Annotated in this window: 52 protein-coding genes (1 of these 52 only partly in view); 19 read left to right on the top strand and 33 right to left on the bottom strand. The window is 55.8% G+C overall.

The genetic code is table 11. The annotated features are described in order from the left end of the window. Positions 1–34: 34 nt before the first annotated feature. The 13 genes from ACOYW2_RS27345 to ACOYW2_RS27285 form a co-directional block, all read right to left on the bottom strand. Positions 35–802, bottom strand: a complete 768-nt coding sequence (locus ACOYW2_RS27345; RefSeq protein WP_482768634.1) for an outer membrane protein — start codon at positions 800–802, stop codon at positions 35–37. Positions 803–1,310: 508 nt separating this feature from the next. Further along, complete coding sequence (locus ACOYW2_RS27340; RefSeq protein ID WP_482768633.1) at positions 1,311–1,658, bottom strand: response regulator; 348 nt, start codon at positions 1,656–1,658, stop codon at positions 1,311–1,313. Positions 1,659–1,898: 240 nt separating this feature from the next. Continuing rightward, positions 1,899–2,471 (bottom strand): hypothetical protein, encoded by a 573-nt coding sequence (locus ACOYW2_RS27335; protein ID WP_482768632.1) that lies wholly within the window; start codon positions 2,469–2,471, stop codon positions 1,899–1,901. 103 nt (positions 2,472–2,574) lie between these two features. Further along, entirely contained in the window at positions 2,575–2,922 is a 348-nt protein-coding gene (locus ACOYW2_RS27330; protein WP_482768631.1) for a TIGR04076 family protein, read from the bottom strand. A gap of 823 nt (positions 2,923–3,745) precedes the next feature. After that, positions 3,746–4,483, bottom strand: a complete 738-nt coding sequence (locus ACOYW2_RS27325; RefSeq protein WP_482768630.1) for a transposase — start codon at positions 4,481–4,483, stop codon at positions 3,746–3,748. 291 nt (positions 4,484–4,774) lie between these two features. Next, positions 4,775–5,095: a hypothetical protein gene (locus ACOYW2_RS27320; protein WP_482768629.1), complete on the bottom strand. Its 321-nt coding sequence runs from the start codon at positions 5,093–5,095 to the stop codon at positions 4,775–4,777. Between the two features lie 820 nt (positions 5,096–5,915). Next, positions 5,916–6,413 (bottom strand): hypothetical protein, encoded by a 498-nt coding sequence (locus ACOYW2_RS27315; RefSeq protein WP_482768628.1) that lies wholly within the window; start codon positions 6,411–6,413, stop codon positions 5,916–5,918. A 193-nt stretch (positions 6,414–6,606) separates the two neighbouring features. Beyond that, positions 6,607–7,515, bottom strand: a complete 909-nt coding sequence (locus tag ACOYW2_RS27310) for a transposase (RefSeq protein WP_482768627.1) — start codon at positions 7,513–7,515, stop codon at positions 6,607–6,609. A gap of 236 nt (positions 7,516–7,751) precedes the next feature. After that, the gene (locus ACOYW2_RS27305) at positions 7,752–8,693 is read right to left on the bottom strand and encodes a zinc ribbon domain-containing protein (protein WP_482768626.1); all 942 of its coding nucleotides are present in this window, start codon (positions 8,691–8,693) and stop codon (positions 7,752–7,754) included. 216 nt (positions 8,694–8,909) lie between these two features. Continuing rightward, positions 8,910–9,449 (bottom strand): YajG family lipoprotein, encoded by a 540-nt coding sequence (locus ACOYW2_RS27300; protein ID WP_482420793.1) that lies wholly within the window; start codon positions 9,447–9,449, stop codon positions 8,910–8,912. A 268-nt stretch (positions 9,450–9,717) separates the two neighbouring features. Next, positions 9,718–10,791: a hypothetical protein gene (locus ACOYW2_RS27295; protein ID WP_482768625.1), complete on the bottom strand. Its 1,074-nt coding sequence runs from the start codon at positions 10,789–10,791 to the stop codon at positions 9,718–9,720. Between the two features lie 255 nt (positions 10,792–11,046). Then, entirely contained in the window at positions 11,047–11,241 is a 195-nt protein-coding gene (locus ACOYW2_RS27290) for a hypothetical protein (RefSeq protein WP_482768624.1), read from the bottom strand. 586 nt (positions 11,242–11,827) lie between these two features. Then, on the bottom strand, positions 11,828–12,106 hold the full coding sequence (locus tag ACOYW2_RS27285) for a hypothetical protein (protein WP_482768623.1): 279 nt from the start codon (positions 12,104–12,106) through the stop codon (positions 11,828–11,830). Between the two features lie 68 nt (positions 12,107–12,174). Here ACOYW2_RS27285 and ACOYW2_RS27280 point away from each other — a divergent pair, with 68 nt between their 5' ends. After that, positions 12,175–12,459 carry a hypothetical protein gene (locus tag ACOYW2_RS27280; RefSeq protein ID WP_482768622.1) on the top strand — a complete coding sequence of 95 codons (285 nt, stop codon included), beginning with the start codon at positions 12,175–12,177 and terminating at the stop codon, positions 12,457–12,459. Positions 12,460–13,054: 595 nt separating this feature from the next. Here the strand turns inward: ACOYW2_RS27280 and hisD are convergent. The 3 genes from hisD to ACOYW2_RS27265 all read right to left on the bottom strand — a co-directional run bounded on the left by hisD (position 13,055) and on the right by ACOYW2_RS27265 (position 18,084). Then, positions 13,055–14,353, bottom strand: a complete 1,299-nt coding sequence (hisD, locus tag ACOYW2_RS27275) for a histidinol dehydrogenase (protein ID WP_092213131.1) — start codon at positions 14,351–14,353, stop codon at positions 13,055–13,057. A 376-nt stretch (positions 14,354–14,729) separates the two neighbouring features. Then, positions 14,730–16,226, bottom strand: a complete 1,497-nt coding sequence (locus ACOYW2_RS27270) for a glycosyltransferase (RefSeq protein ID WP_482768621.1) — start codon at positions 16,224–16,226, stop codon at positions 14,730–14,732. Between the two features lie 541 nt (positions 16,227–16,767). Then, positions 16,768–18,084, bottom strand: coding sequence for an MptA/MptB family glycosyltransferase (locus ACOYW2_RS27265; protein WP_482768620.1), 1,317 nt, complete (start codon positions 18,082–18,084; stop codon positions 16,768–16,770). On the opposite strand from ACOYW2_RS27265, the gene ACOYW2_RS27260 reads away from it, so the two are divergent. From ACOYW2_RS27260 to ACOYW2_RS27220, 9 genes are all read left to right on the top strand, one after another. After that, positions 18,059–18,910 carry a sulfurtransferase gene (locus ACOYW2_RS27260; RefSeq protein WP_482768619.1) on the top strand — a complete coding sequence of 284 codons (852 nt, stop codon included), beginning with the start codon at positions 18,059–18,061 and terminating at the stop codon, positions 18,908–18,910. The genes ACOYW2_RS27265 and ACOYW2_RS27260 overlap by 26 nt on opposite strands. A 367-nt stretch (positions 18,911–19,277) precedes the next feature. Next, positions 19,278–19,931 (top strand): hypothetical protein, encoded by a 654-nt coding sequence (locus ACOYW2_RS27255; RefSeq protein ID WP_482768618.1) that lies wholly within the window; start codon positions 19,278–19,280, stop codon positions 19,929–19,931. Positions 19,932–21,124: 1,193 nt separating this feature from the next. After that, entirely contained in the window at positions 21,125–22,027 is a 903-nt protein-coding gene (locus tag ACOYW2_RS27250) for a 3-hydroxyacyl-CoA dehydrogenase (protein ID WP_482768617.1), read from the top strand. Between the two features lie 358 nt (positions 22,028–22,385). Beyond that, a complete protein-coding gene (locus tag ACOYW2_RS27245) occupies positions 22,386–23,030 on the top strand; it encodes a helix-turn-helix transcriptional regulator (RefSeq protein ID WP_482414354.1) in 645 nt (214 codons plus the stop codon). A 4-nt stretch (positions 23,031–23,034) separates the two neighbouring features. Beyond that, positions 23,035–23,412 (top strand): RidA family protein, encoded by a 378-nt coding sequence (locus tag ACOYW2_RS27240; protein ID WP_482414353.1) that lies wholly within the window; start codon positions 23,035–23,037, stop codon positions 23,410–23,412. Positions 23,413–23,916: 504 nt separating this feature from the next. Beyond that, positions 23,917–24,960 (top strand): threonine synthase, encoded by a 1,044-nt coding sequence (locus tag ACOYW2_RS27235; protein ID WP_482768616.1) that lies wholly within the window; start codon positions 23,917–23,919, stop codon positions 24,958–24,960. A 308-nt stretch (positions 24,961–25,268) separates the two neighbouring features. Then, positions 25,269–26,402 carry a DSD1 family PLP-dependent enzyme gene (locus ACOYW2_RS27230; protein ID WP_482768615.1) on the top strand — a complete coding sequence of 378 codons (1,134 nt, stop codon included), beginning with the start codon at positions 25,269–25,271 and terminating at the stop codon, positions 26,400–26,402. Positions 26,403–26,537: 135 nt separating this feature from the next. Beyond that, a complete protein-coding gene (locus ACOYW2_RS27225; RefSeq protein ID WP_482768614.1) occupies positions 26,538–26,768 on the top strand; it encodes an RNA-binding S4 domain-containing protein in 231 nt (76 codons plus the stop codon). A 32-nt stretch (positions 26,769–26,800) separates the two neighbouring features. Then, positions 26,801–27,751, top strand: coding sequence for an iron transporter (locus ACOYW2_RS27220; RefSeq protein WP_482768613.1), 951 nt, complete (start codon positions 26,801–26,803; stop codon positions 27,749–27,751). Between the two features lie 895 nt (positions 27,752–28,646). Here the strand turns inward: ACOYW2_RS27220 and ACOYW2_RS27215 are convergent. The 7 genes from ACOYW2_RS27215 to ACOYW2_RS27185 form a co-directional block, all read right to left on the bottom strand. Beyond that, positions 28,647–29,858: an aldo/keto reductase gene (locus ACOYW2_RS27215; RefSeq protein WP_482768612.1), complete on the bottom strand. Its 1,212-nt coding sequence runs from the start codon at positions 29,856–29,858 to the stop codon at positions 28,647–28,649. 735 nt (positions 29,859–30,593) lie between these two features. Next, entirely contained in the window at positions 30,594–33,446 is a 2,853-nt protein-coding gene (locus ACOYW2_RS27210; RefSeq protein ID WP_482768611.1) for an efflux RND transporter permease subunit, read from the bottom strand. A gap of 12 nt (positions 33,447–33,458) precedes the next feature. After that, positions 33,459–34,637: an efflux RND transporter periplasmic adaptor subunit gene (locus tag ACOYW2_RS27205; protein WP_482768610.1), complete on the bottom strand. Its 1,179-nt coding sequence runs from the start codon at positions 34,635–34,637 to the stop codon at positions 33,459–33,461. 306 nt (positions 34,638–34,943) lie between these two features. Then, on the bottom strand, positions 34,944–36,425 hold the full coding sequence (locus ACOYW2_RS27200; protein ID WP_482768609.1) for an efflux transporter outer membrane subunit: 1,482 nt from the start codon (positions 36,423–36,425) through the stop codon (positions 34,944–34,946). 211 nt (positions 36,426–36,636) lie between these two features. Further along, positions 36,637–37,209 carry a TetR/AcrR family transcriptional regulator gene (locus ACOYW2_RS27195; protein ID WP_482768608.1) on the bottom strand — a complete coding sequence of 191 codons (573 nt, stop codon included), beginning with the start codon at positions 37,207–37,209 and terminating at the stop codon, positions 36,637–36,639. Positions 37,210–37,452: 243 nt separating this feature from the next. Further along, positions 37,453–38,670, bottom strand: coding sequence for a phosphoserine phosphatase SerB (serB, locus tag ACOYW2_RS27190; protein ID WP_482414347.1), 1,218 nt, complete (start codon positions 38,668–38,670; stop codon positions 37,453–37,455). Between the two features lie 114 nt (positions 38,671–38,784). Continuing rightward, a complete protein-coding gene (locus tag ACOYW2_RS27185) occupies positions 38,785–40,122 on the bottom strand; it encodes a radical SAM protein (protein WP_482768607.1) in 1,338 nt (445 codons plus the stop codon). A 304-nt stretch (positions 40,123–40,426) separates the two neighbouring features. On the opposite strand from ACOYW2_RS27185, the gene ACOYW2_RS27180 reads away from it, so the two are divergent. Next, positions 40,427–41,260 carry a class I SAM-dependent methyltransferase gene (locus ACOYW2_RS27180; RefSeq protein ID WP_482768606.1) on the top strand — a complete coding sequence of 278 codons (834 nt, stop codon included), beginning with the start codon at positions 40,427–40,429 and terminating at the stop codon, positions 41,258–41,260. 105 nt (positions 41,261–41,365) lie between these two features. Beyond that, positions 41,366–41,764, top strand: coding sequence for a CBS domain-containing protein (locus tag ACOYW2_RS27175; RefSeq protein ID WP_482768605.1), 399 nt, complete (start codon positions 41,366–41,368; stop codon positions 41,762–41,764). 156 nt (positions 41,765–41,920) lie between these two features. Here ACOYW2_RS27175 and ACOYW2_RS27170 read toward each other — a convergent pair whose 3' ends face one another. The 5 genes from ACOYW2_RS27170 to ACOYW2_RS27150 form a co-directional block, all read right to left on the bottom strand. Next, entirely contained in the window at positions 41,921–42,391 is a 471-nt protein-coding gene (locus tag ACOYW2_RS27170; protein ID WP_482768604.1) for a thiolase family protein, read from the bottom strand. Between the two features lie 40 nt (positions 42,392–42,431). Then, a complete protein-coding gene (locus ACOYW2_RS27165) occupies positions 42,432–43,097 on the bottom strand; it encodes a thiolase family protein (RefSeq protein WP_482768603.1) in 666 nt (221 codons plus the stop codon). A gap of 151 nt (positions 43,098–43,248) precedes the next feature. After that, complete coding sequence (locus ACOYW2_RS27160) at positions 43,249–43,680, bottom strand: hypothetical protein (RefSeq protein WP_482768602.1); 432 nt, start codon at positions 43,678–43,680, stop codon at positions 43,249–43,251. A gap of 208 nt (positions 43,681–43,888) precedes the next feature. After that, entirely contained in the window at positions 43,889–44,818 is a 930-nt protein-coding gene (locus ACOYW2_RS27155; protein ID WP_482420767.1) for a Clp protease/crotonase-like domain-containing protein, read from the bottom strand. After that, positions 44,754–45,647: a 3-hydroxyacyl-CoA dehydrogenase family protein gene (locus ACOYW2_RS27150; RefSeq protein WP_482768601.1), complete on the bottom strand. Its 894-nt coding sequence runs from the start codon at positions 45,645–45,647 to the stop codon at positions 44,754–44,756. Before ACOYW2_RS27150 ends, ACOYW2_RS27155 begins: the two co-directional genes overlap by 65 nt. 1,098 nt (positions 45,648–46,745) lie before the next feature. Between ACOYW2_RS27150 and ACOYW2_RS27145 the strand changes: the two genes are divergently transcribed. The 6 genes from ACOYW2_RS27145 (at position 46,746) to ACOYW2_RS27120 (ending at position 51,701) form a co-directional block, all read left to right on the top strand. Beyond that, positions 46,746–47,177, top strand: a complete 432-nt coding sequence (locus tag ACOYW2_RS27145) for a hypothetical protein (RefSeq protein WP_482768600.1) — start codon at positions 46,746–46,748, stop codon at positions 47,175–47,177. A 40-nt stretch (positions 47,178–47,217) separates the two neighbouring features. After that, on the top strand, positions 47,218–47,940 hold the full coding sequence (locus ACOYW2_RS27140; RefSeq protein WP_482420764.1) for an acyltransferase: 723 nt from the start codon (positions 47,218–47,220) through the stop codon (positions 47,938–47,940). 192 nt (positions 47,941–48,132) lie between these two features. Continuing rightward, on the top strand, positions 48,133–48,528 hold the full coding sequence (locus ACOYW2_RS27135; RefSeq protein WP_482414340.1) for a hypothetical protein: 396 nt from the start codon (positions 48,133–48,135) through the stop codon (positions 48,526–48,528). 18 nt (positions 48,529–48,546) lie between these two features. Beyond that, positions 48,547–49,440, top strand: a complete 894-nt coding sequence (locus ACOYW2_RS27130) for a DUF1848 family protein (protein WP_482768599.1) — start codon at positions 48,547–48,549, stop codon at positions 49,438–49,440. 68 nt (positions 49,441–49,508) lie between these two features. Next, a complete protein-coding gene (gene dusB, locus ACOYW2_RS27125; protein ID WP_482768598.1) occupies positions 49,509–50,525 on the top strand; it encodes a tRNA dihydrouridine synthase DusB in 1,017 nt (338 codons plus the stop codon). Between the two features lie 438 nt (positions 50,526–50,963). Then, a complete protein-coding gene (locus ACOYW2_RS27120; RefSeq protein WP_482414337.1) occupies positions 50,964–51,701 on the top strand; it encodes a hypothetical protein in 738 nt (245 codons plus the stop codon). A gap of 101 nt (positions 51,702–51,802) precedes the next feature. On the opposite strand, the gene ACOYW2_RS27115 is transcribed toward ACOYW2_RS27120, so the two are convergent. The 5 genes from ACOYW2_RS27115 to hisI all read right to left on the bottom strand — a co-directional run bounded on the left by ACOYW2_RS27115 (position 51,803) and on the right by hisI (position 55,406). Further along, positions 51,803–52,102 (bottom strand): HNH endonuclease, encoded by a 300-nt coding sequence (locus ACOYW2_RS27115; protein WP_482768597.1) that lies wholly within the window; start codon positions 52,100–52,102, stop codon positions 51,803–51,805. A 2-nt stretch (positions 52,103–52,104) separates the two neighbouring features. After that, positions 52,105–53,004 carry a GTPase Era gene (gene era, locus ACOYW2_RS27110; protein WP_482414336.1) on the bottom strand — a complete coding sequence of 300 codons (900 nt, stop codon included), beginning with the start codon at positions 53,002–53,004 and terminating at the stop codon, positions 52,105–52,107. 12 nt (positions 53,005–53,016) lie between these two features. Beyond that, entirely contained in the window at positions 53,017–53,631 is a 615-nt protein-coding gene (yihA, locus tag ACOYW2_RS27105; protein WP_482768596.1) for a ribosome biogenesis GTP-binding protein YihA/YsxC, read from the bottom strand. A 244-nt stretch (positions 53,632–53,875) separates the two neighbouring features. After that, entirely contained in the window at positions 53,876–54,757 is an 882-nt protein-coding gene (gene hisG / locus ACOYW2_RS27100; RefSeq protein WP_482768595.1) for an ATP phosphoribosyltransferase, read from the bottom strand. Between the two features lie 184 nt (positions 54,758–54,941). Next, a complete protein-coding gene (gene hisI / locus ACOYW2_RS27095) occupies positions 54,942–55,406 on the bottom strand; it encodes a phosphoribosyl-AMP cyclohydrolase (RefSeq protein WP_482768594.1) in 465 nt (154 codons plus the stop codon). A gap of 314 nt (positions 55,407–55,720) precedes the next feature. Between hisI and ACOYW2_RS27090 the strand changes: the two genes are divergently transcribed. Then, a protein-coding gene (locus ACOYW2_RS27090) for a penicillin-binding protein 1A (protein WP_482768593.1) crosses the window boundary here: on the top strand, positions 55,721–57,671 show its 5' portion. 515 nt of this gene lie beyond the right edge of the window; 1,951 of the gene's 2,466 nt are visible here — the first part of the coding sequence; its start codon is at positions 55,721–55,723; the stop codon falls past the right edge of the window.

The raw sequence follows: 57,671 nt of genomic DNA, 5'->3' as shown, positions 1-57,671 counted from the left end.
TTTGGCCAAGCCGTTTTGCCGTGAAACATCCGGGTTAGAACCTCTTTACCAAACCAACTCGGAAAGAATCTGCTTCAAAATCTACGTTATGATTAAAGCCGTCATCAGGAAGGTTTGGAAGCCTGCTCTCTACTTCAAATATGTCATCAAACTTGTAGTAAGCATATTCCGCTTTGATTCCCCAGCCATTGGAGATTTGGTATTCATAGCCTACTCCGGCGGTCCATCCCCAAGACGTTTCACTTTCATCAACCTGGGTCTGTTGCAATGAGTCTTTGAAAGAAAATTCATATGAGAATTTTGAAAGCGCTACGCCACCCATCACATAGAAGAGGGAATTTTTGTAAGCATACCCAATTCGAGGTGTGAGGCTCACCATCCAGTCAGTCTCAAAGGTTGTGGAAAGGTAAAAGGTATCAGCGTTGGTATCGTCTGTGTAAACTAAAGGGTACCTCTGAGAAAATGAAGAATACATAACGGCTGCTTCCAACCCAAGCACGATTGAATTGAGCTGATAATCCCCCCCAAAAAAGAGACTTCCGGACATATTTTGTGCATCGATCTCCTTCGAGGCTATCGGATCGAGCTGAGCGGCATCACGAATGGGCGTAAAGTATGAATCTGCTACAGTGGTCACGGAAGGGGTCGCCTCTCCGTCAAGGGCTCCGACTGTGGCTCCGACATAAAAGCCTGTCCAGTCGGAATCAGCCATCGCGCATGTTGCGGCAAGGCAATACAGTATCACAGTAAAAGCAAGAGACGTTGTCATGCGAAAAGCAGTCGATGCGAATTGATTCTTCATAAGCCCTCCTTGTGGATAGTCCTTAATAGTCTAATTTGCTCGATGTCAAATCATTACGTTTGAGTTGGAACGGACTCCAGCCCTCCCATCCCGGTGAGAGGCCCCTATGGATTCTACAGAACCAGAGAGAAAGGAAATAAGTTCATCCTCGATGATTAACTGCACGAGGAACTCATACGTAATTGGCGGAGCCTACCCCATATGAAACTGACTTGTAAATATCATCTTGTAATCGCTACAATGAAGCTATGCACATGGTGTATGCATAGAGCCAAAAGAAACAGCAATGAGGGTTGGTTTCCTACTCATTCGACACAATCTATTTCTTAACCCGAATATTTCACGAGCCGAGTGCACTCATAGTCAAAGCATCAGAGCTGTAGAAGTCGTGGTTTTATAAAGCTCCTGATAACGCAGAAGAAGCGTGAGAAAATTGGAGTGTTCTTTATTGATGACCGGGTCGGCTGACACAGCATTGAGGAAAGAAGCAATGCAACCAATCCCCATCCTAACCTATCACACCAAATGCACCGGCGGCAGAAGGATCGGCAAGATGCACGTATGCCCCGGCCTGAGTGGCTTCAGCCATGTGCTCTTTATCTTCCGGTTCGAACACGATCAAAACGGGCAGACTCTTTAATTCAGGGGAGTTACGAACCTCGTTGAAAAATGCGATGCCATTCATAATCGGCATATTCCACGTTGTGACAACGAAATCATATGCCTCCTCTTTCAGCATGGATAAAGCGATATGACCGTCATCGGCTTCAAATGCATTTGTAAAACCATTATCTCGCAACAAGGCCTTGATAAATCGTCTCTTTGCAAAGGAATCATTCACAATGAGAACCTTCATATCCTTGTCCAAATCAATCCCCCCTGTAAACATTCGAACTGTCGGCTGTGCCTCCGGCAGAGCCCGTTCTAATATAATCCCGCAAACCGTTTTACGTTGCCCTCTCCTGCCGCTCAAAAGGCCTGGACGGCAGAAGAGAGGGAACATGGATGTTAAACCCTATCCCGGATATTTCATGAGTCGAAAGCACCCATATTCAAGTCATCAGAGCTGCAGATGTCGAGGTTTTATAATAGATCTTCAATCATGCCACGTTTCGGTTAGCAGCTTTTCCACCCTTGAACACCTATCCTCTGCATGTGCAATGGTTTTCTTGATTTGGCTCCAGTTTATAAGGTCGTTCTGCCATTCATCAGGCCGATTTGCTGCCAATTCAAAGATCCCATTGGCTTTCTTAACACTTTCTTTAAATTTTCTTTCATATGTGCGCCGTTCAGAGGTATATTCCGCTGAATTTTTTGGAAACGGTATCATCAACTCGAATCTTATGGGCAACACCATCTGCAACACGATGAGTTTGCACGTCCTGACAACCTTGCCATTTTTATATGAAAGCTTGGCACTTACCCATATCTCTTTCTGATAGTCCTGGGCATCCAACAAATACGCTGCATAATTGCCAATTTGTGCCTTTGTAAGAGACTGATTCAGAATATCCCAAAATTCGTCATGCATTTCCCTGGTTACAAAGCCATTAAGGGCAGTCGTCCTATAAAAAATCTCTTTCAGCTCAGGGGGATAGTCTATAGCGTGCACTTCAGCTTGAGGTGTAAAAACGAAAATCATCAAACATAACAACGTGTTTTTAAACAACTCTTATATCTCCACTACACATACATAAAAAGAGACTCCTCTGCTTATAGGGGGCAAATACACACGTCATCTTATCCCCAAGCAGAACACAATAGAAATAAAACTAACTGAAAAACTTTCCCTTAAAAAAATTCTCATGTCCAAGTTTCTTTGCAGTCATCCGAAACATAACGCAACCGTCCGGGCATACAATGTCCTTGTTGTATTTACCATGTCCACCGATGTTCTCTAAATCGCCACCACTTCTGACCGCCTCCATGATTGGGAACATCATCATCATTACTTTGGAGCAGATACCCTGACCATCCTTATTCACAGGGCAGCCATACGTGCAGGTGTATTTATCTCCAATTTCCTCGCCGTTTCTGCAATATCCCTCTGTTTGATCACCTCGAAGAAACCCTGTCACCTCGATGTCCCATTCATATTCTTCATCATACCATTTTTTCACAATCAACCTCCAAGCTATTGTTTGTGAACCTGAAAACTTATTCCATTTGATGTACCCTGAGATGAAATTTATAACCGCGCAGACTACTGGGGTCAGGCTTACTCACTGAGCACAAACCTGTTTTCTAAGTCTTTTGTGCATTTCTACTTTTGCCAAACACTGTCTCAGCAAACCGTATCCTTGTAAAACGCCGCTTTTAGGTATAAGGTTTCTGCCTGTTTTTCAGACACAATCAACCATCAATCAGCACACCGTCACTGTCTCGACGTTGACACTGATGTGGTGATCCTCAAAGGTATAACTCACGCAATGCTTCGCCCAGCTATCAAAACAGTACTTCCACTCTTCGGCATCCTCCTGGCCGCTGCGATCGTGGTTGCCGACCCCAACGATCAAATCCTTCACAACACAACGGAAAACTCCCTGCAGTCGGTTCCTTGTCCCCATCAGGATGTTTCAGGGTCCCCCCGAGCGTACTACACAGGAGAATCGGGCCAGCGTCTGTTGAACCCCGCCACAACGCAGGCGTTTCCCACCACCCGCCATGCCGTGTGGAAAAATCCACCTCTGAGAAGCGATTATCCGAACTAAGGCCCATCCCGAATGAACGCCGGAACGTCCCTCAATGCATATGCTCAAGCCTCGGTCAGACGTTTTAAAGAATACATCCCTTCAATTCCTTTGACACGCTGCGGGATCTTTTCCCGCGTCGTCTGGAACCGGTCTTTAAACTTTTCATAGCGGGTTTCGACAAATGCCCTGGACCCGATAATCCCCGAATCCGTAAAGTACCGGGACCTGTATCGAAGGCGTCTGACGCGATTCATCTCGAACCCTCGCACCGTCTCTTCATCCAGAACCCTTTTGGATATCCGCGCTTTTCCCCTCTTCTCGATGGCTCCGGCATGGTAGAGATACTCTCTGTATGTCCTGAGCTGCGTTGAGGCATCGTCGACACCAAATCAGGGGTCCCCAGGTCTGACGAGAGAAAACCATCCTTATTGCCGGTCTGAATATGATATCCGATTGAGCACCAGCGATAGTCCTCTGGGCGTTTCACGATACCGGCCCTCACCGCATTCACATCGATGTAGGCGAGACAATGGATCAAGGTGTTTCCCTGCTCAACAATCACACTCTTAAAGCGCTCTCCCCAAAGAGTCCCTTTTCGCTTTTTACGTTTATTGAAAAAACAGGAAAACCGCTGCTTAATGTCCTTCACATAGGCCGACAGGCTGCAGAACCGCTCCCGGTACTCCGTAAGCCGCCCCTCGGGAAACGCCGCATCTTCACCATAAAGAAGCTGAAACCGCCGTCGCACCTCCTCATCGGAAATCATGTCGCAAGGGCTCACCTCAACCAGCAGATGAAAATGATTTCCCATAACGGCAAACCCCAGGACATCCACACAATAAACCGATGAAAATGTCTGAATGATGCGAACCAGCTCATCCTTTTCAACCTTCCCGAACGGAAGGCCGTCCAGCGCAGTGCGGCTGATCACATGGTAAGCGGCCTTCTGACCTGAATCCGTCACGACCATACGGGGAACTCGCGGCATAGCACCCTCCTTCACGGTCTTGCAGAATTTGATGTGGCTTTGGTTTTGATGAGTCGTTTTCGATATGATTACGGGGTGATATTGATTTAGAGAACTAAATCACGGATGGGCATGAGAAGGACAGCATAAAGAGCCTGTCCTCTGTTTTTCTATTGCAACCCACCTCGCAGGCCCGAGGTGGGTTACCGCTTGCGCGCTAAAAGCAATACTCTATGAGGCCAGCGCCTACCGAATACCAAGCTCTTTGAACAAAGGATAGATGTGACCTTCGGCCGCTGGTAATCCTTATTGTTAAGCTGCGTTTAACTCGGGAAGATTTATTCCAATTTTTTGAGAAACTTGGTCAACAGTTCCCATACCAACAGACTTTACTTTAAAACCATCTGCAATGAGGTCTTTTATGTATAATTTATTGTATATAAACATAAAAACCAAACTACTAATATTGAATGTAAAAATTGCAGCTAAGAAAATAATAACAGCCCACTTCCAGTCCCCACGAAACAATGGCGGGAAAAAGCCAAAGAAGAAGACTGTCCAAGAAAAACCTACAGGAGCTTCTTTGATCTGCCCCGTCTGAGGGTTCTCAAGTACAATTTTTGTATAAGCCATTTGATCCTCCTTACTCATGATGAAAAAGTTAAATATCAAATACTTAATATACACAAAATCAACAATCTTCAGTTTCATAACGCATTATATTGAGTGCACTCTGAGAAACCCAGATAATACATTGAATTTTCGTCACTTCGATTATTCAAAGACCAAAAACGGAAATTCGATGGACCATTATCCACCTTCTGAAGTTCACCACTGTCGAAGAACAAATTTCGGAAACTCGCGTATCTGACCATTTCTTATTGGGCATGGATAGACACCCCATCAAAAACAGCATTTTTTTACAGAGCTTACATCCAAAGATGCACGACCAGCGCCTTTCCATCTATCGACATCGAAATATCTTAAGTCATACGCTTTAAAAACCAAATTATCAATATTGAAATACTTATTTCACTTCACAGAGAACTTTATCCAACACATCGTAATGACGCCATATGATCTATGTCGACATTTCTCGCAAGAAAGATTTAATTATTAAGCAAAGCATTATCTATTCCTGTAAATCGTTACTGATACTAACCTTTACAGAGACTGCTCATTGCCGCCGATGGCATCGCTTTTGTTTTTTTAATTTGTTGCGCCTAATGCGGATTATGAGACTACGCAAGGATAAACGTGAATGCTATAGAATGAATAGGCGGAAATTATTTCAAGAATCATCGAAATAAATAACATTACGAAATGAAGCATCCAGACCATCACCGAGCCCCTTTAGAAGCATCAATACAAATCCGAGGGTCGGACAAGAAGGAGAAGAAACGAATGGGGAAGGGAAGAAGTGATTAGAGAACAAAGAGCCTGCCCCCTGTTTCTAGTAAACAAACGTCGGCCCAGACAATAAAAATGTTTCGTCATAAATTGATTCATACTTGATTACAATTTTCAACCATAGAATATCATGCATAAATTTCGCTTTCCCTTGGTTATCTTCCAATATTTTATATATTTCAAGTAGCCGATATGAATCTCCTGAAGCCATAGCCTGCTTATTTCCCGGGAAATACATTTTTTTATCAAATTGGCCTATTTCGAGTTCTTCATCGAGATTGATCGCTATTTCATCTGAATTTTTGCCTAAGGACTTATCATTAAAAGTTATTTTGTAATCAGTAATAATGGCGGGCCCAATTCCAGTATTATTCAGATATAAAACAAAATCCTCATTTTCTGATTTCACATCAAAATTTAATAATGGCCTGACTGAAAGTTTGTTATGCTTTCTCGTAATACACCCTTGCCATATCGTCGCACCCAATGCGCTCAAAGCTATAAATACAGCAGCAATGGAGACTATGAGTTCATAATCCATAATACTCCCCAATATATTGAATTAAAGATGATTGGAGCGTGTGTAAACCGAAAGCGTTTCCATACAGACTTAAAAAGCAGAAAGGGGCAGCGATTATAGTTGCAACGTAGCATAAATAGCCTGTTCCCTGATTCTATTATCCGAACTAAGCCCCATCCCGAATGAACGCCTGCACGTCCCTCAATGCATCCGCTCAAGCCTCGGTCAGTCGCTTTAGAGAATACATCCCTTCAATTCCTTTGACACGCTGCGGGATCTTTTCCCGCGTCGTCTGGAACCGGTCTTTGAACGTTTCATAGCGGGTTTCGACAAATGCCCTGGACCCGATAATCCCCGAATCCGTAAAATACCGGGACCTGTATCGAAAGCGTCTGACGCGATTCATCTCGAACCCTCGCACCGTCTCTTCATCCAGAACCTTTTTGGATATCCGCGCTTTTCCCCTCTTCTCGATGGCTCCGGCATGGTAGAGATACTCTCTGTATGTCCTGAGCTGCGTTGAGGCATCGTCAACACCGAGACCAGGAGTCCCCAGGTCTGACGAGAGAAAACCATCCTTATTGCCGGTCTGAATATGATATCCAATTGAGCACCAGCGATAGTCCTCTGGGCGTTTCACGATACCGGCCCTCACCGCATTCAGATCGATGTAGGCAAGACAGTAGATCAAGGTGTTTCCCTGCTCAACAATCACGCTCTTAAAGCGCTCTCCCCAAAGAGTCCCTTTTCGCTTTTTCCGCTTATTGTAAAAGCACGAAAACCGCTGCTTGATGTCCTTCACATAGGCTGACAGGCTGCAGAACCGCTCCCGGTACTCCGTAAGCCGCCCCTTGGGAAACGCCGCATCTTCACCATAAAGAAGCTGAAACCGCCGCCGCACCTCCTCATCGGAAATCATGTCGCAAGGGCTCACCTCAACCAGCAGGTGAAAATGATTTCCCATAACGGCAAACCCCAGGACATCCACACAATAAACCGATGAAAATGTCTGAATGATACGAACCAGCTCATCCTTTTCGACCTTCCCAAACGGAAGTCCGTCCAGCGCAGTTCGGCTGATCACATGGTAAGCGGCCTTCTGACCTGAATCCGTCACGACCATACGGGGAACTCGCGGCATAGCACCCTCCTTCACGGTCTTACAGAATTTAATGTGGCTTTGGTTTTGATGAGTCGATTTTGATATGATTACGGAGTGATATTGATTTATGGAACTATCTCACAGAAAGGGGCGAGGGGTCCAGCATAAAGAGCCTGTCCCCTCTTTCCTCTCGTTGATGACACACGAACGAAGCGAGGGGACTGAGTGGTCCTTTAAATCGACTTGTTAGAAACGATTTAGGATTTTCCTAAAAAATAGAACAAAATCTCAACTATAGCTGACCAACTTATTTTACTTTTTTTCTTTGGTTTTGCTATTTTGGTTCTTTTATTTTCTTTAGTAGAAGTAATTTCATTCAAGTCGTTGGAATCTTCTTCAAGATGCCACGTTGGTCTGTAGCTTCCAATTACATACCCATTTATTTTTTGAATTATTGGCTTAATACCAACAGCAATATCTTGGTATTCACCTTTTACTTTTTCATATGATGTTCGGTAATCCCATTTTGGGTCTTTTTTTGGGTTTATGCTGTCTGGAAGTTTTTCTAACGTTTCAAAAACAGATTGCCTGTTTAGGACAGGGCATAGACCGTAATCATTGATCGCAATTTCAAGATCATGTTTGATTCTATTTTTGTCAAAATGCCACTTTCCAGAATTATCGAATTTGCCATAATCAAGCCAGCCACCACCCCATTGGCTTATTGGCATATTGAGCTTTTTACACCCCCAAATATTAGCTTCATAATCTCTTTCTCCAAAGCAATATTGGTCAGGTTTATAGGCTTTTTGTCTGTTACGATAACAGCCCACCCCATGATATGTGAGATCCTTCTTTGAGGCTGGTTGCCCAGCAATGAGCATTTGAGAGGATTTCCAAGAGCCAACCAAATCATAGAGATTAATAAGTAAATCAACCTCTGTTATAGGTAATGAAATTTTGTATTTAGTTTGTTTACCTTCTCCCGAAACAACATACGAAGAAAGATTTTTGCAAATTTGAATGGCTTTATCAAAATTTGAAGATGAACTTTGCCCAAATGTTATTTCAACATTTGCAGTATGATCTTGTTGAATAGGTGACATAACTCGATCTGCTTCTGTCACAGGATCACCACATTGAGAACAAAATTTTGCTCCTTCGTTAATTCCTGCACCGCATTTGTCACAGACTAACATTTCATCTCCTTAAACGTACGTATATTGATTAAGTTTCTAACGCCGCAAATAATCGTAGCATAAAGAGCCTGTCCCTTGATTCCTTGATTCCTTGATTCCTTGATTCTATTATAGCGTTTCCATACAGACTTAAAAAGCTGAAAGGGGCAGCGATTATAGTTGCAACGTAGCATAAAGAGCCGTTTTACTGTTTCTCTATGTTTTGTCCCCTGTTGTTTATAATACGTCATTTAATTGTGCATCGGTAAGAAAATCTTGGATACACGCTGAAATTACTTTTGTAATCATTAAGTGTTCATATCCTGGGGCTCTAGTGGCTTTGGAAGTGTGGTTAACTTTTTTTGTATATATTAGTTCATTGTTGCGTTTAATGTTAAAAGTCACCTCTAACTCAAAACTTTGAGTACTTATTCCAACCCAATCATAATAAAACCGATCTATTGTACCTAAAACGGTAACATTCGAACTATTTGAGAGGGTATACCCCGAATAATGAAGCTCTTTTCGAACTGCATCGGCGAAAATACTTTCAACATCATCGGAAAATACGACATTACCAAGGGCTGAAGCTTTTTTTTCAGGTTGATTTTTTTGAACTATACCTTGAGTTGAAGCTCTATAATCAAATTTTTCTATTGAAATACTGCCACTACCTTTCGATAAATTCGAAGGATAATAATTAATTGGTATTATCGTTGAGCAGCCCAAACAGAAGAAACAAACACCGAAAACAATGGCCGATACAATTTTTTTCATTAAGCCTACCTGTATCTCAAAAATTTAAATATAGCCTTAAAAACAAATACCTACTAAATTTCGATACTATCAAAAAATAAAATTGAGTAAACTCTGAAATAATAGACCTTAACGCGTCCCCCCCCCCGTGGGGTGCCAATGCAAGATAGCGACACAAAGAGTCTGTCCACTGTTTCTCTGTTTCTTTAAGAATCAAAATGCGCTTAGACGCCAAAATGTCAAATGTGTAGGCCTGACCCCGTCACGCTCTTAAGTTTTTTGTTGGCTTTTAAGAACTCCAATATTTTGTAAATATGATATTTGCTATAACCCCAGTTGAAATGCTCGTAATAATCGAAAAGATGAAGAGTTTAAATTTATTTTCATATTTTTTTAATACCATCTTTTTCTTTTTTTCAGCTTCTTTATTTAACACAACAAAACTTGGCATTTCGGCACTAGCGCTACTACCAGCCCAAACCCCAAAGGTTATTGAAAATATGAATGAGAAAACTAAAAAGACAATAACAGCAAAAAAGTAGCGAGCCCAAAGGCCGGAAGACATAATGTCAATTAATAAATCGACTTTTCCATCAAGGCTTGGGCTTTTTGCGATATATTGGTTTATTGTCGTCTTCTGTAAGGCACACAATTTTGACGCTGTGAAAAAACAAGCAAGAACAGATGTAGCAAAAAACGACAAACCAACAAATAGAGCTATTTTTCCATCATTATTCTGTATGAAGTTTCGAAATTTTGATTTTGTTGATAGTAATGTTTTTATATGACCTGAAAGTAACGCTTCCATATCTGCACCCCAAGTACGGGCGGTATGCTTTATATGAAAAGTGACGAGACCCGATTTTAAAGACGCTGGTTTGGCCAAAAGTACTTTTTCATCATCTTCGGCAATTTTCAGTGTTCCACCCGATGGCATAAATGATACCTCTATAGATTGCTTTTCGGGTGGTTTTCGATCTTGAAACCAAAGTAAATAGGACCATTCGAGATGTATTTGTGTTGAGGCGACTGGTCTTACTTCCTTATAGGAAGATAGATCATCTAAGCTACGAAATAAAACTGAAGAATTATCTTCAAATACAATTCTTGCAGAAAATTGTATTAATGAATTTTTGTTCTGTTGTGATATTCGTTGTTCTATCAGAAGATAAAGGTCTTCAATATCTTCATATTGAATATCGAAAGCACCTCTGAGCGCTTTGGAAATAGTTTGAGGCTTACCTAATAAACTAGAGATAAAAGATGCAAACTCTCTCTTATCAAAAGGTAGAACAACAGCTCCATCTGAATTTTCCATAATTTCATTCGGTAGAGACTCTGTTTTCTTATAAATTTCTGACATGTAATTTCCTCATGATTTGAAGCCAACATTGTGAATACCCGGCCAAATTTTCTATGTATCCCCCATATAAAATGGACAATTTTCCAGGGTATCGGTTATTCAAGGGTTAAAAGTGGAAAATCGAAGGGGTTATTTTCCATGTTTTGAAGTTCAATACTGTCCAACAAAGATTTCCGTTATCTCGCGCACCAAAACACTTTGCACGCTGAGCAAAAACCACATCCCATCAAGTACCAAAACCTCTGTTTTACAGCATTATTCGCCCAGCCAGCAGACTTCCCGCATCCACAAAGGGGTATTGATACACCCCGATAACAATTTCCACTTTTGTGGCTTTAATACGGTGATACCCGGAAAATTTTCCACCTTTGATCTTGGGTACGGATAGTTTTCCATATTTGCCCCTTGATCCCCCCAATCAAAAACAGCTTCGTAGGCAATGTAATGCATCACCTTTCCAGCCGAAGACCACCGAGCCATTTCAAGTCATACGCCTGAAATTTCGAATTTTCAATCTGAAAAACTCATTTTCCCTTAGAAAGAACTTTATCCAACAGTCTGTAAACTAATCATATGATTCATTTCAATATATCTCGAAATAATGAAGTGATTATTCAGAACGGCGTTCTCTTTTCCTGCATAGCGCCTCGGAAACCAGCTTTCAAGGTGGCCCACCTTGCCGCCGGAGACATCGTTTTTGATGTTTTTATTTTTGAAGCGGCCTCAAAGCAGCTGATGAGACCACTTAAACCTGGCGGTGAACGCTTCAGAAAGGTTAGACGGATGTTATTTCAGCAAAAATCGAAATGAATAACATGATGATTTAGTGGTAAAAAACTATTGACACATCAAAAGGATGGAATTAGAGTGAGAGGTAATAACTAGTTATTACGAAGATCATGGAATGCATGTTGCGACCCGACAGGATGTCTCACCATCCTGCCAGGCCTGACCAAAACAACCTTTGAAGGAGGTCGTTATGGCTACACGATTTTTTACACCACACTCACCCCCATTTCAAGTCGTATTTTCCTCGTCACGCGCAATCCAGCGCACCATTCACCAACGCTATCGCCTTACAAAATGGCCCTTGATCACGCGGGTTTCTGACTGACAGGCAGAGTTGCGCCCCTTCGGAACCTTGTGTTGTGCTGCGGCAGGCCCGGCCTTCTGGTTTGGGTTGGGTTTTCTCTTTTTCCTTTTGCCGGGGTAAAATCAGGTCATAGGTTAATAGGGCATAGGATATTTGCGGCTGGACGTCTTTGTACTCAATACAAAATACGATTCGCCGGAAATGCGAACGACTCTCTGCCAAGGGCTCCCCTTTTCCTTTGACCTATCTCCTATCACCTACTTTCTATCACCTGTTTTAAAGGAGCCACCATGACTTCACCGGACAGCCAGCCCGGCCCCGTCATGTTTTCCGGGTCGGAGATTGCTAAGCTTTGCGATGCCATCAAGGACGTTCATCGCCTCCTCACATCCGTGGGGGCGTTTTTTTCCGAACTGGAAGCTGCCGAGGCCCCGGGAGGAAACGGCCTTCAGATTGATTTCAAGAAATGGGGCCTCAGAACCATTACTGAGGACCTTTTGGAGCGGCAATACAAGGCCGTGGATCGGATTGTGGCGTTTTATAGAGAGGAGCAGGAACGAATGGGGGAAAAGTGAATAGGGAATAGTGAGTAGTGAATAGGTTGGGAAGAGCTGTGGGTGGGGAGGGCCTGCGGTTTGGGGAATAGAATGGCGGAGAAAGGTGAGTAGCAAGTAGTGAGTGGTGAATAGGTTAGGAAGAGCTGTGGGTCGGGAGGGCCTGCGGTTTGGGGAATAGAAGGGTGGAGAAAGGTAAGTAGCAAGTGGTGAGTGGTGAATGGGTCGGGAAGAGCTGTGGGTGGGGAGGGCCTGCGGTTTGGGGAATAGAAGGGTGGAGAAAGGTGAGTAGCAAGTGGTGAGAGGCGAATAGATTGGGAAGAGCCTTGGGTGAGGAGGCTTGCGGCTTGGGGGACCGAAGGGGGAAAAGGGCGGGGTCGTGCCGGGAGGTGGGAGGGTGCGGCTCCGTTCCTTTTTTTGGGGAAAACACGAGATAAAATTGGTTTGGACGGTTCCGGGAGATTGTGGGGTTGAAATAGAGGGGTGCGGTTAAAGAGGGGGCGGTGGTTTTTGCTAAATAGGTGGGATCTTGAGGCGGGGGCGGTGCGCACGGCGCACCCTACGAGGAAACAAACCGGCACCCGGATCGGGGTGCCGGTTTTTAATGGGCTCAAAATCAGGAAACCCTGACTTTTACGGAGCGGGCGTGGCCGCTGAGGCCCTCGGTTTCGGCGAGGAGCATGACCTCTTCGGCTTCTTTGCGGAAGGCGTCTTCGGAGTAGCAGATCAGGCTGCTCTTTTTGGTGAAGTTCTCCACGGAAAGGGCTGAGGAGAACCGGGCTGTACCGGCTGTGGGCAGGACGTGGTTGGGGCCTGCCACGTAGTCGCCCATGGGCTCGGGGGTGTAGTGGCCCATGAAGATGGCCCCGGCGTTGCGGATCATGCCCACCACTTCAAAGGGGGCTTTCACGAGAAGTTCCAGGTGCTCGGGGGCCAGGCGGTTGGCCAGCTCGCAGGCGGACTCGATAGAGTCGGTAACCATGATGGCGCCGTAGTCGCGGATGGAAGCCCCTGCAATCTCTTTACGGGGCAGCTCTTCCAGCTGGCGATCCACTTCGGCGCGGACCTTCTTGGCCAGTTCTGCGTCGGTGGTGACGAAGATGGAAGAGGCCAACGGATCGTGCTCGGCCTGAGAAAGAAGGTCGGCTGCGGCCCATACCGGGTTGGCGCTCTCGTCGGCGATGGCAAGGATCTCGCTGGGGCCTGCGATCATGTCGATGCCCACGGTGCCGGAGACCAGCTTCTTGGCCAGGGTCACGTAGATGTTGCCGGGTCCCACGATGACGTCCACCTTGCCCACGGACTCGGTGCCGTAAGCCAGGGCGGCCACGGCCCAGGCGCTGCCCGCCTTGTAGACCACGTCCACGCCCGTGCGCCGTGCAGCGGCCAGGAGGTGCTTGTTGACGGTGCCGTCGGCCATGGGGGGCGTGACCATGGCAATGTGCTTGACCCCTGCGATCTTGGCGGGGATGGCACCCATGAGCACGGAGGAAACCAGGGGCGTCATGCCGCCGGTGGCGCCGGGCACGTAGACACCGGCGGCGTCCACGGGGTTGACCACCTGACCCAGGGTGACCCCTTTGCGGGGCATGTCGATCCAGGAATTCTCAAGCTGCTTGCGGTGAAAGGACTCCACCTGGGTGGCGGCCAGATCCAGGGCCTTCATAAAATCGTCGTCCACCGACGCAACGGCCTCATCGATCTCGGCTTCGGTGACCACGAGCTGAGAAAGAGTCATCTCCGGGGCGTCAAAACGGCGGATATAATGTAAAAGAGCTTCGTCGCCGCCTGTGCGAACCGCCTCGAGAATATCGATAACGCCCTTTTCGTCCTCTGCCGTGTATCCCAGGCCACGGTCCGTGATGGCACGAACCTTGGCTTCAGCCTCTACCGAAGGATAGTTGAAAATGTCCATGATGTCCTGTCTCCATGCCCGCCTTGTGGGCAGATTGTCTCTTGCTATATAACTCGGTCAATCCGTCGTAACATAGGGGTAACTGTTCAGCCTGACGTCGCCTTCGACAGCCCTGTTTAAATCATCCGGCAAACAGGTAGTTAATGACCACTGCCAACGCAGCGGCCGCATTCCCGTGCGTCCCGTCCCTGCATCGCGACCTGTGGGCGCAGAGGAAAGCCGGGTAACCGGAACGTTTTTAAGGCGCTTTTTTGCAAAAGCGGCCCGCCAAAGGCATCGCTGAATAATCACAAAAGGCCTGCATTATACCCGGAGCCACCCTCTGTGTAAACCGGCTTTCCCCTTGCATAAACCGAATATCCGCAGAGAAGGTTTTCTACCTGGCGAACGGATCCAGGGACGAAGGCGCGCATTCCCCCGCGAACCGGCTCTCCCGGGCCAGGATAGCCCCGGTAAGGAGATAGCCCGCAGGCACGGCCAGGGCCAGGGGAATGGCGTACAGGGCCAGGGTGTCCAGGGCAAAGAGCATGGGAAACGCCGTTGCCACCAGAAGGACAAAAGCCACCATGGCCCTGCCGAAGGTGGCACGGCCTGCCCCGGCGCTCTCCCGGGTTGCGGTGTCTTTGGAGGTTCCGTACTTGGGAGTTCGCTTAAACTCCCCGTGGCTCTGGAAGAAGCCCTGCACCGCTGCCCGGGCCAGGAACGGAGCCACCCCGATGCAGACCAGGGGGATCATGGGCACGTAGCGCACAAGATGCCGGGTGCGGGGCTCTGTAAAGGCATACACCGTGTAGTAAAAGAGGATGGCCCCGCAGCTTCCGGTGAGGGCGGCCACCCCGGGGATCCAGGCCAGGGACGCGGCCCGCGTGCCGTGGACCATCAGGGCGGGCCAGAGGGTCACCGTGGCAACAGCCCCTGCCACCCAGCCCAGGCCCCCCAACAGATGAAAGATCGCCTCCACCTTCACCCGCCGGGGCAAGGCCGTGCTGAGAAGACGGGGCAACACCTTTACCGCGGTCTGGCTGGCCCCCTTGGTCCATCGCTGCTGCTGGGAGATAAAGTCCGTGAGGGTGGGCGGCAGCTCGGAAGGCACCACACACTCTCCGTAATAGGAAAGCCGCCACCCGGCCATCTGGGCCCGGTAGCTTAAATCAAGGTCTTCGGTGAGGGTGTCCGCTCGCCAGCCCCCTGCCCCGATGATGGCCTCTTTGCGCCACACCCCGGCCGTGCCGTTGAAGTTGAAAAAGCGCCCCCCCGCATGTCGGGTGGCGTGCTCGATATCAAAGTGCGCGGACAGGGTCAGGGCCTGGACCCCGGTGACCAGAGAAGATTCATCGTTTAAAAACCCCCATCGCGCCTGGACCATGCCGATGCCCGGTGACGTAAACCGGGGCATGGTCTTCAGCAGAAAATCCGAAGGCGGGATAAAGTCGGCGTCAAACACGGCAATGTAGTCGCCCCGGGCCTCTTCAAGGCCTGCTGCCAGGGCCCCTGCCTTGTACCCCTTGCGGCTGGGCCGCCTCAGCACCGAGGCCGTCACCCCGCGCGCCGTCAGCCGGGCCACGCCCTGGTCCACCACCTCACGGGTTTCGTCCGTGGAGTCGTCCAGCACCTGGATCTCCAGGCGATCCAAAGGCCAGGAGAGAGCCCCTGCCGCCGCAATCAACCGCTCGGCCACGGCCTCTTCGTTGTACAGGGGAAGCTGCACCGTTACCATGGGCACCTCGTCCGGCACGGCCGCCACGCCCCCTCTCCGGCGCCGCACACCAAGCCACTCCCGCAAAAGAACCAGCCGGTGCACACCGTACAGGGCCACCAGGACCACGGATATCAGGTGAAGGAGATACATCGCGTGAAACAGCAAATCGCTCATAAAAGGCCCTCTGTGATCAAGTTAGGAGATAAAACAGCAAAAAACGATGCCTCCGGCGGCAAGGTGAGCCACCTTGAAAGCTGGTTATTAAAACGATTTAGCCCTCGCTTGGCTTCGGCCTGCATGGCAAAGGTAGGGTGCACTCCGTGCACCGACATCAAAGCCCGGCATATCTCGAAGGCATCTGTAACATCGAAGCCCTGGGTGACCCGGGCATGGTGCACAGAGTGTACCCTAAAGGCGGTGTCATCGCTGCCACCATGGTGGCCCAGGCGATGGGCACGACTCCAAGGCCGTGGCCATCCCCACGGGTTCGGCTTTGCCTTTGCCCATCCTACGTATTTTCGGCACATCACCGCCGGTGGCCGTATGTAACCTAAGGATGTCGGGTCTCTCCTGCAGAAACGCTTGCCGTATGTCACACGGCACGCGAATGCTTAGATAACGCTTCGAGAATGATTGCCTCCATGCATTCGCCATAGGGTTTCAAGGTGCCCCCACCTTGCCGCCGGAGGCGTTTTTCACAGCATCAATACAAAAATCATGCGTTGGTTTTGCCCTTCCACCATGCCACCAGCAGAGCGCACACCGGCACACTGAAAATCCAGAAAGGAATCCAGGCCCCTTCGGACCAGACCCCGGCGGACAGGTAGTCCGTAAGCACATTATACCCCAGAAGGGGGGTCAGGGTCATGAGGTAGGCCGGGGCCACGCCCACGCGACCTGCCCCCATCAAGGGCAGGCACATGGACAGGTAGAGGCCATACCAGGGATGCAGGGTGGGGGTGACAAGGAGCCAGGCAAAGGCCGCCCACCCCATGAAAAAACCGGGGGTTAAGGGGGACCGAACCTGACGGTAAAGCAGCCCGGAAAAAGCGCAGGCCAAAAGGGCTGCCATGGTCAGACGGGCCACGCCGTTCATGCCGGTTACGTCCCGCACCGTGCGAAAGAGAAACCCGGAAAACTCCCAGGTGGTGCCGTACACCCGAAGGGTCTCCAGGGCGTGGACGGCCTGGGGCAGGTAGGGCACCACCAGAAAGACGGACACCACGGCCCCGCCAAGGGTCGCCCACCCTGCCCGCCTGCCTGCGGCAAGGAGCAGAAAAGGGGCGAACATGGCCGGGATCAGCTTCACCCACACGGCCACGGCAAAGAGGCCCCCAGCCCAGATCGCCCTTTTCTGGCCCCTGGCCGTGGAGATCAGCAGGGTGGCGGCCAGAAGAAAGGGAAGGGCCAGGGCATCGATGTGGCCGGACCAGGCGATCTCCCAGACCACCAGGGGGTTCCAGGCGTAAAGGATCACCCTGTGGAGCGGTGGTCCTCCCCGGCCGGAGGCCGTGAGAAACAGGACAATCACCGCGAGGTCTGCGGCCACCAGCAGGGCCTTCATCCCGGCCATGCCCAAGGGAGCGGAAAAGCGAAAGAAAAACTGGGCCGCAGGGGGATAGAGGGTGACCAGCGAGGGGTGGTTGACCTTTGTGGCCAGCTCAGCCAGAATAGTCTCTGCAGCGGATTCGTCACGGCCGGGCATAAGCAGTGATGCGTAATGCTCGGGAGACCGTGCATAGGGGCTCTCCCCTTCTACCTGGACCATCCCGTCAAAGAGGTACCTGTAGATATCGTCCGACAACACAGGGGGAGACACCACAAAGGGCAGCCGAAGCAACAGGGCGACGACCAGAAGGGTCGAGGCCTTCAAAGGCCAGGAGCCGGACTCGGCCAGACGGGCATTCGCATAAACCAATCCCCCCTGAACGCAGGCAGCCGCCATGAATATACCCATGGCAAAGGGGCGGCTGCAAAAGAGCAAACCCATCCAGGAGGCAAGACAGATGCAAAAGAGACTTGCGACTCTCATACCCATTCTCATGTTGGTGGTCTCGGTGTGTGTCGTTGGAGTGCCCGCAGGGGCGGTGGAACGGATCACCCCGGGCTCGTTGGATACCATGGAGGAAAAACCCGTTATTCTGGATGCCCGGCCGAAAAAGGCGTGGGCCAAAGGGCACATCCCGGGTTCCTTCTCCTTTAACTGGGAAGAGTATACAAAAACCGATGACCAAAAGATACCTTACAGAACCTTTCCCCCCAAAGAGATGGCCGAAGCCTTAGGAGCATTGGGTATCCAGGCGACGTCGCCCATCGTCATCACCGGCGACGCAGACAAGTCCTGGGGCGGCGAAGGCTGGATCGCCTGGTTCCTGGAGTGGATCGGCCATCAGGGCCCGGTTTACCTCCTGGACGGAGGCATGCCCGGCTGGATCGATAAGAACCTTCCTTTGAAGGAGCAACCCGAAGGGCTTCAGGATACCCCCTTGAGGACTCTGTACACACCGACTCCAGATGCCACCGTCTTTATCACGGCCGAGGACCTTCGGAACAACCCGGACACCTACACCCTGGTGGACACCCGCTCCTTCGCGGAGTGGCTCACCGGCCACATCCCCGGGGCCATCCACATCTCCTGGAAAAAGATGGTCGACAAAAACTCCCGCACCCCCATCTCCCCCGGGGCCATGAACGCCCTTCTTGCCAAGAAAAAAGTCCCCCTGGACAAACCCGTGGTCTACTACTGCACCGGCGGGATCCGCTCGGGCTGGGCCTGGTTGGCCCACACCATGGCAGGGCTCCCCACCGCCTTCAACCTTGAAGGGGGGTATGAAGAGTGGCACGCGACAGAGCATTAACCCGGATAGTCTGTAACATCCTGTAGGGTGTGCTTGCGCACCATGTGTTCGGAAATCCCATCTCTTTTGCCAGGTCTAAGCTGCGCGTAGGACACCCGTACATGGGTTTTCGTGGCCGTTCCGATTTATCGACGGTGCGCAAGCGCACCCTACCTCACATCCCCGACACCGTCGGCAACATGTCAAATCCACATAAGGGCACGCTTGCGCAACCCGCTTTCATGGTCGCAGACCTTGCCGCCGAAGGCCGCTTCAGGAGAGCTGAATCATTTCAATGCCGCCTCCGATAATCGCCAGCAATTCTTTTTGGCGCATGGTAGATCATGGCCAGACGACACAACCACGTGACCGAAAAAAGGAAGAAGCCATGAATACCGTATTTGCGCCAGGATGCGCGCTGGCCATTGAAAACCCCGGGGCGGCAGACCGCATCTTGACCCTTCTGAATCAACACATGGGGCCCACCCAGCGGCTTGATACCTGTTGCAGGAATTCTCCGAAACTGTCCCCCGGCACCACCGTGATAAATGTCTGTGCGGGGTGCGACAAACGCTACAGGGAAAATTACCCGGACTGCACCACGATATCCCTTTGGGAAATTCTTGATAAAGAAGATTTCTGGGCCTTCCCGGACCACAAAGGCGCATCCATGTCTGTGCTTGACCCATGCCCTGTGCGAACGGAGAACAGGGTCCATGGGGCCGTGCGCTCCCTGCTTGGAAAAATGAACATCCAGGTCAGGGAAGCCGACAAGGCCAAAAGCAAAAGCATCTGCTGCGGGGACAGTGCCTGGGGCGTGCTGCCAACAGAGAAAATCATTGAAAAAATGACGCAGAGAGCGGATCAGATGCCCGAAGAAGACGTGGTGGTCTACTGTGTATCGTGCATCAAATCCATACATAACGGGGGGAAGACCCCGCACCATTTGGTGAATTTGCTTTTCGGCCAGCCCACAGCCCCCGGCACATGCGATCCCGATCAGTGGCATGCCGAGCTGGAAGCTTATGTCCGATCACACTGACCAACACCCCAGGTCTACGGAGACTCCGTGGAGCCATAAGATATGGAGCGCCACACTCCAGTGCGGCATAGCCACGGGACATGAAAAAAGCCGCACCAGAGTGCGGCGCTCCACCAGGCGCTATCGCCCAGCCCGGGGTACCACGACACGTAAGATTCAAAATAAAAGCAGAGTAAATGAACCCGGCTTTAGGGGGCAATGTCGCCTTAAAGCAACGCCCCAGGCCTACGGAGACTCCGTGAAGCCATAAGATATGGAGCGCCGCACTCCAGTGCGGCATAACCATGGGACACGAAAAAAGCCGCACGGGAGTGCGGCGCTCCACCAGGCGCTATCGCCCGGCCCGGGGTACCACGACACGTAAGATTCAAAATAAAAGCAGAGTAAATGAATCCGGCTTTTGGGGGCAATATCGCCTTAAAGCAACGCCCCAGGTCTACGGAGACTCCGTGGAGCGCATAAGATATGGAGCGCCGCACTCCAGTGCGGCATAGCCACGGGGCATGAAAAAAGCCGCACGGGGGTGGAGCACTGCCATACAGGCGCTATCGCCCGGCCCGGGGTACCGCGACACGTAAAATTCAAAATAAACAGAGTAAATGAATCCGGCTTTAGGGGGCAATGCCGTCTTAAAGCAGCGCCCCAGGTCTACGGAGACTCCGTGGAACCATAAGATATGGAGCGCCGCACTCCAGTGCGGCATAGCCACGGGACACGAAAAAAGCCGCACAGGAGTGCGGCGCTCCACCAGGCTCTATCGCCCAGGCCCGGGTACCACGACACGTAAGATTAAATATAAAAGCAGAGTAAATGAACCCGGCTTTAGGGGGCAATGCCGTCTTAAAGCAGCGCCCCAGGTCTACGGAGACTCCGTGGAACCATAAGATATGGAGCGCCGCACTCCAGTGCGGCATAGCCACGGGACACGAAAAAAGCCCCACGGGAGTGCGGCGCTCCACCAGGCGCTATCGCCCGGCCCCACGTAACCATTGATATATCGCAGAACCACACAATAAAAAGGGAGTAAACCGCGACATATCGCGGATGCGATCCTCTCACGAAGCAAGAGCCCCGCCAAACGGGCCTTTCGCCATATGGCATGCTTGTTGCCTGATTTTGTCCTACGCCGCGCCACCGCACTGCGATGCCGACGGCAGGACCATCTCAATACACCCCACTTTAAGGAGAGACGGATGAAGAAGGTAGAACGCGTGTTGATTGTCGGGGCAGGAACCATGGGCCAGCAGATCGGGTACCAGTGCGCGGCATGCGGCCTGGACGTGACCCTCTACGACACCAGCGAAGAGGCGCTGGCCAAGGCCCTCACCACCATGGAAAAAATCGGCAAGGCCATGGAAGCCGGGGGCCGGGTAAGCCCGGAAGCGGCCAAAGCTGCCATGGCCCTTATCCGCACCACAACCGACCTTGCCGAGGCAGGAAAAGACGCAGATTTAGTGAGCGAGTCCGTACCCGAAGACCCCAGGCTCAAGGCCTCGGTCTTTGCCTCCCTGCACGCCATCTGCCCGGAACACACCCTCTTCACCACCAACACCTCCACCCTGGTGCCCTCCATGATCGCCGAGCACACCGGGCGCCCCGACCGCTTCGTGGCCCTTCACTTCCACGACGTGCGCATCACCAACATCGTGGACATCATGCCCCACCCTGGCACCTCTGAGGAAACACTTGCGGCTGTCCGCGAGTTCGTCTTCCAGATTGAGCAATACCCCATCGAACTCAAAAAAGAGCAGCACGGCTACGTCTTCAACACCATGCTCTCCCAGCTCTTCGGCTCCGCCCTTACCCTTGCCAGCCGCAAGGTGGCCTCCGTGGAAGACATCGACCGCGCCTGGATGGGCATCATGAAAACCGCCGTGGGCCCCTTCGGCATCATGGACTCCATCGGCCTTGAGACCATCTGGAAGGTGACGGACTACTGGGCCCAGGTTACCAAGGACCCGCAGAGCCAGAAAAACGGCGAGTTCGTCAAAGCCTACGTAGACGCAGGAGACCTGGGCGTCAAAACCCAGAAAGGGTTCTACAGCTACCCGGACCCCGCCTTTATCAGCCCGGAGTTTATGAAGGGGATTAAATAAAATTCTCTTGTTTTGGCATGCCGCACTCCGGTGCGGCATGTGCTGCGCCACCAAAAAAGCCGCACAGGAGTGCGGCGCTCCATCTTTCATCCCGCCCCACGCGATGCCCAAACACATAAAGCGTGGCATCTTCCGCTCCAGGCCATTACCCCAGCCCTTTGGAGCGCCGCACTCCGTGCGGCATACGCTACGCCTCACCAAAAAAACCACACAGGCGTGCGGCGCCCTCACCCCTCACCCATATATTTTTTTATTGCCTTTTGTATAATTTTTTATACAATGCACCCATAAATCATGGCAAAAATCGAATTTATAGATTTTTTTATATTTCAAACCAATATAAAAACCCAGGAATCCCATGCAGAGCCCGGACACCCGACTGAGATCGTACATCCCCGTCGCCGACATGATCGCCAGCACTTTCGGAAAGCACTGCGAGGTGGTCATCCATGACCTCTCCATGCCCCAGAACTCGGTGATCTATGCCGTCAACAACCACGTCACCGGACGACAGGTGGGCCAGTCCTTTGACCACCTGATCAAGCAGGTGCTCCTTTCGAAGCAGTTCAAAGGGGACATGACCGCCAACTACAAAACCGTCACCGAGGACGGCCGGGAGATCAAATCTTCCACCGCCCTGATCCGGGACGCCACAGGCGAAGTCATCGGTGCCCTGTGCATCAACTACGACCTCTCGGCCATGGGGCCCATCAAGGCTTTTCTCGACGACTTCCTGCCCGTGGAAGCAGAGCCCGAGGCCCCGGCATCGGCCCCCGTGGAGAACGTGGTGGAGATCGTGGACGACCTCATCGAAAAAATCATCGCCCAGGCAGACACAGCCGCCATGAAGAAAAAAGAAAAAATCCGGCTCATCGCCTTCATGGAGAGCAAAGGCATTTTCCTCATCAAAGGAGCCATGGACAAGGTGGCGGCCCGGCTGGGCATCTCCAAGGTCACGGTCTACAGCTACTTAGATGAAATCAAAAAAAACAAGGCAAGGTAACCCCATGGACACCATCACCACAGACAACGCCCTGAAACCGGCCGGTCACTACAGCCAGGCCATCGTCCACAACGGCATGATCTACACCTCCGGCCAGCTGGCCTTTGATGCCGAGACCGGAGAAAAAAGAAAAGCAACCATTGAAGAGGAGACCCTCCAGGTCCTCACCAACCTGGAGCTGGTTCTCAAAGAAGCGGGCAGCAGCAAGGACAAGGTTCTCAAAACCACCCTCTACATCTCGGACATCGCCCTGTGGGACCAGGTGAACCGCGTCTACGCCGAGTTCTTCGGGGACCACAAGCCCGCGCGTTCCGTGGTGCCCACCCACGGTGAGCTGCACTTCGGGTTCCATGTGGAGCTGGAGGCAATAGCAGCTATTTAGCAAACAAATCGCTCTGGTTCTTCTTGGCTATGGTTTGGCACGCAACCTATAAAAAACCGGGAAAAATCCACCGAAACGGAGCGCCGCACTCCGGTGCGGCATTTTAGTCCGTCATTACCCGTGCCGCACCGGAGTGCGGCGCTCCAAACCACCCTTGCCGCCCAAGGCAGCGTTACTCAACACCGAGGGGCAGAGGCAATACCCTGAGACCGGATATCTTTCGTTCCCAGGCTCCGCCTGGGAATGATGCATGGAGGCTCTGCCTCCACAAAACGAGTAAAACGCTTAAAACGTAAAACAAACAGGCTTTTGCTCTGACGTTCGAGGCTCCTGCGAGATTCAAACCAGGAAAATTTTTTGCGGAGCTTTTTTTCAAAAAAGCGACCCGCCGGAGGCATAAAATAACCCTCACCGAGGACACAGCATGGCACGATACATCGATCCCAAAACCAGCGAGACCTTTGCATAACAACCGCCTGGAGAGCCCCTTCGGGCGGCCCCCTGATGCTCACCGAGCTTCCCGGCATCACGCGCGAACAGATCGACACCTCGGTTCGCTCCATCTGGCGATACCGGGCGGCCTTTCCCTTTGAGGTCAAAGAGCCCATCACCATGGGTGAAGGGTGCACCCCCCTCGTCACCAAAACATTCGGCGGGGCGTCCTGCTCATTCAAGCTGGAGTGGTTCGCACCCACGGGCTCATTCAAGGATCGCGGAACCTCGGTGATGCTCTCCATGCTCAAGGCCCAGGGCATCACCTCGGTGCTGGAAGACAGTTCCGGCAACGGGGGCTGCTCCGTTGCCGGGTACGGGGCTGCAGGGGGACTCTCCACCTGCATCTGCGTGCCCGAGTCCACCTCCCCGTCCAAGATCGCCCAGGTACGGGCCTACGGCGCCGAGGTGGTGCTGGTCCCCGGCCCCAGGGAGGCCACCGAAGCAGCGGCCATCGAAAAATCCGCCGAGATCTTCTACGCCAGCCACAACTGGCACCCCTTCTTCCTCCAGGGCACCAAGACCCTGGGCTACGAAATCTGGGAAGATTTTAACTTTTCGCTGCCGGACAACATCGTCATCCCCGGCGGGGCCGGAAGCAACGTCCTGGGATGCTATATCGCCTTCAAAGAACTCATGGCCGCAGGGGAGATCAAAAAGATGCCCCGCATTTTTCTCTCCCAGCCCGCCCACTGCGCCCCGGTGCACGCCAGCTTCCAGGCCGATGCCGAGGAGTACGTGGAGACCGACTTTGCCCCCACCGTGGCCGAGGGCACGGCCATCAAGCGCCCCATCCGCATGAAGCAGATCCTGGCGGCCCTGCGGGAAAGCAACGGCGGCACCGTGGCCATCCCCGAAGAGGAGATCATCAAAACAAGCCTCGCCCTTGCCCGCACCGGCCTCTACACCGAGCCCACCAGCGCCCACGCGGCAGCCGCCTTTACCCGGCTCCTTGAAGCTGGAACCATCACAGCAGACGAAAAGACCGTGGTGATCTTGACGGGCACGGGCATCAAGACCACGCCGTTTTACGAGGCGCAGATGGCTTCGGAATAAAAAAAGCGCCTCCGGCGGCCAGGGGATGATCCCCTGGACCCCAGGTTTGCAAATGCTCCGGGGCTAAAGCCCCTCCTCATTTGCGGACGGGCTGCGCCCGTAAAGCTTGTTTGCTTCGCTCCCAGGCTCTGCCTGGGAGTGTCCGGGCGCAAAGCTCTGCCTTGCCTGAAGGTAAAAGCGAACGCGGGATGACACACCGCAGGCTCAGGCGACATCTACATGGAGGCAGAGCCTCCGAGGAGCATTCCCAGGCGGAGCCTGGGAACGAGACAATGGTTAGAAACACGGGTCACATGGAGACAAAACCAATGCATCTGACGACACTGGAAACCCCTTGCCTGATTCTGGACAAGGCCAAGCTGCAGAAAAACATCCGAAATCTAAGCACGCGCATGAAGGCCCTGGGGGTGAACCTGAGGCCCCACGGCAAGACAGCCAAGAACATTGATGTCATGACCATGGCCCTGGAAGGGCAGGAGGGCGGCATCACGGTCTCCACCCTGAAAGAGGCGGAATACTATTTCGAAAAGGGCATCACGGACATCGTGTACGCCGTGGGCATTGCCCCGGTGAAGCTGCCCCGGATCTTTCGCCTCATGGACAAAGGCGCGGAGATCACCGTGCTCCTGGATTCTGCCGAACAGGTGCGGTTCGTTGCCGAGGCTGCCGCTGAGCACGGGGTGACGGTTCCGGCCCTCATCGAGCTGGACTGCGACGGGCACCGGTCCGGCATCACACTGGAAGGAGACGATCTTATTGCCATCGGCACCCTGCTCCATAACGAGCACGGGGTCTCCCTCAAAGGCGTGCTCACCCACGCAGGAGAGTCTTACCAGTGCCGCTCCACCGAGGCGATCCGCGCCATGGCAGAGCAGGAACGATCCATGGCCGTGGCCTGTGCCGAAGCCTTGCGAGCATCCGGTCTCCCCTGCCCCGTGGTGAGCGTGGGTTCCACCCCCACCTCCAACTTTGCCGAAGACCTCACAGGCGTCACCGAGGTGAGGGCCGGGGTCTACATGTTCTATGATCTTGTGATGGCTGGCCTAGGGGTGTGCAAGGAAGAGGATATTGCCGTCTCGGTCCTGGCCTCGGTCATCGGCCACCAGAAGCGAAAGGGCTGGGTCATCACCGACGCGGGATGGATGGCCATGTCCCGGGACAGGGGCACGTCAGCCCAAGCCCTGGACCAGGGATACGGAAGGGTCTGCGGTGTGGACGGAACCCCCTTAAGCGACCTCATCGTCTCCGGTGCCAACCAGGAGCACGGCATCGTTTCCCACAGAGAAGACAAAGAGATCCCCTGGGCATCCTGCGGCATCGGGTCCATGGTCCGCATCCTGCCCAACCACGCCTGCGCCACAGGGGCCATGTACGACCGCTACCATATGGTGGATGAAACCGGAGAGGTCGTGGACACCTGGCACCGCGTCAACGGGTGGTAGGAAATGAATGGATTCGCCCTGTTTTTCCCTGTTCTTTTGGTAACATTTCGTGTATTTCGTCTGCTCTATGGATAATCCGTACAAACCCAGGTGCCGTTGCGAAATCGGCACCCCACACATAAAGGACGACAAACCATGACCGAACTCATCGCCATCAGACAAGAGCCCATCGAACTCTTTAAAGTCATCAAACTCGCCAACTGGGTCGGGGCCGGGGGCGAGGCAAAATTCGTCATCTCCGAAGGGCTGGTGGAACTCAACGGCCAGGTGGAAACCCGCAAGGCCAAGAAAGTCTACAACAACGACGTGGTTACCTTTCAGGGGATGTCCTTGAAGGTGGTTGTCGTGGAGAGCCAGGAAGAGTAAACAGCGGAGCATCGCAGTCAAGGTTGGATAGCATGATAAGCAGGGCAACAGTTGCGCAAGCCGCCCGGGAGGGCGTCGCCAAGGGATGGTTCGGGTTTCTCTGGATGATGAAGATCCTCGTCCCCATCTCCTTTTTTACCCTGGTGCTGGACTACACCGGCATCATCACAAAACTCGATTTTATCCTCTCCCCGGTGATGGGGCTTCTCTCACTGCCCCCGGTGGCGGCCCTGCCCCTGATCATCGGCCTGCTTACCGGCATCTACGGGGCTGTTGCCGCCATGCTCGTACTGCCCATGGCCCCGGAACACATGACCCTGGTGGCCATATTCCTCCTCGTCAGCCACAACCTGATCCAGGAGAGCGCCATCCAGGGACAGGCCGGTCTCAACCCGGTGAAAGCAACCCTCCTGCGCCTCACCACCTCGATCATCACCGTGGCCATCTGCGCCCTGGTGCTGAACCCGCCCGATGTTGTGCCCGCAGGTGCAGGCCTTGCCGCAGCCTCCAAGGGGGCCTTTGCCCCCCTTGCCAAGGCGTGGGCCCTGGCAACCGCCGCCCTGGCCGCCAAGATCCTGGCCATTATCATGACCATCATGGTGGCCCTCCAGATCATGAAGGCCGGAGGGGCCATCCCCGTGATCCTGCGCCCCCTGGGGCCCTTTATGTCCGTCATGGGCGTTGACAGGAAAATGGGAATCCTCTGGCTCACCGCCACCCTCTTCGGCCTCTCCTACGGGGCCGCCGTCATTGTGGAAGAGACCAAGGAGAACGCCTTCACCGACCATGAGCTTACCCAGCTCCACCTCTCCATCGGCATCAACCACGCCATGATCGAGGACCCCGCCCTCTTTCTTCCCCTGGGCATCGGCGCGTTCTGGCTCTGGCTCCCCAGGCTCATCGCCGCCATCACCGCCGTGCAGCTTCTGAACCTGTGGCACCGCATCCGGTCACCCCGCACCAGGGAAGCCAAGGCAGCTTAGGCAAACGCCGGCGTCCATGGTTCCCCCGGACATGATGGGCACGGCGCCAAGACCGTCCCCATCCCAACGGGTTCGGCTTGGCCTTTGCCCATCCTACGCACCTTCGGCATATCCACTCCGGTCGCCCTGTGACATCCGTAGGATGGGCAAAGCGAAGCGTGCCCATCGTTGCACCATGACCCCGCACCACCCCAAAGCCATCACATATTGGGTCCCACGCACAACATCCCGACACGGGCATCTTCACCACACGCGATGGGCACGGCGCCAAGAGCGTCGCCATGCCAACGGGCTCGGCTTGGCCTTTGCCCATCCTACGCACCTTCGGCATATCCACCACGGTCGCCCTGTGACATCCGTAGGATGGGCAAAGCGAAGCGTGCCCATCTTTGCATCATGAACCCGCACCACCCCAAAGCCATAACATCCCGACATGGGCACCGTCACCACACGCGATGGGCACGGCGCCAAGAGCGTCGCCATGCCAACGGGCTCGGCTTGGCCTTTGCCCATCCTACGCACCTTCGGCATATCCACCACGGCCGCCCTGTGACATCCGTAGGATGGGCAAAGCGAAGCGTGCCCATCTTTGCTCGGTGAACCCGCACCACCAAAAATCCATAACATCCCGACATGGGCACCGTCACTACACGCGATGGGCACGGCACCAAGAGAATCGCCATGCCAACGGCTACGGCCTTGCCTTTGCCCATCCTACGCACCTTCGGCATATCCACCACGGCCGCCCTGTGACATCCGTAGGATGGGCAAAGCGGAGCGTGCCCATCTTTATTTCATACGCGATGGGCACGGCGCCAAAAACGTCGCCATGCCAACGGTTACGGCCTTGCCTTTGCCCATCCTACGCATCTTCGGCTTATCGCCACAGGTCGCTTTAATCAGCCGATTTCAACCCCATCATTTTCCTGGCCGCGGCCAGGCGCTCTGGCAGGTGCTCGTCTTCCAGTTCGTCCACCAGCTCAGAGAGGACTTCGGGGATGTCGATGTGCTGGGGGCATTTATCCAGGCACTCCCCGCACTGGACGCACTGGGAGGCGTAGCCTGTGCCGCCGGGCCTCAGGACGCCGCCGAGGCGAAGGGCGTAGAGAAACTTTCCTTCCTCTTTCTTTCCGAACAGGTGCACCTTGTTGAACACTTCAAAGGCCGCCGGGATCATGACCCCGACCGGGCAAGGCATGCAGTACCCGCAGCCGGTGCAGCCCACGCGCATGATCTCATGGTAGGTGTCGGCCACCCGGTCCACCAGCGTGCACTCTTCCGGGGTCAGGGAACCGGGCAGGGCGATCTCTGCGATGGCAAGATTCTCCTTGATGTGGGCTTCGTCGTTCATGCCCGAAAGGACCACCGTCACCTCGGGGCGGTTCCAGACCCACTGCAGAGCCCAGGCCACGGGCGTGCGGGAGGCAGGCGCCTCGTCCCAGATCTTTTGGATGGCCGGAGGCGCCTCGGGTGCCCCCAGATTCCCGCCCCGCAAGGGCTCCATGATAATCACGCCCAGGTTCTTTGCGGCCGCGTATTCCAGACCTTCGGTGCCAGCCTGGTTCTCCTGATCCAGAAAATTGTACTGAATCTGGCAAAAGGTCCAGGGATAGGCGTCCACGATGCGTTTGAAATCCTCCACGCTGCCGTGGAAGGAGAACCCCGCGTTTTTTATCCTGCCGTCGGCAAGGGCCGTATCCATGAAATCGATAACACCCAGGCTCTCCAGCTTGTCCCAGCTTTTGCCGTCCAGCGCGTGGAGCAGATAATAATCGATGCAATCCACCCCGAGCTTGTCCAGCTGGGTGTTCAGGTACGTGTCCATCTCCCCGCGGGTATTGACCAGCCAGGAGGGCAGCTTGGTGGCGACCTTCACCTTGTCCCGGTAGCCGTCTTTCAGGGCACGGCCCAGGATGGTCTCACTCTGGCCGCCGTGGTAAGGCCAGGCCGTATCCAGATAATTGACGCCGCTGTCCACGGCAGACCGGATCTGCCGGATGGCCCGGTCCTCATCCACCTGGCCTTCTTCGGTCATGGGCAGGCGCATGGCCCCGAACCCCAGGGCGGACAGACTGTCGCCCGTTTGCGGAACATGCCTGTACTGCATGGTTGATCTCCTTTATCGTCGGTATGGTGTGGGATATCGTTTGCCGGATTTTCGCTTGTGGGAAAGTATCCCGTTAAATGTGACGTCAGTCAACCGGGCCCTGTTGGCTTTTTCCCGTGCCCCGCAGTCTGCGTGCTCTTTTCCCTCAAGAATTCAAAAGCTCGAACAGCCAGGAAAAACATGGTGCCCTGATGAGACGTCGGGTGGGCCAGCTCCCTGAAAGGGTGCCGTTCTTCTTTAGGGCATAGCCAACGTGTCCTAAAAAAACGGGGCGAATTGGCATCACGCCAACCGCCCCGTTTTTGCAGGAGATTTATCTTCCCAAAGGGTGTTCAAGCCTTCAGGCGTCAACAACCGGCAAGAAAGCCGCTTGAATCACAGGTACGATGAAAAGGCAAAAACCGGCCCTGCATGGTTTGGCATCAATCCTCCATATCCATGGACACCGCCGCCTTTTCGGCACCAGCCCCTTTGCCGCGCCTGAGTGTGTTGAGCGCCGCCTCACTCACACGCTGGCTGAGGACATAAAATACCGGCACAAAGAAAATCAGGAGGATGGTCGCCGAAACCATTCCGCTGAATGTTGCCGTCCCCAGGGCCTGGCGGCTTTTCCCTCCAGCCCCGGAGGCGATAAGCAAGGGGACGAACCCCATGATCATGGCAAGGGCCGTCATCAAAATGGGACGAAACCGGATGGTGGCGGCTTTCATGGCCGCCTCTGTGATGCTATCGCCTTCATCCCTGGAGGCCTTGGCAAACTCCGTGATAAGAATGGCCGTCTTGCACGCCAGGGCCACGAGAAGCACCAGGCCGATCTGGGTGTAGACGTTGATGTCCAGCCCCCTTAGGAAAACAGCGTCCACACAGGAGCGCCAGGGGCACGGCAAGGATCACCGACAGGGGCAGCGTCCAGCTCTCATATTGGGCGCAGAGCACCAGGTAAACGCAGAGGATGGCCATGAACAGGGCCACCAGGGTTTTGCCCCGTGAAATTTTCTCCTGGTAGGACATGTTGGTCCACTCATACCCCATCCCCGGGGAGAGGGTTTTGCCTGCCAGCTCCTCCATGATGTCCATCACCTCACCGGAACTGACGCCGGCCGCCCCCTGCCCCGTGAGAAGGGCCGACGGGTAGAGGTTGTAGCGGCTGATGATCTGGGGCCCGAAGCTCTCCTTCACATGGGCGAGGGTCCCCAGGGGAACCATCTTGCCATCGGCATTTCTCACCTTCAGGCTCGACACCTGCTCAGGGGTCTCCCGGTAGCGGGCATCGGCCTGGACCCGAACCTGGTATGTCTTGCCAAAGAGGTTAATATCGTTGATGTAGACCGAACCCAGGTTGGCCTGCAGCGTGGCATACACATCGCTCAGGGAGACCCCCAGGGTTTTGGCCTTGGTGCGGTCCACCTCCACCTCAAGCTGGGGCACATTGGCCCGAAAGGTCGAAAACGCACGGGCCAGCCTCGGGTCCTGGGCTGCGGCCATCATCAGGTTGGTGGTCTCGCGCTGGAGTGCATCAAGCCCCAGGTTGCCCCGGTCCTGAACCTGCATGTTGAAGCCGCCGGCGTTGCCCATGCCGAGAATGGCCGGAGGGGGAAAGGCAAAAACAAAGGCATCCTGAATCGGTGCCACCGCACGTCGCACCTCAGCCAGCACCTCGTCCACCGTCACCTTGGAATGAGCCCGCTCCTCCCAGGGGTCCAGGACAATCCAGAACGTGCCCGCATTGGAGGCAGAGGTGCTGTCCATGATGGAAAACCCTGCAATGGAGAGATGGTGATGGATACCGGGAATCGTGGAAAGCTTCTTGTTGATAACATCCACCACCTCTTTGGTGCGCTCCATGGACGCGGCATCCGGAAGCTGGACGCCCATGAGGGCCCACCCCTGGTCTTCGTTGGGAACAAACCCCTTGGGCAGGGTCACGAACCCGTAGCTTGCCACCATGGTGATGCCCGCAAACACAAGCACCATCACCATGCCGCGGCGTAAAAGCATCGCCACGACCCGGCCGTAAGCCCCCTGGACCTTGTCGAAGAACCTGTTGAAGCCCCGGGCAAAGAGATTGGACCCGGAGGATTTTGTCGGGCGCAACAGAAGCGCGGAAAGTGCAGGGCTCAGGGTCAGGGCGTTGATGGCCGAAAACACCGTCGCAACGGTAATGGTGATGGCAAACTGGCGGTAGAGCTGCCCCGTGGCCCCGCCCATAAAGGCCGTGGGGACAAAAACCGATGCCAGCACCAGGGTGGTTGCCACAATGGGCCCGGTCACTTCCTTCATGGCAAGAATGGCCGCTTCCCTGGGGGGGACCCCTGTTTCATCGAGGTGACGCACCACGTCTTCCACCACCACGATGGCGTCGTCCACCACGATACCGATGGCAAGGACGATGCCGAAGAGGGACAGCATGTTGATACTGATCCCCATGGCGTACATCACGGCAAAGGTCCCGATGAGAGAGACCGGAATGGATGCCATGGGAATAAGAATTGCCCGCCAGTTCTGTAGAAACACAACGATTACCAGAATAACGAGGGCCACGGTGATCAGAAGGGTTTCGAGGACCTCGTCAATGGACTCATCCACAAAGGTCGTGGCATCAAAGGTAACAATGTGCGCCATCCCTTCGGGGAAGTCCTTTGAGAGCTCATCCATGAGCCCGCGGACCTCATCGGCAGCCGCCAGGGCATTGGCCCCCGGCTGAAGAGTCAATCCGATGGCTGCGCTGGGGTAGCCGTCGAGGTTGGTGAACATCACGTAGTTCTGCCCGCCGAGTTCCACGCGACCGATGTCCTTCAAGCGCACCAGGCGCCCGCCGGGGAGGGTCTTGATGACGATGTCTTCAAACTCGGAAGGGTCATCCAGACGGCCTTGAACGGTGAGTGTGTATTGATGTGACACATCCCTGTCCGCAGGAAGCTGGCCAAGCTGGCCCGCGGCCACCTGCACGTTCTGTTCCCGGACCGCGGCCAGCACATCCGTGGTGGTCAGCCCCCGTGCGTCCATCAACTCGGAATCGAGCCAGATGCGCATGGCGTAGTCACCGACATCGTAGGTGCTGACATCCCCCATCCCCTCGACTCGCTTGAGCTTATCCACAAGATGAATCGAGGCATAGTTGCTCAAATAAAAAGCATCATACCGGTTATCGGGGGAGACAAGGGAGATAAACATAAAGATGTTTGCCCCCCGTTTTTTCACGGAAAGGCCCATGCGCTGGACCTCCTCGGGCAACTGGGACTCCACCTGCGCCACCCGGTTCTGGACGAGCACCGAGGCCACGTCCATATCGGTCCCCCCCTCAAAGCTGATGTCGAGGGAATACTCTCCGTTGTTGGTGCTGGTGGACGACATGTAAAGCATGCCATCCACACCGTTGACCTGGTTTTCAATGGGCTGGGCAACGGTTTCGGCGATGACCTTTGCGCTGGCACCGGGATAGGTCGCCGACACCTGAACCCGCGGCGGCGCGATTTCCGGGTACTGTTCAACGGGAAGCAGCTTGGCGGTGATAACCCCCATCAACATGATCACGATGGACACCACCGTGGCGAAAATGGGGCGATCAATAAAAAAACGGCTAAACATGGGTGTTCTCTCCTAAACAGACGGGGTTTCGGCTTTTGTCCGTACCGAAGCGGTTTCATTCTCTTCCATGGGGGTAACGGGCAAGCCTTGCCTGGCCCTCTGGAGCCCATTGATGATAATGCGGTCATCCCCGCCGATTCCGCTGGTGACCACCCGCATGCCGTCCACCAGCCCCCCCAAGGTCACCTTTCGGTGCACCACCGTGTTGGTGTTGTCGGCAACCAGCAGAAAGTCTCCGCCCTGGTCCCTTCCCAGGGCCGTGTCGGGAACAAGCAGGGCCATGCGGGCGCCCCCCACGGGAACCGCAATGCGCGCGAAAAGGCCGGGAAGAAGTGTGCCGTCCCTGTTGTCGAAAACGGCCCGCACCCTGAGTGTGCCGGTCTCGCCGTCCACATGGGTCCCGACATAATCGATGGTTCCGGTCACCCCGGGGGTGTCGTTGCCGGAAAGCGAGAGCGTCACAGGGGCTCCTTTGGTAATCGGAGAGGCCGTGTCCCCAAGCTGGCGATACCGAATCACCTCTTTTTCGCTCACCATAAAATGGGCATACACCTGGTCATCGTTCACAATGGTGGCAAGCTCCGTTCGCTCACCTGCGCCCACAAGGTTGCCCAGATCCACCAGGTTCCGTCCGATGTGCCCGCTGATGGGAGCCGTGATACGGGTGTAGGAAAGCTCAAGCTCAGCCCGGTTCACCGTGGCCTTTGCAGCCGCCACCGCCGCCTGTGCCGTGGAGAGGGTCGCCTGAGCTTCCCTCACCGCCACTTCACTGACCGCCCTGTTTTTAAAGGCCAGCTCACGCCGCTGGCAGGTGGTCTCGGCCAGCTTCAGCTCTGCTTTTCGGATCACAAGGGCTGCCCTGGCCTCTTCCAGGCGCGCCCGATACGGATCATCATCAATGGAAAAAAGGAGATCCCCTTTTTTGACGCGTGCCCCCGGGACAAAATGCATCGTGTCCAGGGTACCCTCCACACGGGCCCGTATGGTCACAAAGGCCAGGGCCTCTGTGGAGCCCGTAAATGAATCGTAATGGGTGACCTGCTGTTGAAGCGGCTTGCTCACGGTCACAGACGGGGGAGCCGGGGCCGGCAGGGATGCCGTGGCCTGCTCCCGGGAGCAGCCGACAAAGCCCGACATCGAGGCTGCCAGAATCACTAAAATGGGTAATGTATGACGAAAACGTGTGGTCATTTTTTTCTCCTTATGTTGCCTCCGGCGGGCAGGGGATGATCCCCTGCACCCCATAAGGCGAAGGCATAATGGGTGACAATCTGTAAAAGCTGTCGGGCATTCGCGTGAAGTGTGAAACGTGGCAACCTCCTTTGGGTATAGGCCGGTTTCACTAGTCGCGTTTCGATTCGATGAAGACAGCGTTGCCTTACCGGTAGATGCGTGTGACACCAGACGCATACACCAACGGCTCTTGTGTCGGGCGAAGCCCGAACCGAAGGCTTTTACGGCTTTTCCCGAGAAACGAGGGGGACATCGCAAAGGCAATCAGCTTTCGAGGTTTTTCGTGACAGTGGCTTTGCCACCCGCGCCGCCCGAGGCAGGCTTTGAGGGCTGCCATCCTCCACCGAGCGCCTTGTACAACCGCACAAAATTGGCGGCGCTATCGCCTCGCGCGGCGGCCAGTTGATTTTCAAAGTTAAACTGATCGCGCTGAGCATCCAGCACGGGCTGAAAGTCCACGAGGCCCTGGGTGTAGAGATCGGTGGAGAGAGCCACCGAACGGCGGGCTGCCGCCACCGAGCGCTCCAGGGCCGCCAAGCGGACCCGGTCTTCCACATAGGCTTTCAGGGTGTTTTCCACTTCCCGAAGGCCATTTAGAACGGTCTGCTCATAGGTAAAAAGGGCTTGCCTGGTGACGGCGTCCTGGGCTTTGACTAAGTTTTTGAGGCGCCCTCCGGAAAAGATATTCCACCGCAGAGAGGGCCCGAAGGAGAAGGCCCGGCTGGCCGCATCAAACAGATCTGCGGAGTCCACGGATTCAAACCCGAAGGAACCGGTCAGTGAAAAACTGGGGTAAAGGGCAGCCGTGGCAACGCCGATGCGGGCGGTTTCGGCGGCCAGCCGACGCTCCGCCCTTCGGATATCCGGCCGTTGCCGCAAGAGGTCGGCGGGAACCCCCACGGTGACCCTGGCCGGGGGCAACGGGATGGGCTTGGACGCCATGAGTTCCTCATGGAGGGATCCTGGGGCTTTGCCCAGCAAAACGGCCAAGTTGTTCACACCCTGGGAGATGGCAATGCGAAGCGGTGGGACCTCGGACTGAGCCCTTGCCAGGAGGCTTGTTGCCTGAGCAAGATCAAGGTTGGTGGCCAAGCCGTGGGCCAACCGCGATTCGGTGAGGGCCAGGACCTCTTCCTGTGAGGTGATGTTGGCCTCTGCAGCGGCCAGGCGGGCCTGGGCGGTGCGCACATCAAGGTAAGTGATGGCCACCTGGGCGTAGAGGGTAATCATCACATCGGTGCGGTCCTCTTCGCTGGCCTGGTACTCTGCTTCGGCAGCCTCAACGGACCGCCTGATGCGCCCGAAAAGGTCCAGCTCCCAGCTGGCCCCGATGGCCGGAGCGTAAAGGGTGTCTGTGCTGCCGGTTCCGCCGACGTTTTCGCTCTTGCGACTCCTGGTGACGCCCACCGAGGCATCCACCGTCGGGAGGCGATCCCCACGGACCACGCCAAGGCGCGCACGCGTCTCTTCCACCCGGGCCATGGCGGTGAGAAGATCCCGGTTGTTCTCCGCCGCCTCTTTGATGTACCGGGAAAGCAAGGGGTCTTGAAAAAGGGTCCACCACTGCTCAACCTGGCTCCTGCCGGGCAGAACAGCAGGGTCCGGGGGTTCATGCCAGCTGGCCCCCACCTCCATCTGGGGGGCCTTGTAGTCCGGCCCCACCGTGGCGCACCCCGCCAAAAGAGCAAGGGCGAGCACCGGCAGGAGCTGCCGCCATGGGATAGGCCTGGGTAAACGAAAGATCATGATACGGTTCTCCATAGTTGCAGGGTAAGACCCCCATCGTTCAAACATCGATCGAATATTCATTCGATTTTATAGATTGAATATTCATTCGACAGCAAGACAAAAAAAGTCCCCGCACAAGCGGGGAACACTCTAATTTATACGCGACCTTTCCTCACGGACAGGACGCGACACAACACCGGGCACTAGACGGTCGGGCGACATCATGCCCCTACCTGCGAATGGCCTCCCAGAGGGCTTCGATGATTCGATCCACCAAGTCATCGGAGAGTTCTATAAAACCAACGCTTTGCTTCTGGGCAAGGGAGCTCGCCACATCGCTTATAAGGGTCCCGATGACATCATCCGGAAAATCTTTGATGATCATCTCGTCCCTGGCCCTTTGGACGATATCGATGAGAGGGGCGTTGCAGCGCACCTCCTCCTCCTGCATTTCAGACGTATAATAGGGGGAGGTGTAGAACTGCTGCACGAAACAGGTTTCCATGGGATGTCTCAGGCTGTATCGAAAACACGACTCGCAGATGGACTTCATCTGGGCACTCAGGGGCTGTAAGATATCAAGCTCCTGATAGATCGCAGCCACAGCCTTCTCTTTTAATAAACGATACAGCTCCAGAATCAGCTCATCCTTTCCGCCTTTGAAATAATGATAAATGATTCCGGTGCTGACGCCGGCCTCCTTGGCCACCTTGGACATGGCCGTTCCGTGGAAACCGTTTTCAACAATGAGGCGAAGGGTCGTCTCAAAAATTGCATGTCGTTTATCGTCGATATGATCCATAGGGTCCTTCTCAATCCCGAACTGAGATTGAACGTTCGTTCGGTGCGTATAATGGGCAAAATCAATGCCGATGTCAAGACAAAATATGACGTTCCAACATCGCTGCACAGAGCCAGCGGGACGAACCGTCAGCCCAACAGTCCTCAATCATTTGAATGCATTGGCCCACCAATCGTTCTAATCTTCACATATGTGCCTTTTTGAAACTCCGTTAAAAAACGCCCCGCCGGGGACACCCCGGCCCTATATCAACGTATCCCGATCCCTCACGCCCACCAAATACAAAATACTGTCGAGGCCAAGGGTGGAGATGGACTGGCGGGCGCCCTGTTTCACCACGGGTTTGGCGTGGAAGGCGATACCGAGGCCTGCCAGGTTCAGCATGGGCAGGTCGTTGGCCCCGTCACCCACGGCAATGACCTGCTGGAGGTTGATCTCCTCTTTTTTGGCGAGCATCTGGAGGAGTTCGGCCTTTTTGGCGGCGTCCACGATGTCCCCCACCACCTTGCCGGTGAGTTTGCCCTCCTTGATCTCCAGCTCGTTGGCGTAGACGTAGTCCACGCCCAGCTTTTTCTGGAGGATCCTGCCGAAATAGGTAAAGCCCCCTGAGAGGATGGCGGTTTTGTAGCCGAACTGGCGGAGGTTGGCGATGAGGCGTTCGGCCCCGTCGGTCATGGGGATTCGCTCGGCTACTTTCTGCATGCTCTCTTCTGAGAGTCCTTCCAGGAGCCCGAGCCTGCGCCTCAAGCTCTCCTTGAAATCGATCTCGCCACGCATGGCCGATTCGGTGATGGCGGCCACTTTCTCCCCTACCCCGGCTTCGGCGGCCAATTCGTCGATGACCTCGGCCTGGATGAGGGTGGAATCCATGTCAAAGGCCACCATGCGGCGATTTCGCCTGTAGGGGGTCTCCTCCTGCAGGGCGATGTCGATGCCCAGGCGAGAAGTGATCTCCAGAAATTTTTTGCGGATGCCCTCCAGCTCGTCGGGGGTGCCGCGCAGGGAGAGTTCGATGCAAACCGGCTTTTCGGTCTTCTCCACGTCGGTCAGGGGCATGCGGCCGGACAAACGGGTCACCCCGTTGATGTTGAGCCCGCTCTCGGCCAGGACCCGGGTCACCTCGGCCATGTGCACGGCCGTTACCTTGCGGCCCAGCAGGGTCACGATGTACCGCTTCTTGCCGGAGGCCGCCACCCAGTCCCGGTAGCGGGCATCGGAGATGGGCCGGAATTTTACGTTGATGTCCAGGTCGTGGGCCGCAAAAAGCACCTCTTTGACGATGGGTGCCGCCTCATGCTTGACAGGAATCCGAATGAGAATACCCAATGAGAGATTATCGTGGATCACGGTCTGGCCCATGTCCAGGATCTCCACATCGTATTCAGCCAGAATACCTGTCATTTGTGCGGCAAGGCCGGGCTTGTCCTGGCCGTAGATATGGATCATGATCAATTCGTGCATGCTGGGCTCCGATGGGGATGATACGTCACGGGTTGTTTGGATGAAATTATTGTCTCAGACGGCGCATTATATAGCATTCCTGAGAGGGTATGAAAAGGTGCGATGCGTCCTAATTTAAAGTCTCTGGATCAGATAAACATAGGCGGGAAGGCCGCTTGCTTCCTTGATCTCGTGGAACATGGGCAGCACCTCTTCGCGGCGCTGGGTCTCCACCAGGGGCGAAAGATAGACGCAGCCCTTGGCCCCCTCTTCCCGGGAAACCGACCCCAGAAGCGCCATGATGGATGCGTGATGGGCTTCGGAAAAGGTGGTGCCCAGAAGAAAATTGGCGGTGACGTTCACCGACGGGTAGCGGGCGTTCACCGCCACCATTTTGTGCAGGGTCTCGGTGACCATGGCCGCGGTAATGGGCTTGCCGAGCATCTTCAGGGTGTCGTCGTCCGCAGACTCCAGGCCCAGGTTGATGTAAACGGTGCAGGGCAACGCCTCAAGGGCCTTAAAGGCCTCCTCCCCGGCCTTGGAAAACGAGGCGCAGCTCCCAAAGAGAAACACCGAGGGGGGCGCCCCTTTGGATGCCCCGAAGCCAAAGGCCTCACAGGCGGTCTGCGCAGCATGGGCCACCCGCTCTCCACCCGCGGCCAGGGCGTCGTGATCTCCAAGGAACAGGGCGTTAAAATTCTGGAGGCTTGAGCCGTAGTACCCTTTCAGGGCCTCGATCTGGGCGGCGATCTCCTCGTCGCTCCTGGGGGCAAAGGGTGCCCGGGATTTCACCGAGCAGAAGCGGCACTTGTAGAGGCAACCGTCGGCGATGTTCAGGGGGATCACCTCGTAATCCGCATGGCGGGTGTCCGGGGGCAAAACGCTCACCCTTCCGCCGATGATGCGGTGCAGGTCTTCGGCCCGCCGGATCAGGGCCGAGTCGTCGTTGGCTTCGATGACCCGCTCCACAAAGGCGCGCATCTCCGGGGCCAGCCCCTCAAGGGAGGTGGTGCAGAGGGTCCCGTAGACCTGGGACCAGGCGGAAAAAGCCCGGGCAATGCCCGGCTCCGTGTACGGGGTCACCTCCCGGATGGCGTTGCTCTCATAGGAGAGGCAGGGCAGGTAGTCCTCCCCCACCCAGTCCTTCACCCGGCCCTGGCCCCTGTCCAGACCCACGGAGTAGTAAACCCAGTCGTTGCCCCAGCTCCGCTTCAGCCACTCCCAGGGGTGGGGCCAGGCCCGCGTCAGCCCGCGCATGTAACGGATCTCTCCGGTGGGGTTGAAGTGAAAGGCAAACTCCCGGCTCCGGATCTCGCCATAGAGCCCGAAGCGCGCCGGGTAGGTCCCCTTGGCCGTGGGAATGGCCCCCCGGGTATTGATAATCACCACCAGGTTCCCCAGGCAGCAGGAGCTCATCTCTTCATCGTCCATTACCGATTCCGGCTGTTGATTCAAATCCGTGGTCACCGTCATGAACTCTCTCTCCTAACGGGGCTGTTCATACATTAAGGGGATAAATAACGCACCAACCATACAAGAGATTGACATGTCCATCCACCACATTTATAGTCAGCGGATCATGAAAACCATCTAAGACATATCCCCTTCTCTCTATTTGGGACGCGCGGTGGCCAAGGCCCGGGACCGGTGAGGTGCGCCTTTGCGACAGAGCCCCCGCCTTTTTTTACGCGCCGCCCCTCCTGCACCGTATGTCACCTTCAACATAAGACAATTCCGGCACCACTCCGTCAAAGGACGACCGGACCATGAGGTTTTCATGAACATCAAGCAACTCATCGACGCATCCAAAAAGCCCGAACTCTACGCCCCTGCAACAGCCACCATGTGGGACGACCCGTACATCGGGGCCCGACTCCTTGAAACCCACCTGAGCCAGGCCACAGACCTCGCCAGCAGAAAAGAGTCGACCATCACGGACACGGTAAACTGGATCCTGGGTCAGGCCCCGGACAAACCCCTTAACATTCTGGACCTGGGCTGCGGCCCCGGCCTCTACTGCGACAAGCTGGCCCGGCTCGGCCACAGGCTCACCGGAATGGACATCTCCGCCACCTCCATCAAATATGCCCGGCAAGCGGCCCGGAAAAGCGGGCTGGAGATCTCCTACCTGAACCAAAACTACCTGGAGCTGGACCATGACAGCCGGTACGACCTCATCATCATGATCTTTTGTGATTTTGGGGTCCTGACACCTTCACAGCAGAACCGCCTCCTTGCAAAGATCCACCGGGCCCTGGTGCCGGGCGGGGTCTTTGTCTTCGACGTCATGAACGAAGGAGCTCTCGCCACCCTTCCCGAGCCGCAATGGGAAGCTTCGGACAAGGGATTCTGGAGGGACCGGCCCTACCTCGCCCTGTCCCGGTCCTTTTGCTATGAAGAGCAAGGGGTATGCCTCAGCCAGCATATCGTGGCGGATGAATCCGGCTCGGTGGATACCTACCGCTTCTGGACCCATACCTTCTCCCACGAAACGCTCCACCGCCTGCTGTCGGCCCGGGGGTTCCGAAACATCAGCTGCCATGACGGGCTCTTGCCCGACAGCGATGCCCACCGATCCCGTGACGTGACCTTCTGCGTCACCCGCAGGTAAGCTCCGGCGCATGTGCTACGGGAGTCATTGACAGATACAGGAGCCCAGGCCTAAACTAAGGAAAAGCCAAATAAGGAAACGTTGATACCGAAGGAAGGGCGGCCCATGAACATTTCAGAGATCATGTCCAAGCGAATCGTCACCGTGGAACTCGACGACACCCTGCGGGTCGTCCGGGATATCTTTGCCAACGTGGCCTTTCACAACCTGCTGGTGGTGGAGAACAAACGCCTCTACGGCGTCCTCTCCGACCGGGCCCTGCTCAAGGCCCTCAGCCCGAACCTGGGCACTGCCGCAGAAACTCAGGAAGACCGGGCCACCCTGAACAAGAAGGTGCACCAGGTGATGAGCCGCGAGCCCATCACCCTGCCCCGGAATGCTTCGGTGCGGGATGCCGTGCGCCTGTTCAACACCGAGACCATCACCTGCATCCCGGTTGTGGACGACGACAACCGGCCCGTGGGAATCACTGGCGGGACATCATCAAGATGCTGGGGGCCATGATGAAGAAAAATCGAGGGCAGGCTGTACCCCCACGCCCGCGGGTAAAAGCCCGCCACACGCCATACCTTAAATCAGATAAAAAAAAGGGCCGCCTCGCACAAGCGAGACGGCCCTTATAACTTGCAATCAACGGATCTCCCTGAAGGGAGGCATCAATTAGAAGCCTTCAACCCTTTCGAAGATGGCGCATGCGCCCATACCGCCGCCGATACACATGGAGACGATACCGTACTTGCCACCGGTACGCTCCAGGTTGGCAATGAGGGTAGCGGTGAGCTTGGCACCGGTACAACCCAGGGGGTGACCCAGGGCGATGGCGCCGCCGTTGAGGTTGATCTTGGACTCGTCGAGGCCCAGCTCTTTGATGCAATGCAGGGACTGGGTAGCAAAAGCTTCGTTAAGCTCGATGACGTCGATGTCTTCAACCTTGAGGCCAGCTTTTTTCAGAGCCTTGGGAATGGCGTACTTGGGACCAACACCCATTTCGTCGGACTTGCAACCGGCTACGGCGTAAGTCACGAGCTTTGCAAGGGGCTTGAGGCCGAGACGCTCGCATGCTTCCTTGCTGGCAAGGAGGGTAGCGGCAGCGCCGTCAGTGGTCTGGGAAGAGTTGGCTGCGGTAGCCACGCCACCGGCTTTGAAGGGGGAGTTCAGTCGAGCGATCCCTTCAACGGTGAGTAGGCGCGAACGCCGTCGTTTCGACCATGAAGGTCTCTTTCTTGAAGGTACCGTCAGCCTGCTCAACAAATTTGTATGCGGGAACGGGTACGATCTCGGTGAAGTAGCCTTTCTCCTGAGCTTCAACCGCCTTGTTTACGGAGCGAACTGCGAACTCATCGCACTCCTGACGGGTGATGCCGTAACGGTCAGCCACGTTCTCAGCGGTTACACCCATGGAGATGTAAGCCTCGGGCTTGACTGCGGAGAATTCAGGGTGAGGGCGGGGAGTGTGACCACCCATGGGAACGTAGGTCATGGACTCAAGACCGGCACCCATGGTGAGATCAGACCAACCGGCCTGGATACGAAGGGAGGCCAGGGCGATGGCTTCGATGCCGGAAGCACAGAAGCGGTTCACGGTGGCACCGGACACTTCGTCGGGGAAGCCAGCCATCTGGGCTGCGACACGGGCAACGTTAAGGCCCTGCTCACCTTCGGGGAAGGCGCAACCGCACATAACGTCGTCGATCTCGAGGGGATCAACCCCTGCTTTTTCGACACAAGACTTCATGATAAAGGAGAGGAGGTCCTCAGGACGGGTCTCCTTGAACTGACCCCTCTTATTCTTACAACCAGGCGTTCTCACTGACTGGACGATGTATGCATCTCTCATGTTCTATTCCTCCATTTTCCTGATGCCCTCTTTTCCTGCATCCGCCGGAGTGAGGCACAGGGCGGGCGACCCGCCCTGTGCGTCACGGCGTGATGCATGTACTCTTCACAGGCATCGAAATTGAACGTAAGGCTATTGGCCAACCCGGCTATTAGTTACGGAGAGGTTTGCCGGTTTTCAGCATGTGCGCGATACGGGCAACGCTCTTCTCTTCCTTGAGGAAGTCGATGAAGGCTTCACGCTCGAGCTTGAGAATGGCTTCTTCGCTCACTTCGGTGCCGGACTTCACGTCGCCGCCTGCGATAACGTAGGCGATACGCTTGGCCAGCATGGCGTCATGCTCTGACAGGAACCCACCGTTGAGCATGTTGAAGATCTCTGCGTTGACCATGCCGTAACCTTCGCGGCCGATAACGCGGACTTTCTTCTTCATGGGGGGTGCGTACCCGTCTTCCACCATACGCAGGACCTCTTTCTTGGCTTCGCCGATGAGGAGATCGCGGTTCATGACGATGCGGTCCTTGGTGGGGGAGAGGTGACCGTTTGCAACGGCGCCTGCAGCACTCATGGAGACAGCCGCCATGGCGATCTTCATGAAGGTGGGGATGAAGAGCTTGGCAAGGTCGGTGTCTTTGTCGGTACCTGCGGGAAGAGAGGTGATGTACTTCTTCCAGAGGTTAAGGCAACCGCCGCCTGCGGGCAGGAGGCCAACACGGAGCAGGATCTGTACAGCTCGGAGTGGGCAACGATCTTGTCAGCAGAGACGCACACTTCGCAACCGCCGCCAAGGGTCATGCCGTAGGGGGCAGCCACAACGGGGAAGGGAGAAACCACGGCCGGCAGAGCATACCCATCTGGCCTTTCTCGAGGAAGGCGTCGAGCTCGTCGTAAGCCTTGTCTTCTGCTTTCTTGAGAACGAAGGCGAGGTCTGCACCGGCGGAGAACGCACCGGGCATGCCACCGGCCTGGTTACCGATAACAAGGCCTACACCGTGCTCATCTACGTAATCCAGGGCGCCGCCCATGAAGTCGATGATTTCGCCGTTGAGGGCGTTCATCTTGGTGGTGAACTCGAGGCAGTAAACGCCGTCACCGATGTCAACGAGAGAAGCAGAGGGGCAAGAGAGAGCCACTTTGCCGTCGGCCTTGGCAGCAGCCAGGGACAGAGCGGAAGCTGACAGGGGTACGTCTACGTAAGCAGCCTTGTCGAAATCGTAGTACTGGGGAATACCCTTTTCTACGCGGTAGAAGCTCTCAACGCCTGCGTCGAGCATGGCTTTTACTTTGGCGGAGACGGGGAGCCCTTCGGCTTCCATCTTCTCAACGGACTTGCGTACGCCGATGGCATCCCAGGCTTCGAAGGGACCTACATCCCAGCCGTAGCCCCACTTCATGGCGTTGTCGATCTCAACCAGGGAGTCGGCAATCTCGGGAATGCGGTTGCCACAGTAAGTCATGGCGTTGGCGGTGCACTTCCAGACAAACTTGGCGCCTTTGTCGTCGCCGTACACGATGGCCTGCATCTTCTCTGCGGGGGTAGCGGCCTTTTTGGCAGCGTCCAGGCAGGGGAAAGAGGGCTTCTCGATGTCGATGTACTCGCCGGTGGCGGGGTCAAGCTGCTTCTTGAAGCGCTTGCCGTTCTCGTCACGGCCTTTCTTATAGAAGCCTTCCTTGGTCCAGCTTGTTGTCGGCGAGCATCTTCTTAACGAAGTCGGGGACAACAACGGTGTCGCGCATTTCGTCGTCGGGGCAGAGCTCGTAGGAGTTGTCGGCGACGTGAACCATGGTGTCGAGACCTACCATGTCGGCGGTGCCGAAGATGGCGGTACGGGGACGACCCATTGCGGGACCGAGCAGTGCGTCGGCTTCGGCCATGGTGATGTCGTCTTCAACAACGGCCTGGAGTACGCGGCCGATGCCCTGGATACCGATACGGTTACCGATGAAGTTGGGGGTATCCTTGGCCCAGACAATCCCTTTACCAAGGTATACTTCGCCGAAGTTGGCGATGAAGTCGAGGACTTCCTGCTTGGTCTCCGCTCCGGGGATGAGCTCCAGAAGGTGCATGTAGCGGACGGGGTTGAAGAAGTGAGTGCCGAGGAAGTGCTCTTTGAAACCTGCAGAGAGGCCGTCAGAGATCTTGGCAAGGGGAATACCGGAGGTGTTGGAGCTGATGATGGCATCGGCTTTTCTCACCTTGTCGATACGAGCGAAGAGTTCCTGCTTGATCTTCAGGTTCTCTACAACCACTTCGCAGATCCAGTCGCAATCGGCGAGCTTGTCGAAGTCGTCGGTCAGGTTGCCGGTCTCGATGAGAGCAGCGTCCTTCTTGGTCATGAACAGAGACGGCTTGGCAGCCAGAGTGGCTTTCAGACCGTTGTCTACCATGCGGTTACGTGCCGCAGGGTCGTTCTTTTCCTCATCGGTGAGGTCAAAGGGGACGATGTCCAAAAGGAGCACCTTCACGCCTGCAGCAGCCAAGAGAGCTGCGATGCCGCCGCCCATGATCCCGGACCCGATCACTGCAGCTTTTCTGATTTTTCTACTCATAATTCCCTCCTGTGCATAATAAATTACAATCACGCCATGAAATGAATGATCGTTCAATTTATATATTGACAGTGAATGTTGTAACAGACCGATTATTTGTATGTCAAGAGAAAACAAGTCTCTTTCAATTGCCTCTTATCAGGACATGCATAGGCCTTAATATATGGTCTTTTACAAGTTTTTTTCTCCCTTTTAATCGCTTCGGCACATACTTTGTATACATACCATTTAAGTCAATGATACCAGGTGAATGAAACATCATTCAACAACCGCTTCCCGGACAAAGAAACCCCGGGTAACCCTCCCACTTCAATCCGGATATCCAAGTTCCCCCTTGATTCCGACACCCCCTTCTGCTAAACATCATCGGTATATTTTACCAATCGGTACAACACCCTGATCTGCGGGACCCGGACCCGACCGGAACCCCTTTGCAGAGCAGATGAGCTGGGAAAGTGAGGTGGCGTTCATGGAGTTTAAAAGATTGGACAAGGACAGGGTGGCGACCCTGGATCTGGAATCGGTGGCAGCCTCGTGGTTGCAACCAACTCCCCTCGGGCGAGATTCCCTGGAGCGACGGAGACAAGACCGACCCCTGGGATCACGTGGAATCGGCCATGGGCCTGTCCGTGGGCGGCCACATCGCTGAGGCGCGCAAGGCCTTTGCCTGGCTGGCCGCAATGCAGCTGGACGACGGAAGCTGGTATGCTTCCTATAAGAAAGGTGTGCCCGAGGACCAAACCCACGACTCCAACATGAGCAGCTATGTGGCCGTGGGGGTTTACCACCATTTCCTTATTACAAAGGACCGTCAGTTCCTCGCCGATTACTGGCCCACCCTGAAACGGGGCCTCGACTTTGCCCTCTCCCTGCAGGCCCCCGGCGGTGAGATCCACTGGGCAACCAGCCCGGACGGGGAAGTGGACCCCATGGCCCTGCTTACGGGCTCCAGCTCCATTTTCATGAGCCTCAAGTGCGGGCTGGCCATCGCCCGCGAGCTGGGCCACGACATGCCCAATTGGTCCGAAGGGCTCCGCCGCGTGCGGGAAGCCATCCGCACCGGCCGACGCTACCAAAGTCACCAAGTCCCGCTTCTCCATGGACTGGTTCTACCCCATCCTCTCCGGCGCCCTCACCGGGGCCGAGGCCCAGAAGCGGCTGGACAAATACTGGAAAAAATTCGTCGTGGAGGGCCAGGGGGTGCGGTGCGTCTCCGACGAGCCCTGGGTTACCGTTGCCGAGACCGCCGAGTTCATCCTCGCCCTGTCCGCCATGGGCCACAGGGACAAGGCCGAGATCATCTTTGACTGGATCAAGGACTCCCGGTTTGACGACGGCTCCTACTGGTGCGGCTACACCTTCCCGGACATGGTAATCTGGCCCGAAGAGAAGCTTTCGTGGACCAACGGTGTGATGCTCATGGCGGCCGACGCCCTTTTTGACCTGACCCCGGCCGGGCGGCTCTTCTCCCATGACTTCTGGGCATCCCACGAGGCCCTGGCAGGCGAGAGCCTTGCCGAATGCCTGTAACCGAATAGAATCAACCCCACACTGCGCCGGGACGTTTGACGTGAAAAAAGACCACAGACCCTATTGGCTGAAACGCCTCTACATCCTGTTTCAGAAATACTATGCAAACCGATACATCCGCCCCCAGCTCGACTTCATGGGCCGGGGCGGCGCCTATATGAAACCCTGGCACCTGGAACTCTTTGGCGGCCCCGTCCGCATCGGCTCCTACCCCACGGTCATCGCCGCACCGGACCGAAAGGTGCGCCTCACCGTCTGGTCCGCCGACCCCGACGTCAAAGGCATCACCATCGGCGACTACTGCCTGGTCTGTCCGGGGGTACGCATCCTCGCCGCCTCGGAGATCACCATCGGCGAGAGCTGCATGATCGCCAGCGGCGCCTACATCACCGACTCGGACTGGCACGGGATCTACGACCGCAGCCTGCCCATCGGCAAGACCTGCCCTGTGGTTCTGGAAGAGAACGTCTGGGTGGGGGACAGCGCCATCATCTGCAAAGGGGTGCGCGTGGGAAAAAACAGCATCATCGGCGCCGGAGCCGTGGTGGCCTCGGATATCCCGGCAAACGCCATCGCCGTGGGCAACCCGGCACGTGTCGTCAAGTACCTCGACCCCGACACCAAGCTTCGTACCCGGGGCGAATGGCTCTCAAATCCCGGCCAGCTGGCCCGGGAATTCGATATCATCGATCGGGATCAACTCCGCGGGAACTCCGTGATCGGATGGGTGCGAGCCCTTCTCTTTCCCCGCCCCGGGGACTGAAAAGCAGGCCTCGGACGGCCGGTGTCCCGCACCGAACAAGGCTGTTGTTCCCGACGCGGTATCCCATGAATACCAAAGCGCATCTTTTCGATTTCCAATTTGACGAAAAAGGTGCATAATGCAATTTCGCAAAAAAGGGGCTTTTGCCTTTTTTTCATTGTAAAACACCCGGTTGGAAGCAAGGAGCGTGACATGTCCGGTAGCATGACGTTCGAAAAGGACATCGTACTGATCTATTACGAAGACACCCCCCTGGCCTTCGCTCGTATTGAGGAGATCTGGGAAGATGACAAACCCGATTGGTTCCACGTCAAGCTGCTCTTTCTGCAGATTCCCGTGCACTCGGCGACCTGGATCCTGAAGGGGGCGTACATCGATGGGGACGAATTCACCATGGGCGGCAAGCGCATGCGCCTCGAAAAAGTCGTCTGCCCCGAAGTGGACCAGGACGAGGAGTGGGACGACGAGCCCCTGACCGAGATGCAGGAAGTGCCCGCGATGGAGGAACACCTCGCCGTCAACGACGCCGAGCCGTCACCGCAACAGCCCGATGCCAAAGTGATTCAGTTCCCCTTCGGGAACAAGTAGCCCCTTTCGGAAAGGTGGATGGCAACACGCAGTTCCAAACGACACGTCCTCTCCGTTTCCCGGCGCAGCGATATCCCGGCCCACTACCTGGACTGGTTTATGGACTCCGTCGCAGCCGGAGAGGCCCTCGTTGATCACCCCTATACCGGTGAAACCCGGCGGGTTGCCCTCACCCCGGAGAGCGTTCATACCCTTGTGTTCTGGACAAAGGACATCGGCCCCTTCCTGAAAAGGGGCTGCGATGACAGCCTCCGGAAAAAAGGGTTCCACCTCTACTTCAACCTCACCGTCAACAGCACGGACAGACTTCTGGAGCCCGGCGTCCCCCCCCTGGACCGCCGCCTGGAGGCCATGGCCGAGCTCTGCCGTCGCGTGGGCCCGGATGCCGTGGCCTGGCGCTTTGACCCCATCTGCCACTACCGGGACGCAACCGGTACCCCCTGCGACAACCTCCACGATTTTTCCCGCATCGCAAAGGCGGCCCGCGACGCCGGGATCCGCCGCTGCATCACCAGCTTCGCGGATCTCTACCCCAAAGTGGTTCGCCGCTGCCGGGCCGCGGGAATCGAGTTGACGGATCCTCCCATCCATGAGAAAGTAGCCGTCGCTTTGCGCCTGAACCGGGAGCTGCAAGCCCTCGACATCGATCTGTTTACCTGCTGTGAAAACGCGCTCCAGGACGCCCTGCCCTTCGGCAGCGGCATCACGCCGTCCGCATGCATCCCCGGGCCGCTCCTGGCCGGGCTCTACGGGGGCGATCTCTCCCTTGCACGGGACTCGGGCCAGAGAAAAGAGGCCGGGTGCCGGTGCACCCAAAGCAAAGATATCGGCTCCTACACACGGCACCCCTGCCCCACGGGCTGCCTGTACTGCTACGCCAGTTCCGCGAAGGCTCCTGCCCCCAAGGCTTAAGGGACGGCGCATTCGCCCGCAAAAAACAAACGCCCGGGCAGGGTACGCCCGAACCATAGAGACGAGAGATGACACGTTTTACCATTGGAAACATCAAGCTGGACAGCCCCACGGTGATGGCCCCCCTGGCCGGCATCACCAACCTCCCCTTCCGCCTCATGGCCAAAGAGATGGGGGCCGGCCTCGTGGTCTCGGAGATGGTGAGCGCCAACGGCCTCATCTACGCATCGGAAAAGACCTACCGCCTCATGGACAGCCGCCCCGAAGAAAAGCCCCTGTCCATCCAGCTTTTCGGATCGGACCCGGCCATGATGGCCGAGGCGGCCCGAAAAGTGGAGGCCGCAGGGGCCGAGATGATCGACATCAACTGCGGCTGCTCCGTCAAAAAGGTCCTCAAGACCGGCTCGGGCTCGGCCCTCATGGGCGAACCCGCCCTGGCCAGAGAGATCTTCAAGGCTGTCAGGGACGCCATCACCATCCCCCTCACCGTCAAGATGCGCTCCGGCTGGGACGCCTCCGGGGACGACGCCCTGCTTTTGGCACGGTTTGCCGAAGAGGCGGGCGTCGATGCCGTGGCTGTCCACCCGCGCACCGCAAAGCAGGGCTTTCGCGGTCATTCGGACTGGTCCGTCATCAAGCGGGTCAAGGAGGCCATGGGCATCCCTGTCATCGGCAACGGCGACATCCTCACCCCGGAGGACGCCCTTCGCATGTTCGAAACCACCGGCTGCGACGCGGTGATGATCGGACGGGCCGCCATCGGCGATCCGGCCCTGTTCAAACGCATCAACGCCCTGTTATCCGGGGATATCGTAAAACCGTCACTGGTTGACCACTTCGCCATGATGGAGCGATACTTCACCGACACCCTCGACTACTTTACCGATGAATTTATCGCCTGCAAGACCATGCGAAGCCGCCTGGGATGGTTTGTCAAAGGCCTGCCCGGATGCAGCAGTTTCAGGAAAAGGGCCGTTACCCTGTCAACGCGGGAAGAAGGGCTCTCCCTCATCCGTTCCTATAAGGAGAAACTCTGCCACGGCGAGATGCATGAAAAGGTGGTAGCCACCGGACTCTTCGATTAACAACAGCCCCGTTTAACGGGGCTGTTCGCGATTTACCTCTTCATTTTCTCCCTTCTTTTTTCTAATATACCTTATCAAAACGTACCCTCTGCGAATACTCATCACTTCCTAATAATCGCCTAAAAAACGATTCCGTTTGACACCATGAGAAATATCTGTTACCAAAAAAAATCCGCATAAAAAGAGAATTGTCGCCCCAGAAGGGACGGCAAACGTTCCCGGACGACATGCCCATCCCATGGTGAGTTTGCCGATAAAGGAATGATTTATCACCGCAATTTTTATGACGGCGCCACCCCGGAGCCACCCGATGCCTGCCTTGATCGCACGCCGGGCGACCCCGCATCGGTAACACATATTTCGCCGATTCACATGACGCCGAGCAACATCTTTTGCCATAGGAGTTGCGCACCATCACCAGGCACAGGAGTATTTTTCATGAGCGATTTTCTCCAATCCATTCGCAACCAGTCCAAAGACAAGCGATACCAGCACAACCACCAGTCACGCCGTCCCTACGATCACAACAACGGCGGTCACTCCAATCACCACCACAACCAGCAGAACCATCACAACAACCAGCAGCAGTACCAGAACAATCAGAACAACAGCAACAACTACCACAACCACCATCGCAACAATAACGACAACCAGAACAACTACCACCGGAACAACGACAATCGGCGGTACCACCAGCGGCCCCGCAACGACTACGCCCAGAAGGATGAAAACCTCGGCCTCATCAAAGACCTCCTGGAGACCATGGTGACCCAGCAGAACCAGGCCATGGAGATCCACGAGCGCAGAGCCATCGCCGAAGAGCGCAAAGCCGAGGCCATCGAAGAGATCGCAAGCATCATCAGTTCCCTTGCAGGGGCCGAATTCCCCACCATCGACAAGGTTGTCTCCGGCATCGACGCCGTGGCCCGTGAGTACGAGGACGAGCTGGGCCTTGTGGACGAAGAGCCCATGGACGACCTCCCCGAGCAGGAAGCTGCCCCGGCCGCCGAGATGTCCAAGGACGAAATCATCGGCATGATCCACAAAATGCGAGCCCAGGGCTCCACCTACAACGAAGTGGCCGCCCACCTCACCGAGCTGGGCCTGCCCACCTTCTCCGGTCGCGGCAAATGGCACGCCCAGACCATCCATCGGCTCTGCCAGCAGGAAGGCTAAAGACCTCCGCCCCCAGACAAAAAAAGGCCGGTACCCTGGAGATATCCAGGTACCGGCCTTTTTTATTCGTCTTTACGCCATGGGGAGCGATCCGCGTCGTTTTACACGCTGCTTTTTTTCACACCCTCCAGCCACGCGTCCCACTCCATGGGCAGCAGCTGCTTCTTCTTGGTGTTGCACGTCTTGCAGCAGGGCACCACATTGCCCTTGGTACTCTTTCCGCCCCGGGCCACGGGTACCACATGGTCCATGGTGAGCTCCGCCGGTTTCACCGGCTGCTCGCACCAGTGGCACACGCCCTTGGCGCAGCGGCGCTTCCACCACTGGCTCTGGCGAAGCTCCCGCGCCTTTCGCCGCTCTCGCTTGATGTGCGCTTCATCGGCACCAATAAACCAGTCCATCGCTAAATTCCCAGGCGTCGAATGGCCTTGGTGTCCTTGCACCAGTTCTTCTCCACACGGACAAAGAGCTTAAGGAAAACCTTTTTGCCCACCATCTCTTCGATGGCTTTTCTCGCCTCCTCGCCGATGGCCTTGAGCTTGGTGCCCTTTTTGCCGATGATGATCCCCTTCTGGGAATCACGCTCCACGTGGATGGTTGCCTCCACGTGCACGAGCTTCTTCTCCCGGGTGAAGGTGTCCACGGTAACAGCCGTGGAGTAGGGAATCTCCTGGCCGGTGAGGCGAAAGATCTTTTCCCGGACCATCTCCGCCACAAAGAAACGCTCGGGCAGGTCGGTGATGACGTCTTCGGGGTAGAAGGGAGGGCCCTCGGGCATGATCTTTGCGATCTCCGAGAGCAGGGAATCCACCTGGTCTCCGTGCTTGGCGGACAGAGGGATGATGGCATGAAAGTCGTGGATGCCTCGCCACTTTTCGATGTGGGCAAGCACCTCGGGCTTCTTGATGCGGTCCACCTTGTTGAGGGCCAGGATCACGGGCCGGTTCACCTTCTTGAGCTGGCCCACGAGGTAAGCGTCCGACTCCTCGTCGGGCTCATGGACGTCGGTCATGAAGACCACCACGTCCACGTCGCCCAGGGCGGTGAGGGCCACATCCACCATGCGCACGTTCAGGGCGCGGTTGGACTTGTGCACCCCGGGGGTGTCCACAAAGACAAGCTGCATCTCTTCCCGGTGCACCACGCCAAGGATGCGGTGACGCGTGGTCTGGGGTTTTCGGGAGGTGATGGAGAGCTTTTCCCCCAGCAGCTTGTTCATCAGCGTCGATTTGCCTGCGTTGGGCGCACCCACCAGGGCCACGAAGCCGCTTTTAAATCCGTTGAAATCGTGTGTGTTTTCCATATGGGTGGTCCCTTACTCCTGGTCCATGGGGGCCGAAGGCGGCGCGATCAACTCGGTAATGGCCTGCCAGACCTCGTCTCTGCCGCTTCGCGTCAGGGCGGAAAAAACGATCATCTCGCGGCTCTTCAGCCCCAGCTCCTTGGCAATGCGCGACACATTGCTCTGCCGCTTGTTGTTGGAAAATTTATCGGCCTTGGTCAGCACCACCCGAAAGGGGATGCCGTGGGCCCGGAACCACTCGATGAGGTTGAACTCATCCTCCCGGGGCGACCGCCGGATGTCGATGAGGAGCAGCGCCCCTTTCAGGGAGCGGCGCTCGGCCAGGTAGCGTTCCACCATGGGGCCCCACTCGCGCACCACGCGCTTGGGCGCCTTGGCATACCCGTAACCGGGCAGGTCCACAAAGGTGATCTCATCGTTGATGTCAAAAAAGTTCACCAGCTGGGTCCGCCCGGGGGTGGAGCTGGTCTTCACCAGGCGCTTGCCAACCGCCACCGGGCGCGAGTTCATCAGGGAGGATTTCCCCACGTTGGAGCGGCCTGCAAAGGCGATCTCCGGAAGCCGGAGCTCGGGGTATTGATCCGCCTTCACCGCGCTGGTCACAAACTCGGCTGACAGGATTTTCATGGTCTGTTTCTTTCCCGGCGGCCCGTGCGCAGGTGCATCATGCCGCGGCGTCATAAACCGCAGAGCGTTAAGGCGCCACAGTTTCTGGTATACAACGAAAAGCCCGGGCCATACGGCTCCGGGCGTATATGTCAATCAGGTTCGGAGGACGGGAAACGTCTCTTTCTTCCGAATGGTTTCATACCCTTACCACAACCCCAAGGGCACTTGCCACAAAAAAGAGGCCTTCCGCCGCGGGAAGGGCTTATTTATTGATCACCTTGTTCAAGGGGTACTCAATGATCCCTTCGGCACCTTCCCTGAGGAGCTTGGGGATCAGGTCCCGCACGGTCCCTGAGTCCACCACCGTCTCCACGGAGAGCCAGTCGCTCTGGTAGAGGTGGGCCACGGTGGGAGCGTGGAGGCTGGGCAACAGGCCCACCACGTTTTCCACATCCTCTTTGGAGACGTTCATCTTAAGCCCCACAAGCTTTCCGGCCACCAGAGCCCCTTTCAAGAGCATGGCCATCTCTTCAATCTTCCCCCGCTTGGCAGGATCCGCCCAGGCCGCGCGGTTGGCGATGAGCTGGGTGTTGGTCTGCATAAGCTCGTGGATCACCCGCAGGCCGTGGGCCTTGATGGTGCTCTCCGTCTCCGTGATCTCCACGATGGCATCTGCCAGGCCGGAGACCACCTTGGCCTCGGTGGCGCCCCAGGAGAACTTGACCTTCACGTCGATGCCCTTCTCGGCAAAGAACCGCTTGGTCACTCCCACCAGCTCCGTGGAGACGGTCTTGCCCTGGAGATCTTCCAGGGTTTTAACCGGCGAGTCGTAGGCCACGGCCACCACCCACCGCGCGGGCTTGGCGCTCACCTTGGAGTAGACCAGGTCCGTCACCACGTGGACGTCGGACTGGTACTCGGCGATCCAGTCCCTGCCGGTGAGCCCCACGTCCAGGGTGCCGTTTTCCACATTAAGGGCCATCTCCTGGGCCCGGCAGAGGGCACAGGTCATGGTGTCGTCGTTGATGTCGGGAAAATAGCTTCGCCCGCTCACCGACACGTTCCAACCCGCTTTCTTAAAGAGGGCAAGGGTGGCCTCCTGGAGGCTGCCTTTGGGAAGTCCAAGTTTCAACTGCTCGTTCATACACACTCCATGCATGAAGGCTTCGTCAAACCACCGAAGACTTCGGTCTGTGCCCGGCTCGCGGCAAACGGCCATACACCAACATCAAAGGCCCCCGCCCGGCCGGGCGTTGATCACCAAATCGTGTGGCCGCCTCCGTCTTCTATCCCCATAGAGCATGGGCAGACCACGCCTTTTTTATCTCTTACTTCTTGTACACTTCGTCCGGGTCAAAGAGGGGCTCTCCGGTCACCACGAGCTCTTCCCCTTCCATCTTCCTGAAAAAGCAGCTCTTGTACCCCAGGTGGCAGGCGGCCCCGCCCTTCTGGACCACCTTGAGCAGAACGGTGTCTGCGTCGCAGTCGATGCGGATCTCCTTGACCATCTGCTCGTTGCCGGAGCTCTCGCCCTTGACCCAGAGCTTGCCCCGGGATCGGCTGAAGTAGGTGGCCTTTTTGGTCTCCACCGTGAGCTTAAAGGCCTCTTCGTTCATAAAGGCCACCATGAGAACGTCCCCGCTCTCCCAGTCCTGCACCACGGCCGGGAGAAGACCGTCAAATTTCGTGTAATCCAGTTCCACCATCACCTCGTCTCCTTCCACAGGTATCGTTTTCGCGCCGGGCGGCACACGCCCCCGCACATCACGCTGTTTCACACCAGAATCCGCCACGGATCGCCTCCGTCGGTACGTGCCGTCACCGAAAGGACACCACCAGGGGTCCCGGCCGGTTACACGCCGCAGAGCCCCGGCGTCCGAGCCGGGCATGCTCCTTTGCCTAATCGCTGCCTGCCCCCTTGTCAATTGCTTTTTCATTCCCGCCCCTTGCATCGGGGTCCAATCCTTGATAGTTTTTTTCGATTGTACGACGACATCCCACAACGATCCCATGCCCTCCTCCCCCAGGGAAAGAGAGGCTGTATACAGTGGGGGGACAATGCCATGGCGCCAACACCCCCGATATCATTGCTAACAAAGAGATTGTCATGACCGATACCCCAGATCACCGCGACCCGAACACCACCGACGCTCCCCCCCCTGAACCCACCCCCAGAAAGCGGCGTGTCCTACGCTTTCTGCTGCGAGTTGCGCTCCTGGGGTTCTGTCTCGCCCTGGTTTCCGGTATTTCCATCTACCTCTACTTCAGCGCCGACCTGCCCAAAATCACCCAGCTGAAGGATTACAGGCCCCCCACGGTTACCGTGGTCACCTCGGACGACGGCCGCAAAATCGGGGAATTCTTCCGGGAGCGACGCATTGTCATTCCCCTGTCCGAGATGCCCCCCCAGCTTCTCCAGGCCTTTGTCTCCGCCGAGGATGCCCGCTTTTACAAACACCGGGGCATTGACCTGTTCAGCATCATCCGAGCCTTTACCAAAAACCTCAAGGCCGGTGCCATTGTCCAGGGAGGCAGCACCATCACCCAGCAGGTGACCAAGTCCTTTTTCCTCACCCCGGCCCGGAACTACAAACGAAAGATCAAGGAAGCGATCCTGGCCTACCGGCTGGACAAGAGCTTCAGCAAAAACGAGGTGCTCTACCTCTACCTGAACCAGATCTACCTGGGCCACGGTGCCTACGGGGTGGAGGCCGCCGCGGAAAACTACTTCGGCAAGTCCGCCAAGGACCTGAACCTGGCCGAATGCGCCATCCTTGCAGGACTCCCCCAGGCCCCCAGCCGATACTCCCCCTTCCGCTATAAGGAGAGGGCCAAACAGCGGCAGATCTACGTCCTCAACCGCATGGTGGAGGAGGGCTACATCACCAACATCCAGGCCACCGAGGCCATGGCCACCCACCTGGACATCAAACCCAGGCGAAACTGGTACATCGAAAAGGTCCCCTGCTACACCGAGTACGTCCGACGCTACGTGGAGAAAAAATACGGCGCCGACGCCCTCTACGAAGGGGGCCTCAAAATCCAGACCGCCGTGAACATCGAGATGCAGAAGATCGCCCGGAAATCCGTCACCCAGGGCCTTGAGGCCCTGGACCGTCGCCAGGGTTACCGGGGCCCCCTGGGCCACCTCACACCGGCCGAGGCCGAACAGACCGCCACCGACCTCGCCCGGGAGATGGAGGGCAAGACCATCTCCGACGGCACCATCTTAAAAGGGGTGGTGGAGAAGGTGGACGACAAAAGCGGTGAGGTACTGGTCCGGTGCGGCAACCGACGCGGTGTCCTGCCCCTGGCCAACATGAAATGGGCCAGAAAACCCAACATCCACAGAGGCTACTGGGAAGACCGCATCAAAAATCCCTCGGAGGCCCTCACCCAGGGCGACCTCATCCTTGTCAAAATCGCAGGCAAGTACGACGGCAAGGGCGAATGGGGAACCGAGAACCCCGGCACCGACACCCAGAGCCTCCTCAGCAAGTCGGAGCTCTGGTCCCTGGCCCTCCATCAGGACCCGGCCTCAGAGGCGGCCCTGCTCTCCATTGAGGCAGACACCGGTTACGTCAAGGCCATGATCGGCGGACGTGACTTCCAGAACAGCCAGTTCAACCGAGCCATCCAGTCCAGGCGGCAACCGGGCTCCGCGTTCAAACCCATTGTCTACGCCGCCGCCATCGACAAGGGCTACACCCCGGCCACGGTGATCATCGACTCCCCGGTGGTCTACCTGGATGAAGACCGGGACTTCACCTGGAAGCCCAACAACTACGAGCGCACCTTCCACGGCGCCACCCTGCTGCGGGAAGCCCTCACCAAGTCCATGAACATCATCACCATCAAGGTCTTAAAAGAGATCGGGGTGAACTACGCCATCGACTATTCCAGAAAGCTCGGCATCACCTCCCCCATCAACCAGGACCTCTCCATTGCCCTGGGGTCTTCCGGGGTTTCCCTTTTGGAGCTGGTCCGGGCCTACTCGGTCTTCACCAACCTGGGCTATCTGGTGGAACCCACCTTCATCACCCGCATCGAAGACCGGG

Source organism: Desulfoluna sp. CLI2B, from assembly GCF_056847375.1.
Note: the sequence above shows the minus strand (reverse complement) of the source record. Positions and strands in the feature narration are given on the sequence as shown.

What these genes read in the sequence shown, in the direction of transcription:
- ACOYW2_RS27340 (WP_482768633.1), bottom strand. Translation starts at nt 1,658, where the DNA reads ATGAAGGTTCTCATTGTGAATGATTCCTTTGCAAAGAGACGATTTATC.
- ACOYW2_RS27135 (WP_482414340.1), top strand. Translation starts at nt 48,133, where the DNA reads ATGTCCGGTAGCATGACGTTCGAAAAGGACATCGTACTGATCTATTAC.
- ACOYW2_RS27290 (WP_482768624.1), bottom strand. Translation starts at nt 11,241, where the DNA reads ATGCATTACATTGCCTACGAAGCTGTTTTTGATTGGGGGGATCAAGGG.
- ACOYW2_RS27270 (WP_482768621.1), bottom strand. Translation starts at nt 16,226, where the DNA reads ATGAGCGATTTGCTGTTTCACGCGATGTATCTCCTTCACCTGATATCC.
- ACOYW2_RS27165 (WP_482768603.1), bottom strand. Translation starts at nt 43,097, where the DNA reads ATGAGAGATGCATACATCGTCCAGTCAGTGAGAACGCCTGGTTGTAAG.
- ACOYW2_RS27175 (WP_482768605.1), top strand. Translation starts at nt 41,366, where the DNA reads ATGAACATTTCAGAGATCATGTCCAAGCGAATCGTCACCGTGGAACTC.
- ACOYW2_RS27325 (WP_482768630.1), bottom strand. Translation starts at nt 4,483, where the DNA reads ATGCCGCGAGTTCCCCGTATGGTCGTGACGGATTCAGGTCAGAAGGCC.
- ACOYW2_RS27310 (WP_482768627.1), bottom strand. Translation starts at nt 7,515, where the DNA reads ATGGTCGTGACGGATTCAGGTCAGAAGGCCGCTTACCATGTGATCAGC.
- ACOYW2_RS27215 (WP_482768612.1), bottom strand. Translation starts at nt 29,858, where the DNA reads ATGCAGTACAGGCATGTTCCGCAAACGGGCGACAGTCTGTCCGCCCTG.
- ACOYW2_RS27315 (WP_482768628.1), bottom strand. Translation starts at nt 6,413, where the DNA reads ATGGATTATGAACTCATAGTCTCCATTGCTGCTGTATTTATAGCTTTG.
- ACOYW2_RS27255 (WP_482768618.1), top strand. Translation starts at nt 19,278, where the DNA reads ATGAATACCGTATTTGCGCCAGGATGCGCGCTGGCCATTGAAAACCCC.
- ACOYW2_RS27160 (WP_482768602.1), bottom strand. Translation starts at nt 43,680, where the DNA reads ATGGCGGCTGTCTCCATGAGTGCTGCAGGCGCCGTTGCAAACGGTCAC.
- ACOYW2_RS27295 (WP_482768625.1), bottom strand. Translation starts at nt 10,791, where the DNA reads ATGTCAGAAATTTATAAGAAAACAGAGTCTCTACCGAATGAAATTATG.
- ACOYW2_RS27115 (WP_482768597.1), bottom strand. Translation starts at nt 52,102, where the DNA reads ATGGACTGGTTTATTGGTGCCGATGAAGCGCACATCAAGCGAGAGCGG.
- hisD (WP_092213131.1), bottom strand. Translation starts at nt 14,353, where the DNA reads ATGGACATTTTCAACTATCCTTCGGTAGAGGCTGAAGCCAAGGTTCGT.
- hisG (WP_482768595.1), bottom strand. Translation starts at nt 54,757, where the DNA reads ATGAACGAGCAGTTGAAACTTGGACTTCCCAAAGGCAGCCTCCAGGAG.
- ACOYW2_RS27200 (WP_482768609.1), bottom strand. Translation starts at nt 36,425, where the DNA reads ATGATCTTTCGTTTACCCAGGCCTATCCCATGGCGGCAGCTCCTGCCG.
- yihA (WP_482768596.1), bottom strand. Translation starts at nt 53,631, where the DNA reads ATGAAAATCCTGTCAGCCGAGTTTGTGACCAGCGCGGTGAAGGCGGAT.
- ACOYW2_RS27260 (WP_482768619.1), top strand. Translation starts at nt 18,059, where the DNA reads ATGCAAAAGAGACTTGCGACTCTCATACCCATTCTCATGTTGGTGGTC.
- ACOYW2_RS27320 (WP_482768629.1), bottom strand. Translation starts at nt 5,095, where the DNA reads ATGGCTTATACAAAAATTGTACTTGAGAACCCTCAGACGGGGCAGATC.
- ACOYW2_RS27240 (WP_482414353.1), top strand. Translation starts at nt 23,035, where the DNA reads ATGGACACCATCACCACAGACAACGCCCTGAAACCGGCCGGTCACTAC.
- ACOYW2_RS27250 (WP_482768617.1), top strand. Translation starts at nt 21,125, where the DNA reads ATGAAGAAGGTAGAACGCGTGTTGATTGTCGGGGCAGGAACCATGGGC.
- ACOYW2_RS27205 (WP_482768610.1), bottom strand. Translation starts at nt 34,637, where the DNA reads ATGACCACACGTTTTCGTCATACATTACCCATTTTAGTGATTCTGGCA.
- dusB (WP_482768598.1), top strand. Translation starts at nt 49,509, where the DNA reads ATGACACGTTTTACCATTGGAAACATCAAGCTGGACAGCCCCACGGTG.
- ACOYW2_RS27235 (WP_482768616.1), top strand. Translation starts at nt 23,917, where the DNA reads ATGCTCACCGAGCTTCCCGGCATCACGCGCGAACAGATCGACACCTCG.
- ACOYW2_RS27265 (WP_482768620.1), bottom strand. Translation starts at nt 18,084, where the DNA reads ATGAGAGTCGCAAGTCTCTTTTGCATCTGTCTTGCCTCCTGGATGGGT.
- ACOYW2_RS27305 (WP_482768626.1), bottom strand. Translation starts at nt 8,693, where the DNA reads ATGTTAGTCTGTGACAAATGCGGTGCAGGAATTAACGAAGGAGCAAAA.
- ACOYW2_RS27195 (WP_482768608.1), bottom strand. Translation starts at nt 37,209, where the DNA reads ATGGATCATATCGACGATAAACGACATGCAATTTTTGAGACGACCCTT.
- serB (WP_482414347.1), bottom strand. Translation starts at nt 38,670, where the DNA reads ATGCACGAATTGATCATGATCCATATCTACGGCCAGGACAAGCCCGGC.
- ACOYW2_RS27210 (WP_482768611.1), bottom strand. Translation starts at nt 33,446, where the DNA reads ATGTTTAGCCGTTTTTTTATTGATCGCCCCATTTTCGCCACGGTGGTG.
- era (WP_482414336.1), bottom strand. Translation starts at nt 53,004, where the DNA reads ATGGAAAACACACACGATTTCAACGGATTTAAAAGCGGCTTCGTGGCC.
- ACOYW2_RS27180 (WP_482768606.1), top strand. Translation starts at nt 40,427, where the DNA reads ATGAACATCAAGCAACTCATCGACGCATCCAAAAAGCCCGAACTCTAC.
- ACOYW2_RS27300 (WP_482420793.1), bottom strand. Translation starts at nt 9,449, where the DNA reads ATGAAAAAAATTGTATCGGCCATTGTTTTCGGTGTTTGTTTCTTCTGT.
- ACOYW2_RS27230 (WP_482768615.1), top strand. Translation starts at nt 25,269, where the DNA reads ATGCATCTGACGACACTGGAAACCCCTTGCCTGATTCTGGACAAGGCC.
- ACOYW2_RS27150 (WP_482768601.1), bottom strand. Translation starts at nt 45,647, where the DNA reads ATGAGTAGAAAAATCAGAAAAGCTGCAGTGATCGGGTCCGGGATCATG.
- ACOYW2_RS27345 (WP_482768634.1), bottom strand. Translation starts at nt 802, where the DNA reads ATGAAGAATCAATTCGCATCGACTGCTTTTCGCATGACAACGTCTCTT.
- ACOYW2_RS27130 (WP_482768599.1), top strand. Translation starts at nt 48,547, where the DNA reads ATGGCAACACGCAGTTCCAAACGACACGTCCTCTCCGTTTCCCGGCGC.
- ACOYW2_RS27280 (WP_482768622.1), top strand. Translation starts at nt 12,175, where the DNA reads ATGACTTCACCGGACAGCCAGCCCGGCCCCGTCATGTTTTCCGGGTCG.
- ACOYW2_RS27220 (WP_482768613.1), top strand. Translation starts at nt 26,801, where the DNA reads ATGATAAGCAGGGCAACAGTTGCGCAAGCCGCCCGGGAGGGCGTCGCC.
- ACOYW2_RS27245 (WP_482414354.1), top strand. Translation starts at nt 22,386, where the DNA reads ATGCAGAGCCCGGACACCCGACTGAGATCGTACATCCCCGTCGCCGAC.
- ACOYW2_RS27145 (WP_482768600.1), top strand. Translation starts at nt 46,746, where the DNA reads ATGGACTGGTTCTACCCCATCCTCTCCGGCGCCCTCACCGGGGCCGAG.
- ACOYW2_RS27185 (WP_482768607.1), bottom strand. Translation starts at nt 40,122, where the DNA reads ATGACGGTGACCACGGATTTGAATCAACAGCCGGAATCGGTAATGGAC.
- ACOYW2_RS27120 (WP_482414337.1), top strand. Translation starts at nt 50,964, where the DNA reads ATGAGCGATTTTCTCCAATCCATTCGCAACCAGTCCAAAGACAAGCGA.
- ACOYW2_RS27225 (WP_482768614.1), top strand. Translation starts at nt 26,538, where the DNA reads ATGACCGAACTCATCGCCATCAGACAAGAGCCCATCGAACTCTTTAAA.